This window comes from Shimia sp. (assembly GCF_965227725.1).
GTDB lineage: Bacteria > Pseudomonadota > Alphaproteobacteria > Rhodobacterales > Rhodobacteraceae > Shimia.
This window is the reverse complement of the sequence record NZ_CBDDGH010000001.1, coordinates 775001-832671: the sequence shown is the minus strand read 5'-3', so window position 1 is coordinate 832671 and position 57671 is coordinate 775001. Positions and strand designations below refer to the sequence as shown.

The 57671-nt window shown below is 60.0% G+C and carries 46 protein-coding genes and 1 pseudogene (2 of these 47 running past the window's edge); 33 read left to right on the top strand and 14 right to left on the bottom strand.

Annotated features, from left to right (window positions below; all coding sequences use genetic code 11):
* On the top strand, window positions 1–127 hold the 3' end of the coding sequence (locus tag ACO07T_RS03940; RefSeq protein WP_422048346.1) for an efflux RND transporter periplasmic adaptor subunit. It extends 929 nt beyond the left edge of the window; only the last 127 of its 1056 coding nucleotides appear in the window; the start codon falls outside the window, past its left edge; its stop codon occupies window positions 125–127.
* An 8-nt stretch (window positions 128–135) separates the two neighbouring features.
* The gene (locus ACO07T_RS03935; RefSeq protein ID WP_422048345.1) at window positions 136–3210 is read left to right on the top strand and encodes an efflux RND transporter permease subunit; all 3075 of its coding nucleotides are present in this window, start codon (window positions 136–138) and stop codon (window positions 3208–3210) included.
* Between the two features lie 72 nt (window positions 3211–3282).
* On the opposite strand, the gene ACO07T_RS03930 is transcribed toward ACO07T_RS03935, so the two are convergent.
* On the bottom strand, window positions 3283–4161 hold the full coding sequence (locus ACO07T_RS03930; RefSeq protein ID WP_422048344.1) for a haloalkane dehalogenase: 879 nt from the start codon (window positions 4159–4161) through the stop codon (window positions 3283–3285).
* Between the two features lie 77 nt (window positions 4162–4238).
* Here ACO07T_RS03930 and ACO07T_RS03925 point away from each other — a divergent pair, with 77 nt between their 5' ends.
* The 3 genes from ACO07T_RS03925 to ACO07T_RS03915 all read left to right on the top strand — a co-directional run bounded on the left by ACO07T_RS03925 (window position 4239) and on the right by ACO07T_RS03915 (window position 7448).
* On the top strand, window positions 4239–4850 hold the full coding sequence (locus tag ACO07T_RS03925) for a TetR/AcrR family transcriptional regulator (RefSeq protein WP_422048343.1): 612 nt from the start codon (window positions 4239–4241) through the stop codon (window positions 4848–4850).
* Entirely contained in the window at window positions 4847–5446 is a 600-nt protein-coding gene (locus tag ACO07T_RS03920; protein WP_422048342.1) for an exonuclease domain-containing protein, read from the top strand. The genes ACO07T_RS03925 and ACO07T_RS03920 overlap by 4 nt, the downstream gene beginning before the upstream one ends.
* Before the next feature lie 211 nt (window positions 5447–5657).
* Complete coding sequence (locus ACO07T_RS03915; protein WP_422048341.1) at window positions 5658–7448, top strand: methyl-accepting chemotaxis protein; 1791 nt, start codon at window positions 5658–5660, stop codon at window positions 7446–7448.
* Between the two features lie 79 nt (window positions 7449–7527).
* Here the strand turns inward: ACO07T_RS03915 and gyrB are convergent, their stop codons facing one another.
* From gyrB to dnaA, 5 genes are all read right to left on the bottom strand, one after another.
* Window positions 7528–9945 (bottom strand): DNA topoisomerase (ATP-hydrolyzing) subunit B, encoded by a 2418-nt coding sequence (gyrB, locus tag ACO07T_RS03910; RefSeq protein ID WP_422048340.1) that lies wholly within the window; start codon window positions 9943–9945, stop codon window positions 7528–7530.
* Window positions 9946–10039: 94 nt separating this feature from the next.
* Window positions 10040–11143 carry a DNA replication/repair protein RecF gene (gene recF / locus ACO07T_RS03905; RefSeq protein ID WP_422048339.1) on the bottom strand — a complete coding sequence of 368 codons (1104 nt, stop codon included), beginning with the start codon at window positions 11141–11143 and terminating at the stop codon, window positions 10040–10042.
* A gap of 194 nt (window positions 11144–11337) precedes the next feature.
* On the bottom strand, window positions 11338–11742 hold the full coding sequence (locus tag ACO07T_RS03900) for a type II toxin-antitoxin system PemK/MazF family toxin (protein WP_422048338.1): 405 nt from the start codon (window positions 11740–11742) through the stop codon (window positions 11338–11340).
* A gap of 6 nt (window positions 11743–11748) precedes the next feature.
* On the bottom strand, window positions 11749–12867 hold the full coding sequence (dnaN, locus tag ACO07T_RS03895; protein WP_209057553.1) for a DNA polymerase III subunit beta: 1119 nt from the start codon (window positions 12865–12867) through the stop codon (window positions 11749–11751).
* Between the two features lie 183 nt (window positions 12868–13050).
* Complete coding sequence (dnaA, locus tag ACO07T_RS03890; RefSeq protein WP_422048337.1) at window positions 13051–14445, bottom strand: chromosomal replication initiator protein DnaA; 1395 nt, start codon at window positions 14443–14445, stop codon at window positions 13051–13053.
* Between the two features lie 785 nt (window positions 14446–15230).
* On the opposite strand from dnaA, the gene nth reads away from it, so the two are divergent.
* Window positions 15231–15875, top strand: coding sequence for an endonuclease III (gene nth / locus ACO07T_RS03885; protein WP_209057548.1), 645 nt, complete (start codon window positions 15231–15233; stop codon window positions 15873–15875).
* Window positions 15872–16858, top strand: a complete 987-nt coding sequence (locus ACO07T_RS03880; RefSeq protein ID WP_422048336.1) for an adenosine kinase — start codon at window positions 15872–15874, stop codon at window positions 16856–16858. Before nth ends, ACO07T_RS03880 begins: the two co-directional genes overlap by 4 nt.
* Window positions 16859–17160: 302 nt before the next feature.
* On the opposite strand, the gene ACO07T_RS03875 is transcribed toward ACO07T_RS03880, so the two are convergent.
* Window positions 17161–17778, bottom strand: a complete 618-nt coding sequence (locus ACO07T_RS03875) for a TetR/AcrR family transcriptional regulator (protein ID WP_422048335.1) — start codon at window positions 17776–17778, stop codon at window positions 17161–17163.
* Window positions 17779–17926: 148 nt separating this feature from the next.
* On the opposite strand from ACO07T_RS03875, the gene ACO07T_RS03870 reads away from it, so the two are divergent.
* The 8 genes and pseudogenes from ACO07T_RS03870 to ACO07T_RS03835 all read left to right on the top strand — a co-directional run bounded on the left by ACO07T_RS03870 (window position 17927) and on the right by ACO07T_RS03835 (window position 27106).
* Window positions 17927–19108: an acyl-CoA dehydrogenase family protein gene (locus tag ACO07T_RS03870; protein ID WP_422048334.1), complete on the top strand. Its 1182-nt coding sequence runs from the start codon at window positions 17927–17929 to the stop codon at window positions 19106–19108.
* 10 nt (window positions 19109–19118) lie between these two features.
* Window positions 19119–20234, top strand: a complete 1116-nt coding sequence (locus ACO07T_RS03865) for an acyl-CoA dehydrogenase family protein (RefSeq protein WP_422048333.1) — start codon at window positions 19119–19121, stop codon at window positions 20232–20234.
* A gap of 162 nt (window positions 20235–20396) precedes the next feature.
* Entirely contained in the window at window positions 20397–21272 is an 876-nt protein-coding gene (locus ACO07T_RS03860; protein ID WP_209060159.1) for a branched-chain amino acid ABC transporter permease, read from the top strand.
* Window positions 21273–21276: 4 nt separating this feature from the next.
* Window positions 21277–22362 carry a branched-chain amino acid ABC transporter permease gene (locus ACO07T_RS03855; RefSeq protein ID WP_209075901.1) on the top strand — a complete coding sequence of 362 codons (1086 nt, stop codon included), beginning with the start codon at window positions 21277–21279 and terminating at the stop codon, window positions 22360–22362.
* Window positions 22359–23130: pseudogene (locus ACO07T_RS03850) on the top strand (ABC transporter ATP-binding protein). Before ACO07T_RS03855 ends, ACO07T_RS03850 begins: the two are co-directional and overlap by 4 nt.
* Window positions 23130–23903, top strand: coding sequence for an ABC transporter ATP-binding protein (locus ACO07T_RS03845; protein WP_209086040.1), 774 nt, complete (start codon window positions 23130–23132; stop codon window positions 23901–23903). The pseudogene ACO07T_RS03850 and the gene ACO07T_RS03845 overlap by 1 nt, the downstream one beginning before the upstream one ends.
* Window positions 23904–23916: 13 nt before the next feature.
* Complete coding sequence (locus ACO07T_RS03840; protein WP_422048332.1) at window positions 23917–25809, top strand: AMP-dependent synthetase/ligase; 1893 nt, start codon at window positions 23917–23919, stop codon at window positions 25807–25809.
* Between the two features lie 142 nt (window positions 25810–25951).
* Window positions 25952–27106, top strand: a complete 1155-nt coding sequence (locus tag ACO07T_RS03835; protein ID WP_422048331.1) for an ABC transporter substrate-binding protein — start codon at window positions 25952–25954, stop codon at window positions 27104–27106.
* Window positions 27107–27466: 360 nt separating this feature from the next.
* Here ACO07T_RS03835 and ACO07T_RS03830 read toward each other — a convergent pair whose 3' ends face one another.
* A complete protein-coding gene (locus ACO07T_RS03830) occupies window positions 27467–28174 on the bottom strand; it encodes a response regulator transcription factor (RefSeq protein ID WP_209075890.1) in 708 nt (235 codons plus the stop codon).
* Window positions 28175–28184: 10 nt separating this feature from the next.
* Window positions 28185–30098 carry a PAS-domain containing protein gene (locus tag ACO07T_RS03825; protein WP_422048330.1) on the bottom strand — a complete coding sequence of 638 codons (1914 nt, stop codon included), beginning with the start codon at window positions 30096–30098 and terminating at the stop codon, window positions 28185–28187.
* Window positions 30099–30306: 208 nt separating this feature from the next.
* Between ACO07T_RS03825 and ACO07T_RS03820 the strand changes: the two genes are divergently transcribed.
* From ACO07T_RS03820 to ACO07T_RS03785, 8 genes are all read left to right on the top strand, one after another.
* Entirely contained in the window at window positions 30307–32277 is a 1971-nt protein-coding gene (locus ACO07T_RS03820; protein WP_422048328.1) for an AMP-binding protein, read from the top strand.
* Entirely contained in the window at window positions 32274–33095 is an 822-nt protein-coding gene (locus ACO07T_RS03815) for an ABC transporter ATP-binding protein (RefSeq protein ID WP_422048327.1), read from the top strand. Before ACO07T_RS03820 ends, ACO07T_RS03815 begins: the two co-directional genes overlap by 4 nt.
* 41 nt (window positions 33096–33136) lie before the next feature.
* A complete protein-coding gene (locus ACO07T_RS03810; protein ID WP_209057484.1) occupies window positions 33137–34138 on the top strand; it encodes a branched-chain amino acid ABC transporter permease in 1002 nt (333 codons plus the stop codon).
* 20 nt (window positions 34139–34158) lie between these two features.
* The gene (locus tag ACO07T_RS03805) at window positions 34159–34416 is read left to right on the top strand and encodes a hypothetical protein (RefSeq protein WP_209057482.1); all 258 of its coding nucleotides are present in this window, start codon (window positions 34159–34161) and stop codon (window positions 34414–34416) included.
* Window positions 34416–35492 carry a branched-chain amino acid ABC transporter permease gene (locus tag ACO07T_RS03800; RefSeq protein WP_209057480.1) on the top strand — a complete coding sequence of 359 codons (1077 nt, stop codon included), beginning with the start codon at window positions 34416–34418 and terminating at the stop codon, window positions 35490–35492. The genes ACO07T_RS03805 and ACO07T_RS03800 overlap by 1 nt, the downstream gene beginning before the upstream one ends.
* 78 nt (window positions 35493–35570) lie before the next feature.
* On the top strand, window positions 35571–36854 hold the full coding sequence (locus ACO07T_RS03795) for an ABC transporter substrate-binding protein (protein ID WP_422048326.1): 1284 nt from the start codon (window positions 35571–35573) through the stop codon (window positions 36852–36854).
* Between the two features lie 77 nt (window positions 36855–36931).
* Window positions 36932–37750: an ABC transporter ATP-binding protein gene (locus ACO07T_RS03790; protein WP_422048325.1), complete on the top strand. Its 819-nt coding sequence runs from the start codon at window positions 36932–36934 to the stop codon at window positions 37748–37750.
* A gap of 127 nt (window positions 37751–37877) precedes the next feature.
* Window positions 37878–39098 (top strand): phenylacetate--CoA ligase family protein, encoded by a 1221-nt coding sequence (locus ACO07T_RS03785; protein WP_422048324.1) that lies wholly within the window; start codon window positions 37878–37880, stop codon window positions 39096–39098.
* Between the two features lie 171 nt (window positions 39099–39269).
* Here the strand turns inward: ACO07T_RS03785 and ACO07T_RS03780 are convergent, their stop codons facing one another.
* From ACO07T_RS03780 to ACO07T_RS03770, 3 genes are all read right to left on the bottom strand, one after another.
* Entirely contained in the window at window positions 39270–40523 is a 1254-nt protein-coding gene (locus ACO07T_RS03780) for a DNA polymerase IV (protein ID WP_422048323.1), read from the bottom strand.
* Between the two features lie 82 nt (window positions 40524–40605).
* Complete coding sequence (gene pyrF, locus ACO07T_RS03775) at window positions 40606–41325, bottom strand: orotidine-5'-phosphate decarboxylase (protein WP_422048322.1); 720 nt, start codon at window positions 41323–41325, stop codon at window positions 40606–40608.
* Window positions 41326–41478: 153 nt separating this feature from the next.
* On the bottom strand, window positions 41479–41745 hold the full coding sequence (locus ACO07T_RS03770; protein ID WP_422048321.1) for a hypothetical protein: 267 nt from the start codon (window positions 41743–41745) through the stop codon (window positions 41479–41481).
* Between the two features lie 258 nt (window positions 41746–42003).
* On the opposite strand from ACO07T_RS03770, the gene clpB reads away from it, so the two are divergent.
* The 3 genes from clpB (at window position 42004) to ACO07T_RS03755 (ending at window position 46724) form a co-directional block, all read left to right on the top strand.
* Window positions 42004–44619 (top strand): ATP-dependent chaperone ClpB, encoded by a 2616-nt coding sequence (gene clpB / locus ACO07T_RS03765; RefSeq protein WP_422048320.1) that lies wholly within the window; start codon window positions 42004–42006, stop codon window positions 44617–44619.
* A gap of 88 nt (window positions 44620–44707) precedes the next feature.
* The gene (gene dgt, locus ACO07T_RS03760) at window positions 44708–46063 is read left to right on the top strand and encodes a dGTP triphosphohydrolase (RefSeq protein ID WP_422048319.1); all 1356 of its coding nucleotides are present in this window, start codon (window positions 44708–44710) and stop codon (window positions 46061–46063) included.
* Window positions 46064–46070: 7 nt separating this feature from the next.
* Window positions 46071–46724, top strand: a complete 654-nt coding sequence (locus ACO07T_RS03755) for an HAD family hydrolase (protein ID WP_422048318.1) — start codon at window positions 46071–46073, stop codon at window positions 46722–46724.
* Here ACO07T_RS03755 and ACO07T_RS03750 read toward each other — a convergent pair.
* Window positions 46711–47682, bottom strand: a complete 972-nt coding sequence (locus ACO07T_RS03750; protein ID WP_422048317.1) for an alpha/beta hydrolase — start codon at window positions 47680–47682, stop codon at window positions 46711–46713. The two genes, ACO07T_RS03755 and ACO07T_RS03750, sit on opposite strands and share 14 nt — an antisense overlap.
* Before the next feature lie 316 nt (window positions 47683–47998).
* Between ACO07T_RS03750 and ACO07T_RS03745 the strand changes: the two genes are divergently transcribed.
* The 6 genes from ACO07T_RS03745 (at window position 47999) to ACO07T_RS03720 (ending at window position 56017) form a co-directional block, all read left to right on the top strand.
* Complete coding sequence (locus tag ACO07T_RS03745; protein WP_209077454.1) at window positions 47999–49483, top strand: FMN-binding glutamate synthase family protein; 1485 nt, start codon at window positions 47999–48001, stop codon at window positions 49481–49483.
* A gap of 160 nt (window positions 49484–49643) precedes the next feature.
* Window positions 49644–50549, top strand: coding sequence for a protein-methionine-sulfoxide reductase catalytic subunit MsrP (msrP, locus tag ACO07T_RS03740; RefSeq protein WP_209057444.1), 906 nt, complete (start codon window positions 49644–49646; stop codon window positions 50547–50549).
* 71 nt (window positions 50550–50620) lie between these two features.
* Window positions 50621–50779 (top strand): GDCCVxC domain-containing (seleno)protein, encoded by a 159-nt coding sequence (locus tag ACO07T_RS03735; RefSeq protein WP_422048316.1) that lies wholly within the window; start codon window positions 50621–50623, stop codon window positions 50777–50779.
* Window positions 50772–51398 (top strand): protein-methionine-sulfoxide reductase heme-binding subunit MsrQ, encoded by a 627-nt coding sequence (msrQ, locus tag ACO07T_RS03730; RefSeq protein WP_422048315.1) that lies wholly within the window; start codon window positions 50772–50774, stop codon window positions 51396–51398. Before ACO07T_RS03735 ends, msrQ begins: the two co-directional genes overlap by 8 nt.
* A gap of 318 nt (window positions 51399–51716) precedes the next feature.
* Entirely contained in the window at window positions 51717–53660 is a 1944-nt protein-coding gene (locus ACO07T_RS03725; RefSeq protein ID WP_422048314.1) for a methyl-accepting chemotaxis protein, read from the top strand.
* A gap of 365 nt (window positions 53661–54025) precedes the next feature.
* A complete protein-coding gene (locus ACO07T_RS03720) occupies window positions 54026–56017 on the top strand; it encodes a methyl-accepting chemotaxis protein (protein WP_422048313.1) in 1992 nt (663 codons plus the stop codon).
* A 198-nt stretch (window positions 56018–56215) separates the two neighbouring features.
* Here the strand turns inward: ACO07T_RS03720 and ACO07T_RS03715 are convergent, their stop codons facing one another.
* Window positions 56216–57100 (bottom strand): AraC family transcriptional regulator, encoded by an 885-nt coding sequence (locus ACO07T_RS03715; protein WP_422048312.1) that lies wholly within the window; start codon window positions 57098–57100, stop codon window positions 56216–56218.
* 198 nt (window positions 57101–57298) lie between these two features.
* Between ACO07T_RS03715 and ACO07T_RS03710 the strand changes: the two genes are divergently transcribed.
* A protein-coding gene (locus ACO07T_RS03710; RefSeq protein WP_209057408.1) for an SDR family oxidoreductase crosses the window boundary here: on the top strand, window positions 57299–57671 show its 5' portion. It continues 359 nt past the right edge of the window; only the first 373 of its 732 coding nucleotides appear in the window; the start codon lies at window positions 57299–57301; the stop codon falls past the right edge of the window.

Sequence of the window (57671 nt, the reverse complement as noted above, 5' to 3'; positions counted from 1 at the left end):
TCCGGCGGAAAACGGCATGTTGCGCGTCACCTCTGGCCTCAAAGACGGCGATGAAGTTGTGCTGACCGGCGGCTCTGGCCTTGAAGATGGCCAAGCCGTGCGCCGCTTTGTCGGCTTTGGGAACTGAGGTCCGCCATGATGCCCAATATTGCACGCGGCTCCATTGACCGCCCGATTTACACATGGATGATCATCCTGATTTTCCTCTTTGGGGGGGCTGTGGCCTTCCTCAATCTCGGACGTCTGGAAGATCCGGCCTTCACCATCAAACAGGCGGTGGTGATCACCTCCTATCCGGGGGCCACGGCCGAACAGGTGGCCGAAGAAGTCTCTGAACCGCTCGAATCCGCCATCCAGAAGATGGAGGAGATCGACTATATCACCTCCACCAACCAGCCGGGGTCCTCACGGATTGATGTACACATCAAATCGACCTACGGCGGCGAGGATCTGAAACATATCTGGACGCGGCTGAGGGCGCGCATTCGCGATGCCTCGCGCGGTTTGCCCTCCGGTGTCAGCGAGCCTCTGGTGAACGACACCTTTGGCGATGTGTTTGGCATCTTCTTTGCGGTCACAGCCGAAGGCTACACCGACGCTGAGAAACACGACCTTTCCACCTTCCTGCGGCGCGAACTGCTGACAGTTGACGGCGTGGCCGATGTGGAAATTCTTGGTCTGCCCGAAGAGGCCATCTTTGTGGAGCCGGATCTGGCGCTCTCTGTGAACCAGAACATTTCGCTGGCCGCCATCTCCACCGCCATCGCAAACTCCAATGCGGTTACGGCTGCCGGTTCGGTGAACACAGACACCTCCAAAACCCGGATCATCCGTCCCGACGGCTCTGAAACGGTGAATTCGATCGCGGGTCTATCGCTGGGCCAAAGCGGCCACGTGGTGAACCTCGTGGACATGGCGCGCGTGTCGCGCGACCGCGTGACTGACCCCAGTGTCGTGATCCGCTTTGACGGCGAAGAGGCCTTCACACTGGGTGTGGCCGGGATCGCGACCGAAAACATCGTCGAAGTGGGCAACCGCGTGGATGCGAAACTGGCCGAGATGGCCGGAGACATCCCCGCCGGTGTACAGTTGCACCCGATCTATCAACAGCATCTGGTGGTGGACAAAGCCTCCAACGACTTCCTCATCAGCCTGGCCATGTCCGTGGCCATCGTGGTCCTGGTGCTTGCGGTCTTCATGGGCTGGCGCGCCGCGGTTGTGGTCGGGGTCACCCTGTTTTTGACGGTTGTCGGCACCTTCCTCTTCATGGGCATGTTCTCCATCGAGATGGAACGGATTTCGCTCGGCGCACTGATCATTGCCATGGGCATGCTCGTGGACAACGCCATTGTGGTGGCCGAAGGCATGCAGATTGCGATGCTGCGGGGCAAAAACTCCCGCGACGCCGCAGACGAAGCCTCCGGCAAAACCCAGATCCCCCTGCTTGGCGCCACGATCATTGGCATCATGGCCTTTGCGGGCATTGGTCTCAGCCCGGACGCCACCGGCGAATTCCTGTTTTCGCTCTTTGCGGTGATCGGCATTTCGCTGCTGCTGAGCTGGCTGCTGGCGCTGACCGTCACACCGATGCTGGGGCACTATCTGTTCAAACAAGGTCATGAGGGCGCAGATGACGCTTACGGCGGCTTCATCTTCCGCATCTACGGCTGGTCTCTGCGCCTGGCGCTGAAGCTGCGCTGGCTCGTGATCCCCGGCCTGCTGGCGGTGACGGTGGCCTGTTATGCGGGCTTTGGCCTTGTCAAACAACAGTTCTTCCCGGACAGCAACACGCCACTCTTCTTTGTGCACTACAAGCTGCCGCAAGGCTCGCCGATCAGCACCACCTCTGACCATCTGAAAGAGGTAGAGGCGTGGCTGTCTGAGCGCGACGATGTGGAGAGCTTTACCACTGTGGTCGGGCAGGGTGCGACACGCTTCCTGCTGACCTATGAGTCTGAGCCTTCAAACCCAAGCTATGGGCATTTGATTGTGCGCACGGCTGACCTTGAGGCCATCCCGCCGCTGCAGGCCGATCTGGAGGCCTTTGCCGCCGCGCATCTGCCGGAGGGTGAATTCCGCACCAAACGCCTGATCTTTGGTCCGGGCGGTGGCGACCCCATTCAGGTGCGCTTCTCCGGCAGTGACCCCAAAGTGTTGCGCGCGCTGGCCACTCAGGCTGAGCAGGTTCTGAAAGACGCCTCTGACAACATCCTCAGTGTCCGCACCAACTGGCGCGAGCAGGAGGTGGTGATCAAGCCGCTTTACGCAACAGAGCGAGCCCAGACGGCCGGTGTGAACCGCGAAGATCTGGCAGGCATGCTGCAGTTCTCCACCGATGGGATCTCCACCGGCGTCTTCCGCGAGAACGAGCGCCTGATTCCGATCATCCTGCGCCGTCCGGCGGAGGGCGATTATGGTCTGATGGATCAGCTGGTCTACTCGCCAACCACCAATGCCTTCCTGCCGGTTGAGCAGATGGTGGACGGCTTTGTCCATGAGACGCAGAACACCCTGCTGCACCGTCGTGACCGGCTGCCAACCATCACCGTTGGGGCGGATATTCCGCCGGATCTCACGGCGGCACAGGTGCAGGCAGAAGTCACCGCCGCGATTGAGGCCATGCCGATTCCGGTGGGCTACACAATGGAGTGGGGTGGCGAGCTTGAGAACTCCTCTGAGGCGCAGGAAAGCCTTGCGGCGCAGCTGCCGCTCAGCCTGCTGATCATGGTGCTGATCTCTGTGCTCCTGTTCAACGCGATCCGTCAGCCGATCATCATCTGGCTGCTGGTGCCCATGTCCGTCAACGGTGTGGCGCTGGGTCTGTTGGGCACCAACATGCCCTTCACCTTCACAGCGCTTCTGGGGCTGTTGAGCCTTTCCGGCATGCTCATCAAAAACGGCATCGTACTGGTGGAGGAGATCGACTTTGTGCGCGAAGAGGGCCTGCCCCTGCGCGAAGCCATCGTGAAGGCGAGCGTGTCGCGTCTGCGGCCGGTGATGCTCGCGGCGGTCACCACCATCCTTGGTATGGCACCGCTCCTGTCTGATGCCTTCTTTGTGTCGATGGCGATCACCATCATGGGCGGTCTGGCCTTTGCCACCATCCTAACGCTGATCGCGGCACCGGTGTTCTATCTGGTGTTCTTCCGCGGCGATGAACGGCGCGAGATGGCCGCGGCCAAAGCCTCTGGCGCAGCCGTGCCCGCCTAATCTCGCCAGTGATACCAAAAGAAAAGCCGCCCCGGTCTTTGGGGCGGCTTTTTTGTGTGCGCGTGGCAGCGATCAGAGCGTGGCGTGCCAGTCTTTGATGGCGGTGCCGATCTCATCCGGGCTGTCTTCCTGAATGAAATGGCTGCCCTCCACGGTAACTTCGCTCAGATTGGGGAAGGCCCGCACATAATCCCGCACCGGCCCAGCGATCAGCGCACCGGGCTCTGCGTTCACAAAAAGCTTGGGCAGATCACTTTCCTTGAGCCATGCGGAATAGGCCGCCACAATCTCGGTCACATCCGCCGGTGTGCCCTCAATCGGGATCTGGCGCGGCCATGTCAGCGTCGGGCGACGGTCTTCTCCGGCATTGGCAAAGGGACGGCGGTACTCGACCATCTCTTCCTCGCTCAGATCCCGCAGGATAGAGCCGGGCAGGATCGCCTCCACAAAAGTGTTGTTCTCAAGGATCATCTCTTCCCCCGCCGGAGAGCGCATCGCCTCAAAGATCGGGCGCGCCGCCGCAGGGAAGCTGTCCCAGCTTGGCACAGGCGCCACGATGCCCTCCATAAAGGCGATGCCTTTGACCTTCTCCGGGTTGCTGTGCGCCCAGTGGAACCCAAGGGCGGAGCCCCAGTCATGGATCACCAGCGTGACATTCTCCGTCACCCCCAGCGTTTCCAGCAGCGCGTAAAGATAGCGACGATGCTCCACAAAGGTGTAGCGCTCCGGCCCGCTGTCATCGAGCTTATCGGAATCGCCCATGCCAATCAGATCCGGCGCGATCAGCCGCCCTTTGCCAGCCAGATGCGGCATCACATTGCGCCAGAGATAAGACGAGGTCGGATTGCCATGCAGAAAGACAATCGGATCCCCTTCGCCTTCCTCGATATAGGCCATCTGTTTGCCAAGCACCGTGGCAAATTTCTTTTTCTCGCGGAACGCTGTAGACATGGGCCTCTCCCCTGTTGATCCTTGTTTGAGAAACAGGATTAGCGTAATGGAATGATCGTTCCAAAACAAGAGTTCAAATGCCAAGACCACAGTCCCAGACCCGCCAAGACCTGCTGACCAACGCGATGATGGCCTTTTGGAAAGGCGGCTATCGGGCGGTGTCCGTGGGGGACCTGGTGCGTGAAACCGGGGTCAGCCGCGGCTCTCTGTATAGTGACTATTCCGGCAAAGAAGCCTTGTTTTCCGCTGTGCTGGATCACTACCAAACCCATGTGGTGACCCCGCTTTTTGGCGCTGTGGAGGCACCGGATGCGGGGTTGGAGGCGATTGCCAGCTATCTCTCTGCCGCCATCGCGCAGGAAGGGCGCGCAAATGACGGCGTGACCGGCTGTCTGGTCTGCAGCACCTGGGGGCAGATCAGCACAGAGGAAGCCGACATAAAGGCAAAGCTTTTGGCCCATGCCGACCGGCTCACCGCTGGGTTCACCGCCGCTCTGACGCGCGAAAATACCAAGGCGGGCAATCCGCTGAGCACAGAAGAGCTCGAAGCTCTTGGCCACTACACAATGACAGCGGTGCAGGGGCTTTGGTCCTATGCCCGCCTTGCACCCCGCCGCGATCAGCTTCAAAAGGCAGCGGACCAGCTCATCGCGCATCTGCGCCGATGCCTCTACGGAGCCGCCTCATGACCGCCTTTCTCCCTGACCAGCCGATGCTTGAGGGCCTCTTTCGCTTCATTGCGCTGGATGTGGAAACCGCCAATGCCCACCGCCACAGCATCAGCCAGATCGGCCTCGCCGGGGTGCGTATGGACGGCACGATCGAGACCTTCGCCACCTACATCGACCCCGAAGAACCCTTTGCGCCCTTCAACACCGACCTCACCGGCATCAGTGCCGCCACCGTGCGCGGCGCGCCCACCTTTGCGCAGGCCTGGCCGCTGATGGCCCCTGTGCTGTCACGCCATCTGCTGGTGCAACACAGCGGCTTTGACGAGAAGGCGATCACCGCTGCCTGCCTTACCTCAGACCTTGGCAAACCCAAACTGCATTGGGCGGACAGCGTGAAAATCGCCCGCAAAGCCTGGCCGGAATTTCGCGGCAATGGCGGGCATGGGCTTGGCCACCTCAAGGAAGCTTTGGGTCTGGAGTTCCATCACCACGACGCCGGCGAAGACGCGCGCGCCGCCGCAGAAGTGGTGTTGAAAGCCGAGCAGCGCCTTGGCAAAACCATCGAACAAATCACCGGCAAAACCGCCCATCTGCAGCTCTCCTTTGCGTTTTGATCTGCGGATCATCGCGGCGATTCTGCGGGATATGCTCAATTAATTGGCGAACTTTCTTGCGATGCTAATCGTAGCTTGAGGTGCGTTGCACCCTTGGGTTGAACGACTGTTTTCGCCGAACGGATTCTTAAGGTTTTTCACCAACACCCCCTCCAGAAATTCGCGAATGTAAGGCCGCCACAGCGGATGCGGCCTGCCAAAGAGGACGTTGATGAAACAAAATGCCAATCACCGACACGGGCCTTTCCGGACCGTGTTGCTCAGTGTGTTTGCCGCCCTTCCGATCCTAGTGCTGTGCACCGGCATGTCGATTTACAGCGCTTATCAAGAATCAAACACCGAAAAGGCCGCGCTGGTTGAGGTCATTCAGGCCTTCTTCAAAAGCTATGTGACCAACCGCGGCGACGGCGCAGCCGCACCTGCGAGTTTTCGTCAGGAAGGTCTGACGAACTTCAACGCCGCTGGCGGGCATGGCAGCGAAGCCTTTGAAATCACCATGCCGGGCCTGCCCGATCATGAGGTGGTCACAATCGAAAACGATCCCTACGTGCGTGGCGTGATCACCGGCTTTCAGGAAACGCAAAATCACGAGATTGTGGAGCGCCTGATCTGGGATCAGGACGGCCTGTCCTCCCTGTCGATCTACCCAAGCGTTGCGCAGTCTCAGGCCTGTGTGGATTGCCACAACCGGATCGTGCCCTCCCGCAATTGGCAGCTGGGCGACATCATGGGCGCCTATGTGGTGCGCGCGGATCTGAACAATGATCTGATCGCAGGCATGACCATCGGCTTTGTTTTGGCGGGTGTCGTTGTGGCGGGGCTTGTTTGGCTTCAGATGCGCGAAGCGGTGGCGCGCAAGGTCGAACAGGAGGCCATCGCACAGGAAACAGCGCGGGTCGCACGCTCCGACATTGCGCTCGGGGAGGCCAAATCGGTCGTGGGTGCCTTTGCGCAAGGCCAAGTGGACAAACGCATCGAGATTTCCGACGCACAGGTCGCCTCAGAGAATGCACCGCTGATCGAAACCGTGAATGATCTCTGCACAGTGGTGAGCGATTTTGTGACCGATGCGCAAAGCGTGACACAAAGCCTTGCGAAAGGCGATTTGTCCGGTCGCATCGAGCGGGATTACTCTGGCAGCTTTGGTGAGGTGGCCGCAGGGCTGAACGCCAGCCTCGCGCGCATGAGCGCGACGGTGCAGGTCATCAACCAATCCGCCGAACATGTGGCCCAAACCGCCAAGACGCTCGATCAGGAAACCCGCCACCTCTCTGACCGCACCAAACACCAATCCCAGATCGTGGAGCAAAGCACCGATATGATGCGCGGGATCGGCAATGCCGTCGGGGCCAACGTCACCGCCGCGCAGGATGCCATGGCGACCGGACGCCGCGCCAACAAACGCGCCGAGGAAACCGTGGGCGTGGTGTCCCATGCCAGCGCGGCCATGGCGGGAGTTGAGGCAGGCACCAATGAGATCAAAAGCATCATCACGCTGATTGACGAAATCGCCTTTCAAACCAACATGTTGTCTGTGAACGCCTCGGTCGAAGCCGCGCGCGCAGGCGATGCGGGCAGGGGCTTCGCCATTGTGGCTTCGGAGGTCCGTAACCTCTCCCAGCGGACCAGCGACGCCGCGCTTCAGGTGGCGGAACTGGTGGCCTCAAACGTGGAAAAAGTGGCCGAGGGTGTCTCTGAGGTTGAGGAAGCAAAGACCTCAATCGTCGACGTGCAATCCGCCAACAACGCGGTGGATCAGACTCTGGTGGAGATCGTTGAGATGAACGAGACGCAATCCGAACGCCTGCGCCAACTCAGCACCTATGCCCAGGATCTGGACACAATGACCCGCGAGAATGCGGATCTGGTTGATGGCACCGCTTGGGCCTCAGATCAGCTGTCTGAAAGCGCGGCGCGCCTGATGGAGGCGGTGGCGTTCTTCTCACAAAACGGCGCTGTGGCGGTACATGCTGCGGTGCGTGAGGAAGAACGCGCAGCCTAAGACACGCAGCCGCCATTACAACCTGCCAAACAAAAACGCGGAGCCAAGGCCCCGCGTTTTTTTGTGACTGTTATCCGGATCAGAAATCCAGATTTTCCACGCTCAGCGCGTTTTTCTGGATGAACTCGCGGCGTGGCTCCACCACATCGCCCATCAGCTTGGTGAAGAGGTCATCAGCTTCCGCCATATCTTCCACCTTCACCTGCAACAATGTGCGGGCATCCGGGTCCAGCGTGGTCTCCCAAAGCTGATCGGGGTTCATCTCGCCCAGACCTTTGTAGCGCTGCAGGGTCAGGCCCTTTTCGCCTTCCGCCAGAATGGCTTTCAGCAGGTCCAGCGGGCCGTGGATGATCTGGCTGCGGTCCTTGCGCACCAGCGTCGCCGGGCTGCCGTAAACTTCCTGCAGGCTTTCGGTGAAGCTGCCGGATTTGCGGGCCTCACCAGAGCGCAGCATCGGGCCATCCAGCGTGCGCACCTCTTCCACACCGCGCAGAATACGCGCCAGACGGATGCCGTGATCCTGCGTGATACGGCCCGTCCAACCGCGCTCATATTCCAGCGCGATCAGGTCCAGACGTTTGGCCACTTTATCGGCCACACCTTGCAGATCGCTGTCCACCGCGCCCGGCACAAAAGCGCCTGCAATGGCGGCCTGCTCCAGAATGTGGCGCGGATAATGGGTTGGGAAGGCGTCCAGAACCTGCTTCAGTTGCCGCGCCTCGGTCACAACGCGCGCCAGATCCTGACCGGTCATCTCCATACCGTTGCCCAGCTTCAGCACCGCGCCTTCAATGCCCTGGTTCACCAGATAATCATCCAGCGCACCCTGATCTTTCAGGTACACCTCGGACTTGCCACGCGCCACTTTGTAAAGCGGCGGCTGCGCAATGTAGAGGTGCCCTTTCTCGATCAGTTCCGGCATCTGACGATAGAAGAAGGTCAGCAGCAGCGTCCGGATGTGCGCGCCATCAACGTCCGCATCGGTCATGATCACCACCTTGTGGTAGCGCAGCTTGTCGACGTTGAATTCATCGCGTCCAATGCCGGTGCCAAGCGCCATCACAAGGTTGCCGATCTCCTGCGAGCTCAGCATCCGATCAAAGCGCGCGCGCTCCACGTTCAGGATCTTCCCGCGCAGCGGCAGGATCGCCTGTGTCATCCGGTCCCGACCGGTCTGTGCAGATCCACCCGCGGAATCCCCCTCCACGAGGAAGACTTCGGTCTTTGATGGGTCTTTTTCGGCACAGTCTTTGAGCTTACCGGCGAGGAAGTTCACATCCATCGCCGTCTTGCGCCGCGTCAGCTCGCGCGCCTTACGGGCCGCTTCACGGGCATGGGCCGCCTCAAGGATCTTGGAAACGATCATCTTCGCGGTCTGCGGGTTTTCCTCAAACCACTCGGTCAGCTTCTCGTTCATCAGCCCTTCAACAGCCGGACGCACCTCAGAGCTCACCAGCTTGTCTTTGGTCTGCGAGCTGAACTTCGGGTCCGGCACTTTCACGGACAGCACGCAGGTCAGCCCCTCCCGCGCATCATCGCCGGTGAAGGTGATCTTCTCTTTCTTCGCAACACCGCTTTCCTGCGCATATTTCTGCAAGGTGCGGGTCAGCGCGCCACGGAAGCCCGCGATATGCGTGCCGCCATCGCGCTGCGGGATGTTGTTGGTAAAGGGCAGCACGTTTTCATGGTAGCTGTCGTTCCACCACATCGCCACCTCAACGCCGATGTCGTCTTTCTCGCCTTTCACATAGATCGGCGCTTCCATCAGCGAGGTCTTGTGACGGTCGATATATTTGACAAACTCATTCACACCGCCGTCGTAGTAAAGCTCCGTGCGCAGCGGCTCTGCTGGGCGTTCGTCTTCCAGAATGATGCGCACACCGGAGTTCAGGAAGGCCAGCTCGCGCAGGCGCTTTTCCAGCGTGTCAAAGGAGTACTCGATGTTGGAAAAAGTCTCGGTGGAGGCCATGAAACGCACCTCAGTGCCGGTCTCATCACCACATTCCGCCACTTCGCGCAGATGCTCGGTACAATCGCCGTGCTCAAACTTGGCGTAATGCTCTTTGCCGTTGCGCCAGATGCGCAGCTCAAGCCACACCGACAGCGCGTTCACAACCGAAACCCCAACCCCGTGCAGACCGCCGGAAACCTTATAGGAGTTGCTGTCAAACTTACCGCCAGCGTGCAGCTGGGTCATGATCACCTCGGCCGCAGAGACGCCCTCTTCGGGGTGAATATCCACCGGAATGCCGCGGCCGTTGTCATAGACAGAGACCGAACTGTCGGCATGAATTTTCACCCGAACATGGTCTGCGTGGTTGGCCAGCGCCTCATCAATGCCGTTGTCGACAACCTCGTAAACCATATGGTGCAGACCCGAGCCATCATCGGTGTCACCGATATACATGCCCGGCCGTTTGCGGACCGCTTCCAAACCTTTGAGAACTTTGATGGAATCCGCGCCATATTGCTCGGGATTTTGCGCGTTGTCAGACATTCATGTCGCCCTTTTTGATTTCCCGAATTTATATCGGGTTTGGGCGGGGTTGTCACGCAAATGGCCAAATTTTCCGCAACGAAAGCGGTGCGGGCTAGGCGTGTTCGGAAAGCTGGGAAATCCCATCCGTGTCAGTGACTTCAAAGTACTGCGCACGCGCGCCCAAAGCGTCAAACAGGCTGCGCTCCGTGCCGGTCATCCAGGCCTGCGCACCAAGGGTGCAAATCTCGTCATAAAGTGCCGCACGGCGGTTGGGATCAAGATGGGCTGCCACCTCATCCAGAAGCAGCAGGGGCGGCGCGCCAAGGTCTTCGGCCAGCGCCCGCGCATTGGCCAGAATAAGCGACACCAGAAGCGCCTTTTGCTCGCCTGTGGAGCAGTCTTTTGCCGGCACCCCTTTGCTGAGGTAGGTGCCCAGCATATCGGTGCGGTGTGGCCCCACCAGCGAGCGTCCGGCGGCAATGTCACGAAACCGGCTTTCCGCCAGCGCCTCGGCCAGATCCTCGCGGCTCTCGGGCATGCTGCCCTCTGACTGGATCAGTTCCAGTTCGGCCGTGGGAAAGGCGGTTTCCGCCTGCCCCTGCGCAAGGCTCAACCTCTCAACCGTTTGCTGACGGGCGGCGTGAATGCGCGCCCCGCTCTCGGCCATCTGCTTTTCAAGGGCCATATACCAATGGGCATCGTTGAGCTGCTCTTTCAGCAACCGGTTGCGCTGCCGCATGGCCTTTTCATAGGCCAGCGAATGCTCCGCATGGTCTGGGAAAAAGCTCAGCGTCATGCGGTCCAGAAACCGCCGCCGCCCCTCCGCGCCTTCAATCCACAGCCGGTCCATCGACGGGATCAGCCACAGCACCCGCGCGAGCCGTCCCAGCTGCACCTGTGGCGCGGCTTTGCCGTCCACCTGCACCTGCCGCGCGGCCCCATTCTCAGAGCGGATGTCGATTTCATAGGCGGTCTGGCCTGATTGCAGTAGGCCGGAGATCTTCCAGCCAATCGCCTCCGGACGCCGAGTCATCTCTTCGGCGCTGGCCCGGCGAATGCCCCGACCCGGCGAAAACAGGGACACCGCTTCCAGAATATTGGTCTTGCCCGCCCCATTGGGCCCAAACAGCGCCACAGGGCGCCCATCACACTGAAGAGCGCCTTTCTTGTGTGACCTGAAGTGAGACAGGCTGATTTGGGCTAAGTGCAAATCCATGCTGCAGAATTAGACGGATTACTGCGCTTACGCCATAAAGAAAAAAGGCCCCGCCGGAGCGGAGCCTTGCATTGCAACAGGTCGCAGCTTGGTATCGCTGGAGGGCCTGTTGGCCTCAATAGAGGTCTTGAAGCGGATGTTTCCAGAGCCGCGTCGATCACCTAATTGGGTGAAAAAGGCCTATTTGTCAAGATTCACAGGCCCAAACCGGCCTTTACGCATTGGCTGATTTTCTCAAAAGTATCGTCGGAAACTGTGTCGGTTTGGTAAATCCTTCGACCGTCCGGACCTTTGCCGATCCTGAATAAATCCATGCGTTCAAAGCTGAGCGAATAGATCATATCCGCCTTCACCCAGCAGGTTGGAGAAGACCATCTTTTGGGAAGCTCGAGATCAATCGAAATTTCGCAGTGATAGGGCATAACCTGTTGAGGCGCAGTCGTACTGAGCGGTACGACTGTCGCGAGGTTCGGCCGACTTTTCATGCGTTTGGATATGACAACGCAGGGGCGGCTTTTGACCATCTCTGGCGGTTTGAAGGCGTGATCAAAGCGTACCAGTACCAGTGAGCCCTGTTTGGGATGGTACCTTAACGCCAAGACCGATCAAACCCGCATCGGCATAACCACATAGACCGCGGAGGTGTCATTGCCTTCGCGCATCAGGGTTGGGTCGCCTGCGGAGTTGAACATGAAGACCGCATTTTCACGGTCCACCTGGCTGGCGATTTCCAGCAGGTATTTCGCGTTAAAGCCGATCTCCAGACGCTCGTCATTATAGGCCACGGCCAGCTCTTCTTCCGCCGCACCGCTGTCTGGCGAGTTCACCGACAGCACCAGACGGTCTTCATCCAGCTGCAGCTTCACCGCACGGGAGCGCTCTGAGGAAACAGTCGCCACACGGTCAACCGCCTTGGCAAATTCGGCGGCATCCACTTCCAGCTTGCGGGTGTTGCCCTGCGGGATCACGCGGCTGTAGTCGGGGAAAGTACCGTCGATCACCTTGGAAGTCAGGGTGATATCCGGTGTGGCAAAACGCACTTTGGTCTCGCTGACGGAGACCGCGATCTCCATCTCATCGTCATCCAGCAGCTTGCGCAGCTCGCCCACGGTTTTGCGCGGCACGATCACGCCGGGCATATCCGCCGCGCCTGCAGGCACATCGGTGTCGATCCGCGCCAGACGGTGACCGTCCGTTGCCACAGCCCGCAGCGCCTTGCCGCCGTCTGCATCCGCAACGTGCATATAGACACCGTTCAGATAATAGCGGGTCTCCTCGGTGGAGATCGCAAACTTGGATTTGTCAAACAGCCGCCGCAGCGCCGGAGCCGGGGCAGAGAAGTTTGCGCTGTATTCTGAGGAGGCCATCACCGGGAAATCCTCACGCGGCAGCGTCGCCAGCGAGAAGTTCGAGCGGCCCGCATCCACGGTCAGGCGGCCTGCGGCGCTGTCATCGGTCAGTGTGACCAGCGCGCCATCGGGCAGCTTGCGCACAATTTCATGCAGGGTGGTTGCGGCCACTGTGGTTGCGCCAGCGCGCTCCACCATGGCGTTGGCTTTGTCCACGACCTCAATGTCCAGATCGGTTGCACGGAACTGAACCGTGTCCCCTTCGGCCTCGATCAGAACGTTTGCCAGGATCGGGATCGTGTTGCGACGCTCTACCACAGACTGTGCTTGCGATACTGCTTTCAGCAGTACGGCGCGTTCGATACTGATCTTCATCCCATCGTCCTCCGATTGCCGGGAAGGGCAAATTAGCGACATCCCTTGCCGACACAAGTGTTTTGTTGGTTTTGTCGGCCACTTCTAAAGGGCCGTCAAGCGTATTGGGGGAATGAAAACGCCGCAGCCCATGCGGACGCGGCGTTTTGGTAACGTATTTGGCGTTTGATGCGGGTTTGCCGCTTAGGCTTCCAGCGCCCGGCGCAGCATTTCCAGATCTTCCGCGATTTGCCCGTCAGAGCTGCGCAGCTCTTCGATCCGCTTCACACCATGCATGACCGTGGTGTGGTCACGCCCGCCAAAGCGACGGCCGATTTCCGGCAGGGAGCGCGAGGTCAGCTGTTTGCACAGATACATCGCCACCTGACGTGGACGCGCAAAGGTGCGCACACGCTTGGGGCCGATCATGTCAGACAGGCGGATGTTGTAGTGCTCTGCCACCTTACGCTGGATCTCTTCCACAGAGATCTTGCGCTCAGAGGCGCGCAGCACGTCAGACAGACAGTCCTGCGTCAGCTCCATGGTGATCTCACGACCAACCAGAGATGCAAACGCAAAGAGACGGGTCATCGCGCCTTCCAGCACGCGCACGTTGGTGGAGATGCGATGCGCCAGGAATTCCAGCACGCCCTCCGCGAGCTGCAGCTCAGGATATTGCTGACGGTAGCTGTCCACCTTGTTCTGCAGGATGCCCAGACGCAGCTCATAGTCGGTCGGGTGCAGGTCCACCACGAGGCCACATTGCAGGCGGCTCTTGATGCGGTCTTCCAGATCCTTGATCTCACCTGGCGCACGGTCGGCCGAGATGATGATCTGTTTGTTTTGATCCACCAGCGCGTTGAAAGTGTGGAAGAACTCTTCCTGCGTGCTGTCTTTGCCGGCGATGAACTGAACGTCATCCACCATCAAAACATCCACAGAGCGGAACAGCTCTTTGAAGTCCATCATCTTGCGGTCACGCAGCGCCTGCACAAAACGGTACATGAACTGCTCAGCAGAGAGGTAAAGCACGTTGAGGTCGGGGCGGTGCGCCTGCAACTCCCAGGCGATTGCGTGCATCAAGTGTGTCTTACCCAGACCCACGCCACCATAGAGGAACAGCGGGTTGAATGTCACCGGGCCACCCTCGGCCACACGGCGCGCAGCGGCATTGGCCAATTCGTTTGGTTTGCCGACCACAAAGCTGTCAAAGGTGAAGCGTGCGTCCAACGGAGCACCGGTCATCTCGGTGTCTGAGCCCGCAGCGGCCTTCGCTGCCGCACTCAAGCTGGTTGCGCCGCTTGCAGGCGTCGCAGCAGGTGCCGCGGCGGCCGCCGCAGTCGCGCGACGAGGTTGCTGATCTGCAACTTTAAATTGCATGCGTTGAACGCCTGCACCCGCCTGGTTCAGCTGGTGCATGATCAGATCGCCATAGTTTTGCGATACGTAGTTGCCGATAAAATTGGTCGGCACGTGGAAGGTGGCGACACCCTCGTTCAGGTCGGCAAGATCGACGGGCTCGATCCAGGTTTTAAAATTGTTTTGGCCAACCGTCTTGAGAAGGTCTTGTTGAATATCGCCCCATTTATCTTCGGTCATCTGTCCCCGTGTTCCTTCAAAAGTTCCGTCGCGCCGGGCTGAGCCCAGTCATAGTTTTGTCCCGAAATCACGTCGTCCGGAGGCCAAAACGGCAACAAATTAGACAAACCTCAACCGTTCCGGGGGTCCCTATTCCCCGGTTGAGATTCTCTAAATGCGCAAGCGCAGATTTGTTGGAACAGCAGGCACCCTGCCAACTGATAAAGTTACATCTACGATGTAACCGGATCAGCAGGCTGGCATGGCAAAGCCATAATGTGTCAGCGTCTGTCCCCCCCAAGGCGATGTGAATCGCTGTGAGAAACTAGCAAGCTGGTGCTCTCGCGGGCAACTGAACTTCGATCTTGACTCAGATGATTCAGAAAAAGAATCTATCCACAGGTGGGTAAGTGCCTGTCTGGTAATGAAAATTCCAAATTGGCTCAAATGCCTGCGGATTCACCCTCTCTTAATACGTGTATTTTATACAAACTTTCGTTGTCGGCAGTGCGGCATCACAAATGCTGTGTTTTTCCCTTGTTTCGGGGCGTGTTGACCCCGGATTGCTGTGGCCTGCCAGCCACAGGGGTTCTGCACTGCGGCGGCTCCAAAAGGGAATCGCCAAGAATTCGATCATATGCACGGGGCACAATACTGCCCCGTCAGATTTGCCGTGCCCTCGCCCTGTGTTCGGTCTGAAGGAGGGGCAATGCAACCTGAAACAGGTGAGGCGATTCTCCTTCGCGTGCTCTGCCCGCCCTCTGCGGGGTTGTTTCACCGCGCAGGCCCGTGCAAAACAGGCCGCGATGGCAAAGCAACTTGATTACCACACGATCCGCGAGATCTTCACCCGGTTTGAGGCAGCTGAGGCCCACCCCAAAGGCGAACTTGACCATGTCAACGTCTATACATTGGTGGTGGCTGTCGCGCTGTCTGCGCAAGCGACCGACGCCGGTGTGAACCGCGCCACCAAAGAGCTCTTCAAGGTGGCCGACACCCCACAGAAAATGCTGGATTTGGGCGAAGACGCTCTGATCGAGCACATCAAGACCATTGGTCTTTACCGCAACAAAGCCAAGAATGTGATCAAACTCTCCCGCATTCTGGTGGACCAATACGGTGGCGTGGTACCCAATTCCCGCGCCGCGTTGGAAAGCCTGCCCGGTGTGGGCCGCAAAACCGCCAATGTGGTTTTGAACATGTGGTGGCAATATCCGGCCCAGGCTGTGGACACCCACATCTACCGTTTTGGCAACCGCTCCGGCGTCTGCCCGGGCAAAGATGTGGTGGTGGTTGAGCGGGCCATCGAAGACCATATCCCCGTGGATTTTCAACTCCACGCCCATCATTGGATGATCCTGCACGGGCGCTATGTGTGCAAAGCACGCAAGCCGCTCTGTGGCACCTGTCTCATCCGCGATCTCTGCCTATTTGAGGACAAAAACCTATGAAAAACTATCAGGTTGTCGGCATCGGCAACGCCATTGTTGATGTGATCAGCCAGTCTGATGACAGCTTTCTGGATCTTATGGGGATCGAGAAAGGCATCATGCAGCTTGTGGAAAAAGAGCGCGGCGAGATGCTCTATGCGGCGATGACCAACCGCACACAGGCGCCGGGTGGCTCGGTGGCGAACACGCTCGCGGGCCTCGGTGCGCTGGGCCTTTCGACCGCCTTCATCGGCCGTGTGCATGACGACGCGCTGGGCCAGTTCTATGCGCAATCCATGGAGACCGGCGGCACCGACTTTGTGAACCCGCCTGTGCCGGGCGGAGAGCTGCCAACCTCGCGCTCCATGATCTTTGTCTCCCCGGATGGCGAGCGCTCGATGAACACCTATCTGGGCATCTCCTCTGAGGTGGGCCCGGATGATGTTTCTGACGATGTGGCCGGTCAGGCGCAGCTTCTGTTCCTTGAGGGCTACCTCTATGACAAACCCAAAGGCAAAGAAGCCTTTGAGCGCGCCGCCAAACTCTGCCGCGATGGCGGCGGCAAGGCGGGCATCGCCCTGTCTGATCCTTTCTGCGTGGAGCGCCACCGCGACGATTTCCGCCGTCTGGTGAAAGAGCTGGATTTCGTGATCGGCAATGAGCACGAATGGGCCTCGCTCTATCAGACCGACCTCAGCACCGCGCTTGAGCAGGCGGCACAGGACGCGGGCATGGTGGTCTGCACCCGCTCGGGCAAAGACGTTGTGCTGCTCAGCGGCGAAGAAGAAGCCACCGTTGCGGTCAACGAAATCGTGCCGGTCGACGCCACCGGCGCCGGGGATCAATTTGCCTGCGGCTTCCTCTACGGTGTGGCCACCGGACAGTCGCTGGAAACCGCCGGCAAAATGGGCTGCATCGCGGCGGCAGAGGTGATCAGCCACTATGGCGCGCGCCCGGAGGCAGACGTGAAAGCCCTGTTCCAGAAAGCCGGTTTGCTCGGCTGACGCGCCATCGCAGACCAATCCGCTGGTGGCATTTTGCGGACTGCCTCCGGCGGGGATATTTTGAGAATGAGAAGCCAAGCGCGCCTCAATGTCACCGCCAGACGCCACGCGCGCGGCTCGCAGGACATTGAGGCGCTTCTCATTCACGGCCATCGGCTTCCCAGCCTGTACCGCCAGAACATCTTGGCAACTTAAGCTTAAGATTGTCTTAAAAAGCTTCTCATTCCCCAAATATCCAAAGCGCGCTCGTGGCGGCTTCATGCGCGGCTGAGGGGGCAGATCGGCCTGGCGGCAGGCGCAGCCTACGTCAAAGAGGCGATCGCCATATCCGCCAGTTGTGCCGCGAGATCGGGAATGAATTCCTCAGGCTCATCGGCACGCGGTTGATACCAGAACACCGGCGCATTCACCAAAAGCAGCAGCGATTGCAGCGCGATGGAGAGGTTCTGCTGTCTGAACCGGCCTGCTTCCATGCCTTCCGCAATGACGGCGCGGAACAAATCCTGATAGGCAGCGCGTTCCGCGCGGATCCCGTCAAAAAGCGCACGTTCCTGCGCGGTCGTCGATTTCTGCATGATGCCGAGATAGGACTGAATGATCACCTTGTGATAGGGCAGCGTGCCCAGCACGGCGGGCACATGCGCAAGGATCATCTGGCGCAATTTGTCCTCTGGCGGGAGCGGCGTGTCGATCACCGGGGCCACCGCCTCATGGGCAAAAGCCGCCGCGCGCAGGCAGACCTCCCCCAGCAGCGCGCCTTTGGAGGGGAAGTGGTGGTAGATCCGGCCTTTGGTGGCGCCAAGGTGGCGCGCCACATCGTCGATGGAGGCCGCATCTGCGCCCAGCGTCATAAAAACATGCGCAGCCGCGTCCAGTATTTCGGATTTTGACCGGCTGATTGGGGGCGAAGTCGGGCTCAAGCGAGGCTCCTGCGCGGCTGGCTTGACGCTACGTCGGCGTCACGGGCTGAATTGACAGCATACTAAGTAGTATGTTTGCATCCTCCCTGCAAGATCACCGCCGGGCACCTGTCATTTCAAGCCTGCGGCTGAGCAGGGAGGATTTGAAATGACGGATCTGGCGCAATTCCGCCAAGAGACACGGGATTGGTTGGCCACCCATTGCCCCGCCGAGATGCGCACGCCGATGGGCGAGAATGACATCTGCTGGGGCGGGCGTCACTTTGTGTTTCAGTCATCCGCGCAAAAGGAATGGCTGGATGTGATGGCGGCGCGCGGCTGGACCGTGCCGGGATGGCCCAAGGCCTATGGCGGCGGCGGTCTGTCCGGGCCTGAGCAGAAGGTGCTGGCCGAGGAAATGGCGCGGATCAATGCGCGCCCACCTTTGCAGAGCTTTGGCATCTGGATGCTGGGGCCGGCTCTGCTGCACTTTGGCACGGAAGAGCAGAAGCGCCACTACCTGCCGCAAATCGCGCGCGGAGAGATCCGCTGGTGTCAGGGCTATTCCGAGCCGGGCGCAGGTTCTGATCTGGCCAGTCTGCAGACCAAAGGTGAGGACAAGGGCGCCTATTTTGAGGTGAGCGGCCAGAAGATCTGGACCTCTTATGCCGATAAGGCGGATTGGATTTTCTGTCTGGTGCGCACCGAGCCTGACGCCAAGAAACACACCGGCATTTCTTTCCTGTTGTTTGACATGGCCAGCGCGGGGGTGACCACCAAACCGATCAAGCTGATCTCCGGCGCATCGCCGTTTTGCGAGACTTTCTTTGATGCGGTGCAGGTGCCCAAGGATCAGATCGTCGGCGCGCCCGGGCAGGGCTGGACCATTGCCAAATATCTGCTGAACCATGAGCGCGAGATGATTGGCGGCTCTGATGCGGCGATCTTTGCCAAAACCGATCTGATCGCCGATGCGTCCCAGGTCATTGGCCTCGATGCCACCGGGCGGCTGGATGACCCGATGATGCGCGCAGAGCTGGGGCGCTTTCTGGTGGATGAAATGGCCTTTGACGCTCATGTGGACATGACCCGCGCCTACATGCGGGCAGGCAACGAGCTGGGCGCGCGCTCTGCGGAGCTGAAATATCTGGGCACCGAGCTCAACAAGCGCCGTCAAAGCTTGCGGGTCGCAGCGGGTGGCGCAGATGATCTCGTGTGGGAAGGCCCTGCCAATGACGCCGGGCAGGCGGCGCAGGATTGGCTGCGCTCCAAAGGCAACAGCATCGAAGGCGGCACCTCCGAGGTGATGCTGGGCATCCTGTCCAAAGCCGTTCTGAATTTGCCAAGCTGAGGGGGCGGAGATGGAAATCCTGAATGACGATCACCAGATGGTGGCCGATGCCGCCGCGGCCTATCTTAGCAAATCCCACCCGATCACGGTGTTTCGGGCCTTGCGCGAGAACGGCGCTGCGCAGGGTGATAACCGCGCGATCCTTACCGAGTTCGCGGAGTTGGGATGGATGGGCATTTTGCTGCCCGAAGAGGTCGACGGCGCGGATTTTGGCGCGCGCGCGGCGGGCGTGATTGCAGAGGAGATCGGGCGCAACCTGACTGTGGCACCGTTTCTTTCCACGGCGGTTCTGTCGGCGTCCCTGCTGCGCCAGACCGGTGGCGCGGCGCTCTCGGAATGGGGCGCAAAGATTGCAAGCGGGGCTGCCATTGTCGCGCTGGCGCTGGAGGAGGGGGCCAAACACCGCCCAAGCCGTATCACAACCACGCTGACCCAAACGGGCGACAGCCTGACCCTGACGGGCCGCAAGAGCTTTGTGGTGGACGGAAGCGGCGCAGACCGTCTGATTGTGGTGGCCCAGTCTGCGGAAGGACTGGCGCTTGTGCTGGTGGATCCGGCAGCACAAGGGGTTTCAATCACACCACAGCTGCTTCTGGATCACCGCAATGCGGCGTTGGCGCACTTGGATGAGGTATCTGTGCCCAAAGAGGCGGTTCTCGCCACGGGCGCAGCGGCGCAAAAAGCCTTGGATCATGTGCTCTGTCTGGGCCGTGCGGTGACCGCCGCAGAGCAACTCGGCGTGGCCAAAGCCGCCGCAGAGCAGACCTTTGAATACCTGCGCACCCGCAAACAATTTGGCCTGTTGATTGGCCAGTTTCAGGCGCTTCAGCACCGCGCGGCGGATCTGTATTGCGAATTGGAACAGACCAGCTCGCTGATCGCCCGCGCGCTCAACGCCATTGATGGTGGCAGCGATGAGGCCGAGGCGCTCAGCCGCGCCGCCAAAGCCAAGATGGCCCATGTGGGGCAGCAGGCCACGGAAGAGGGGGTGCAGATGCATGGCGGCATCGGCATGACCGACGAGATGGACCTCGGGCTTTTCATGAAACGGGACCGCGCATTGACCGAGTTTCTCGGCGACGCAGGTTGCCACACCGAATGGCTTTTGCGGCACCGCGGTATCTAGCAAGGGTTGAAAAGGCGCTAACCTACGGAGGCGTATGCAAAAATAGGGTGATGTAACGGGGTTTTTCAAGAATTCGTCAAACGGGAGGCTTGACGCAACAATATTACCTCCGGACACTGATCCTGGAAAGCTGACTAAAAAATGTCGGCATGGGAGGAAACATTGGAAGTTGTGCAACTGCTCGTCAGCGGGCTTGCGAACGGCTGTGTCTATGGCTTGATCGCGCTTGGCTTCGTGCTGATCTATAAGGCGACCGAACAGGTGAATTTCGCCCAAGGCGATTTCATGATGCTCGGCGCCTTTATTACTTTGGGCCTCACGAATGCGCATTACATGGGGCTGCCCTTCTGGGTGGCGGCCCCTCTGGCCATCGCCATCATGGCGGTGCTGGGCTATCTGCTTGATTTCTTTGTGCTGCGCCATCTCTTCGGGCAAAGTCAGGTCGCCGTGGTGATCCTCACCATCGCGCTGGGCTTTGTGATCCGCTTTGTCGCCGGTGCGATCTGGAGCCACGAGCCGCAGACGCTGGAAAGCCCGCTGGCGATTGGTGATTTCAATGTGGGCGGCGTGGTGCTGGGCATGGCCGACATCGCGGTGATTGTCGTCACTGTACTTCTGACCTTCTTCCTCTATCAGTTCTTTCAACGCACAAAACTGGGGCTCGCCATGCAGGCGGCCAGCCAAAACCAGATGGCGGCCTACTTCATGGGTATTCCGGTGAAACGGGTGCAGGGCATGATCTGGGGCTTGTCCGGTGCAACCGCAGCGGTTGCTGGCATCCTCTTTGCCTCCAAAGGTGCGATTGATCCCAACGCCGGGCTTTTGGGCATCAAGGCCTTTGCCGCCGCGGTCATCGGTGGCTTTGGCAGCTTGCCCGGCGCGCTCATGGGCGGGCTGATTGTGGGCGTGATCGAGCCTTTTGCCGCGCGCTATCTCGCCGCCGGATACAGCCAGATCGCGCCTTATGCGCTCTTGCTCTTCGTGCTCGTCTTCCGACCCCACGGCCTGTTCTCACAGGTCCGCACAAAGAAGGTCTGAGCCGATGCGGATACATTTCAAAACCTCTTATGACCATGACATCCGCCTGTTTCCGGACCTCTGGAGCTTCTGCGTCTATGCCGCGCTGATTGTCATCGCTGTGCTGCTGCCCTGGCTGATTGACGAATTCTACCTTGGCGAAGTCACCAACGTGCTGATCTGGGCCATTGCCGGTCTGGGGCTGATGCTGCTCACCGGACAGACCGGGCAGGCCAGCCTCGGCCACGCGGCCTTCCTTGCGCTGGGCTGCTACTCCTGCGTGATCTTCATGGAGCAGGGCTGGCCCTTCCTGATCGCCTTCCCCGCCGCAGGTATTCTCACCGGCGTTGTTGGCACCATCATCGCCATTCCCGCCATCCGTCTGCACGGCATCTATCTCGCCATTGCCACCATCGCGCTCTCCATTCTGGCCGATGACATCATCGTGCTGATGGAGCCGGTCACCGATGGCGTGTCGGGCAAATTTGCCCCGATGATCACCATCTTCGGCATCGAGATCGAGCGCTGGACCACACCGGATCGCTTCTATTGGCTGGTGCTTGCGGTCACGATCCTCTGCACGCTGGGCTACCGCAACCTACTTCGCGCGCCGCTGGGCCGCGCCTTTGCCGCGGTGCGCGACAGCGAGGTCTCCGCCACCGCCATGGGGGTGCATATCGCCCGCACCAAGGCAGCCGCTTTCGGCATTTCCTGCGCCATCACCGGGCTAGCGGGCGCGTTGATGGGCTTTTACGCCGGGGCCTTTAATAACGAGACCTTCTCCATCGTGATCTCCATCACGCTTCTGATGATGATCGTGATCGGCGGCCTTGGCTCTATCCACGGCGCTTTCTTTGGCGCGGTGGTGGTGGCCTTCCTGCCGCAGTTCCTCTCGATCACCAAAGACCTGATCGGCGGCAGCTCGGTGGCCATTCCGGGGCTGGAAACCGGCGTCTTTGGCATGATCCTGATCCTCTTCATCCTGTTTGAGCCCATGGGCATCTACGGCCGCTGGATGAAAATCCGCATCTGGTTTGAGCTCTTCCCCTTTGCGCGCAAAGACATGTTCAAACGCCAGAAAAGCTACCTGAAGACGGAGCGTTTGAGATGAGCCATCTATTGGAAATCACCAACGCGACCCTCAAATTCGGCGGAGTGGTTGCGGTCAACGATCTGACCTTTTCCGTGGAAGAAGGCGAGGTTTACGCCATTGTCGGCCCCAACGGCGCGGGCAAATCCACGGTCTTCAATCTGATCTCGCGGTTTTACGACCCCTATGCCGGATCGATCACCTTTGACGGCAACGACCTGCTGGCGCGCAACGCGGATTCCGGTCGCCGATCTGGGCATCGCGCGCACCTTCCAGAACATCGAGCTGTTTGATCATGCCACGGTGCTGCAGAACCTTCTGGTGGGGCGGCACCGCCACCGCCAGACCAATATGGTGCAGGAGATGCTCTTCACCCCCAAGGCGCGGCGCGAGGAGAAACGCCATCGCGAGGCGGTGGAGGAGGTGATCGATTTCCTCGATCTCCAACCCTACCGCGACAAGATGATCGCCGGTCTGCCTTACGGCGTGCGCAAGGTGGTCGAGCTGGGCCGCGCACTTGCTTCCGGCCCGCGTCTCTTGCTGCTGGATGAGCCCGCCTCCGGTCTGTCGGTCGAAGAAACCCAGGACATGCGCTGGTGGATTGATGACATCCGCAAGCAGATGGGCATCACCGTTCTTATGGTGGAGCATGACATGGGGCTGGTCTCTGGTGTGTCAGACCGCGTGCTGGCGCTGGCCGATGGGGCCAAACTGGCCGAAGGCACGCCAGCGCAGGTGCAATCTGATCCGGCCGTGATTGAGGCCTATCTGGGCGCGGGGGCGGCGTGATGGGCGAAACAGTGCTTGATATCAAAAACATCGAGAGCTTCTACGGCCCGATCATGGCCATCCGTGGTGTTTCGCTTCAGGTGGAAAAGGGGCAGGTGGTCACCGTGCTTGGCGCCAATGGCGCAGGCAAATCCACGCTTCTGAAAACCATCTCCGGCATCATGGATCCTGAAAAAGGCCAAGTGGTCTTTGAGGGCCGCGAAATTCAGGGCATGGAGCCGCACAAAGTGGTGCAGGAAGGCATCGTGCATGTGCCCGAAGGCCGCGAAGTCTTCCCGCTGCTGACGGTGGATGAAAACCTCTCGCTCGGGGCCTACACCCGGTCTGACAAGGCGGAGATCGAAAAAGACCGGCAGATGGTCTTTGACTATTTCCCCATCCTCGCCGAACGCCGCGGCCAAGAAGCGGGCACGCTATCGGGTGGTCAGCAACAGATGCTCGCCATTGGGCGCGGCCTGATGCTGCGGCCCAAGATCATGCTGTTGGATGAGCCGTCCCTCGGCCTGTCTCCGCTGCTGGTGCAGGAGATTTTTGCAATTCTGCGCCGCCTGAACAAAGATGAAGGCGTGACCATGATGCTGGTGGAGCAAAACGCCAAAGTCGCGCTGGAGCTGGCTGACGTGGGCTACGTCATGGAGGTGGGCCGCATCGTGATGGACGACACCGCCGACCGGCTGATGGAAAGCGAAGACATCAAAGCCTTCTATCTTGGCCATCAGGAAGAAGGCGCGCGCGGTGAACGCCGCTGGAAACGCAAGAAAACGTGGCGCTGAGGGAGGATTGGACATGAACATTCACAACACATCCCGCCCGCCGGAGCAGGTTGAAATCAATGGGGTGATAGTCTCCGCCATTCCCGGTCAGCGCCCCGCGCTGGTGGACGGCTGTGACACCATGGTGCGCCTGTTTCAGAAACGCTGTGAACAGCTGGGTGCCCGCACGGCGCACCGCGAAAAAGACCTCGGCATCTGGCAAAGCTACTCCTGGCGCGACTATTGGGAACACGCCAAATGGATCGGCATGGGCCTGCGCGCGCTGGGCCTTGAGCGCGGCGAGGTAGTCTCGATCCTGTCCGAGGACCGCAAGGAATGGCTCTATGCCGACATGGGCATTCAATGTGTCGGCGGCATCGCCTCAGGGGTTTACACCACCGACAGCGCCAGCCAGCTCGAATACCTTCTGCGCGACAGCGGCAGCCGCTTCCTGTTTGTGGAAAACGACGAGCAGCTTGACAAGTTTCTGGAGATCGAGGATCAGGCCAGCCATGTGGTGAAGGTCATCATTCTGGATCAGGACGGGCTGCACGACCTGCACCACAAAAAATGCGTCTTCATCGAAGATCTCTATGACACCGGCCGCGCCTTTGCGGCTGAAAACCCCGGCATGTTTGAGGCCGAAATCACCAAGGCCAAACCCGATGACACCGGGCTTCTGATCTACACCTCCGGCACCACAGGCATGCCCAAAGGGGCCATGCTGTCTCAGGAAAACATCATCTCCGCCTGTGTCTCCGGCGCGCACGCCTTGCCGACCTCCGACAAAGACGAACAGCTCTGCTTTCTGCCGCTGTGCCACATTCTGGAGCGCAACGTGTCGGCCTATTTCCCGATTGCCGGCAAGGCCACGGTGAATTTTGCCGAAAGCCCGGAGACGGTGTTTGACAACCTGCGCGAGGTCTCGCCCGCGCATTTCACCGCCGTGCCGCGGGTGTGGGAAAAAATCTACTCCCGCGTTCTGGTGCTGGCGCAGGAGGCTACGCCCATTGGCCGTTTTGCCTTTTCCATGGCGGTCAAGGCGGGGCTCAAACGCGCGGACTATCTGCTGGAACGCAAACCCGTTCCGATGGGAACACAGATAAACTATGCGGTCTGGGATTTTTTGGTGCTGCGCAATCTGCGCCGGATGCTTGGCATGGACAAAATGCGCCGTGGCGGCACCGGAGCAGCGCCGATTTCTCCAGAGCTGATCCGCTGGTATTGGGCCATTGGCGTGACCCTGCTTGAGGGCTACGGCATGACCGAAAACGCCGGGCTCTGCTCCATCAACCTGCCCGATGAAAACAAGATCGGCACCGTGGGCAAATCCTGCCCCGGCTTTCAGGTGCGCATTGCCGAGGATGGTGAGATCCAGACTATGGGGCTCAACAACTTTCAGGGCTATTGGCGCAACAATGAAAAAACCGCGGAGACCTTCACCGCTGACGGCTGGCTGCGCACCGGCGATGTGGGCCGCGTCGACGAGGACGGCTTTGTCACCATCACCGGGCGTCTGAAAGACATCATCATCACCGCTGGCGGCAAGAACATCACGCCCGCAGAGATCGAAAGCCGTCTGAAATTCAGCCACTATATTTCCGATGCGGTGGTGATCGGCGACGCGCGCAAATACCTCAGCTGTCTGATCATGATCGATCAGGAAAACGTGGAGAAATACGCTCAGGACCGCAAAGTCCCCTTCTCCGATTTTGCCTCACTCTGCGCGGCGCAGGATGTGGTCGACCTGATCAAGGGAGAGGTGGATGCGGTCAACAAGGAGTTCGCCCGCGTCGAGCAGATCAAGGATTTCCGTCTCATCAACGTGCTGCTCACCGCAGAGGACGAAGAACTGACAGCCACCATGAAGCTCAAGCGCAGCTTTGTGGAGAAGAAACACGCAAGCCTGATTGAGGAGATGTACTGAGGCAGTTCGCGTTTTATCTCAGGCATGCGGATCGCTTTTCGCGTTCGACCACTCGGGAGAGGCAACGAATAAGCGGTTCAAGTTAAACGCAAACTGCCACGCATTCACGTGGCCTCAGACCACAGATTAACGGGAGGAAACTATGAAACATCTGACGACTGCACTGGCGGTTGGCGCGGCGGCGCTGGCGTCTCAGGTCGCTGCGGACACGCAGGGCGTGAGCGACAGCGAAGTGGTGATCGGCTCGGTCAATGACCTCAGCGGCATTTTTGCCGCCGTGGGTGTTCCGGCGGTGAACGGCGCCAACATGCGCTTTGAAGAAGCCAACAGCGCCGGTGGCGTGCACGGGCGTCAGATCCGGTTTGTTGTGGAGGACAACGGCTACCAGATCCCGCGCGCGATGCAGGGCTACAACAAGCTGCTCAACCGCGACAAGGTCTTTGCCATGCTGCTCAGCCTTGGCACGCCGATGAACACCGCAGGTTTCAAACTGCTGGACCCCAAAGGCATTCCCAACATCGGCCCGCTCTCGGCCGCACGCCAAATGCTACAGGATCCGATCGACAATAAATTCATCGCTTTCTCAAGCTATTACGATCAGGTGCAGGTGGGCGTGACCTATCTGGCGGAGGAGTTTGGCGCCAAAGAAGTCTGCTCCATGTATATTCCGTCTGACTTCGGCAAAGAGATCGCGGAATCCACCGCCGATGTGGCCGAAACGCTGGGTCTCACCATGGCGGGGGAAACCACCCACAAGCCGGATGAGCTTGATTTTGTCGGCTCGCTGACCAAGCTGAAAGCGGCAGAATGTGACATCGTCACCATGGCGCTGGGCGTGCGTCAGGGCATCACCGTGGTGGGCACCGCCAAAAAGCTCGGTTGGACCGATGTGAAATTCCTCAACACCTCCGCAGGTTTTCTGGAGCCGGTGGCACAGGTGCCGGGCGGCGTGACCGACGGGCTTTATGCCGCTGCGGGCTGGCGTGATCTGTATGAGCGCGCGGCCGATCCGGTGCCAGCCAAATTCATCGCGGATTACAAAGCCAAGTTTGACCAGCCCGCCTCGGGCTTTGCCATGCTTGGCTACTCCGCCGCAGACACTGTGGTGCGCGCGCTCGAAGCCGCCGGTGCCGATCTCACCCATGAAAGCTTCCTCGCGGCCATGGAGTCTCTGGACTACGCCGATGAGCTGACCGATGTGCAGATCACCTACGGCCCGGACGACCACCGCGGCGCGGATGTGGTTGTGGTGTCCGTTGTGGAAAACGGCGGCTGGAAAACCCTCGCGGTGAAATAAGCCTAAAGCACATAGACTTAGGAAGGCGCGTCATCGGGCGCGCCTTTTCTTTTGGTGAAAGCGAAAGGACGGTCGGCTTGGGAGGCGCATAAAAATTCCCCGCAGCCGATGGTCTGGTCTGCGGGGAAGGCGGGAGTGACCTTTTGTTGTATCTGTCCCCGAGGTGCTGCCGCGCCCAGCGTGCCGCGGCTGTCCCGTTGGTGGCTTCCCAGCCCGCCTGTGCGCGCGCTGTCTGCCCCATTCTGCAGAGCAGCCCGCATTTTGCGGCCTCTGGTTGCCGCCTGATATCAGTCTACGCTATTTTGGGTGTAAAATCTACATATAGTGTAGATCGTGTGCAGAGATCCTACATGAGCAGCATCAGCGCCAGCTCACATCCCCAAGGAAAATATACCCCGCACCGTAGATCGTTTTGATAAGGCGCGGGTTTTTGGGGTCTTCCTGCAATTTGGTGCGCAGGCGCGAAATCCGCACATCCATGGCCCGGTCAAAGCTCTCGCCCGCCGCGCCGCCCAAAGTCTCCTGCATCTGCGCCCGGCTGATCAGCCGCTTGGGGCTGTCCAGAAACAGCCGCAGCACCTCGCCTTCCGCATGGCTGAATGTTGTCTCCGCGCCGGTCTCATCTTCCAGCACATAGCGGTCAAAATAGGCGGTCCAGCCGTTGAACTCGGCGGTATTGGCCACCGCCACCGGCGCAGCCGCACGGTCTTTGCGCAGCCGTGCGCGCACGCGCGCCACCACTTCGGTCGGGTCAAAAGGTTTGATGATGTAATCATCCGCCCCCAGTTCCAGCCCGGTGATCCGGTCCTGCACCTGCGCGCGCCCGGAAATGATGATCACCGCCGCGCCGACCTCCAGCGCCAGCCGATGCACCAGCGTCAGCCCGTCTTTGTCTGGCAAGCCCAGATCCACAAGGCAGACATCCGGCGTGGTGGATTTCAGAGCAGCTTCAAATTCGGTGGCCCGCGAAAACGCCATGGTGCGAAAGCCCGCATCCTCCAGCGCATCCGCAAGGATCATGCGGATATCCGGTTCATCGTCCAGAATGGTGACAAGCGGAGCAGTCATAAACAGGGTCTCACTTCGGGTGCAAAAATTGGTCTAACTGTTTGGCCGTAAAGGGTTTGGGCAGCACCGGCGCCCGCGCCGCCCCTTCGATATAGAGCGTGTGGCTCTGGGGCAAGCTGGTCATAAGGTAAGTTGGCACACGCTCCCGCCCGACCTCGCGGATCAGATCCACACCGGTGGCCTCGCCTTCTAAGGAAATATCAGAAAGCACCAGCTTGATCTCGGGCACCTGATCCAGCAGCACCCGCGCCTCATCCACGCTGGCGGCCTCGATCACCGTGTGTTTCATATCGGTCAGCATGTCGCGTATCAGACCGCGCAGATCGGGGTTGTCCTCCACCAGCAGTGCCAGCCCGGGCGTGGCATCCTGCACCGCCCGGCGCAACGGCAGCCGCAGGATCACCTGCCCGCCGTTCACCGCATTGCCGATCTTGATGTCGCCCCCCACCAGCTTGGTCATGTCATAGACCATCGCCAGCCCAAGGCCCGATCCATCCGCGCCCTTGGTGGTGAAGAACGGATCCAACGCCCGGCTGAGCGCCTCGTCAGAAAAGCCCGGCCCGGTGTCGCGCACCGTGAATTGCACCCAGGTGTTCTGCACCAGCTCCGCAATCAAGAGGATTGTCCCCCCGGCGCCACAGGCATGGGCGGCGTTCAGCAGAAGGTTCACCAGAGAATCCTGCAACATCGCCGGATCGACCATCAGCGCGCCGTCAGGAATGTTGTTTTCGATGATCAGCGCCACCTTCTTGTCGACCGTCGGGCGCGCCAGCGTCTCCAGATCAGACAGGAAGCCCGCCATATCCGTGGCCGCCAGCTTGGGCACACGCGGGCCGGTGACATTGGCCAGATTGTCCAGAAGCGTGCCCCCGCGCCGCGCCGCGCCCAGGGTGGCTTCAATCAGCGATTGCGCCTCTTCCGGCAGGCCCATCTTCTGCAGCTTGCGCTGGGTGCCAAGAATGATGGTCAACAGGTTGGAGAAATCATGCGCCAAGCCACTTGTCATCTGCGCCGCGATTTCACGGCGGCGGGTCTGTTGCAGGGCAACGCGGGTCTGGGTTTCCTCGGTGATGTCCATCGACAGCACATAGACCCCGCGCGCCGCGCCCTCGCTATCATCCGGCGTAAAGGCCACGCGGATCCGCCGCGTGCTCGGATGTTCGTTGAACTCAAACACCGAGGCCTTGCCGCGAAAGGCCGCCTCAAGATGAGGACGGATCGCGCGAAAGGCACTCTCGCCAAGCGCCTCTTCGGCCCGCATGCCCACAATATCTGAGGGGCGTCCGGGGATCACCGCGCTGAGGCGGCGGTTGGAATAGGTATAGATCCAGTCCGGCCCCACATGGGCGATATGGGCTGGCATCATCTCCGCCGTCAGCCGCATCCGCGCCTCGCTCTCGGTCAGCTGGCGTTTGACCTCCTCCAGCGTGTTGACCGTGCTTTCCATCTCCCGGTTGGTGGCAGACAGCTCCTCGGCATATTGCAGCACTTGATCTGACAGCTCCTCAGAGCGTGCGCGCAGCAGCGCCTCCTGCCGTTTGGTGGAGGTGATATCGGTGTAAACCGCGACCCAGCCGCCCTGCGGCAGAGGTGAGCCTTCGACGCTGATCCAGCGCCCGTCCGCGCGCTTGCGTTCAAAGTAATGCGGCTCAAACGCCAGCGCCCGCTCCACACGGTCCTGAATGAACGCCGCCTTCTCAGCCTCCGCAATGGGGCCGTATTCGCCATTCTCTATCAGAAAGGCGATGGTGTCCGCAAAGGTCGCCCCGGGTTGCATCAAGCCTTTGGGAATAGAGAACATCTCGCGAAAGCGCGCATTGGCCACAACCAGTTTCAGCTCGCTGTCATAGATCGACAGAGCCTGTTTGATCAGGTTCAGCCCGGCGACGGTCATCGCCTGCGTTTCCCCTTTCACATGCGCCATGCAGCTCTCCTTTTCTTATCGCTAACACCGGTTTCGGGGTCAGCGAAAGTCCGAAATGCGCGCTGTTACAATTCGTAAGGTTTAGGAAATGTTAAGGAAAAAGTTGACCCGCAGCCTGTTCTGAGCCCCACTGTGAGGGGAGGAATCGTTTCGACGGTTTTGGCTTGCTCAAAACACCAATAGGGCGAGCTTTAGGGAGGAAAGAAATTTGGCACAGTCGTCACAGGCGACCGGCGGACTCGCGTCCATTCCGGCGCTGTTGCAGCGGAACGCCACCCAATTTGCGGATAAAGACGCATACCGGGAGAAAGAGTTTGGGATCTGGCAGACCTGGACTTGGGCAAAGACAGCAGAAGAAATCGAAGCGCTCGCGCTCGGCCTGATCAATCTGGGCGTGTCGGAGGGCGATTTTGTCGCCATCATCGGACGCAACCGCCCCTATTTTTACTGGTCGATGGTTGCCGCCCAATCCGTGGGCGCGGTGCCGGTGCCTGTGTATCAGGACAGCGCGGCAGAGGAGATGGAATATATCCTCGGTCACTGCGGCGCCAAATACGCCATCGTCGAAGACCAGGAACAGGTCGACAAGATCATCGACATTCAGGACAGCCTGCATCAGTTCGAACATATGATCTACGTCGATCCGCGCGGGCTGCGGAAGTATGATCACCACCAGCTGCATGAGTTCAGCCACATTCAGGCACAGGGCCTTGCGGCGCGGGATGAATGGATCACCGATCTTGAGGCACGCCGGGGCAAACTGACCTACGACAGCACCTGCGTGATGCTCTACACCTCAGGCACCACCGGCAAACCCAAAGGCGTGGTGCTTTCCAACCGCAACGTGATCGAGAGCGCGAAGAACTCTTCCGAGTTTGACAAGCTCACAGCGGGCGAAGAGATCCTCGCCTATCTGCCGATGGCATGGGTCGGGGATTTCATCTTCTCCATTGGTCAGGCGTATTGGACAGGCTTCTGCGTGAACTGCCCGGAATCCGCCGACACGATGATGACCGACCTGCGCGAAATCGGGCCAACCTACTACTTCGCCCCGCCGCGCGTGTTTGAGACCCAGCTCACCAACGTCATGATCCGTATGGAAGACGCAGGCTCCCTCAAACGCCGCATGTTCCACAACTTCATGGAACACGCCAAAAAAGTGGGCGGCGATATTCTGGACGGCAACCCCGTCCCCTTCATGGACCGTCTGAAATACAAACTGGGCGATATGCTGATCTACGGCCCGCTGAAAGACACGCTCGGCTTTGGCCGCGTGCGCGTCGGCTACACTGCGGGCGAAGCGATTGGTCCGGAGATTTTTGAGTTCTACCGCTCCCTCGGCATCAACCTGAAACAGCTTTACGGCCAGACCGAAGCCACCGTCTTTATCACCGCCCAACCGGACGGTCAGGTGCGCGCGGACACCGTGGGTGTGCCAAGCCCGGACGTGGAAATCAAAATCGACGACACCGGCGAAATCCACTACCGGAGCCCCGGTGTGTTTGTGGAATACTACAACAACCCAGAAAGCACCGCCTCCACCAAGGACGCGGAAGGCTGGGTGGCAACCGGTGATGCTGGCTTCTTTGAAAAAGACACCGGCCACCTGCGCATCATCGACCGCGCCAAAGACGTGGGCAAAATGGCCGATGGCTCCATGTTCGCGCCCAAATATGTCGAGAACAAACTGAAGTTCTATCCCGACATTCTGGAGGCTGTGCTGTTTGGAAGCGGCAAGGATCGCTGCGTGGCCTTCATCAACATCGACCTGACGGCGGTGGGCAACTGGGCAGAGCGCAACAACGTGCCTTATGCCTCCTATCAGGAGCTCGCGGGGCATCCGAAGGTGCTTGAGTCCATTCAGGGCCATGTGGAAACGGTCAACAAATCCGTGGCCGATGACCCGATGCTGGCCGGCTGTCAGATCCACCGCTTCCTCATCCTGCACAAGGAACTGGATGCGGACGACGGCGAAATGACCCGCACCCGCAAAGTGCGCCGTGCGGTTGTGGCCGACAAATTCAAGGATCTGGTGGATGCGCTCTATGGCGGCGCCAGCTCGGTCTCAACCGAAACCGAAGTGACCTATGAAGACGGCCGCAAAGGCAGCATCCGCGCCACGCTTGAATTGCGCGACGCCGCAGTGGTGCCCGTGGCCAGCAAGGTGGCAGCAGAATGAACGATATGAGCAACGACAGCTTCGTCACCGACGACGGCCGCACCATTGGCGGTGTGGTGATGGAAATGAAAAACATCACTCTGCGCTTTGGCGGGGTGAAGGCGATCACCGACATCAGCTTTGACATCCGCGAAGGCGAGATCCGCGCGATCATCGGTCCCAACGGCGCGGGCAAATCCTCAATGTTGAACGTGATTTCCGGCTTCTATGTGCCGCAGGAAGGCGAGGTCTGGTACAAAGGCGCCAAGCGCCCGCCGATGAAACCTTATCAGGTGGCGCAACAGGGCATCGCCCGCACCTTCCAGAACATCGCGCTGTTTGAGGGCATGTCCGTGCTTGATAACGTGATGACCGGCCGTCTGCGCCAGATGAACGCCAATCTGATCCAGCAGGCGCTCTGGAAAGGCAAAGCCGAACAGGAAGAGGTGGAAAACCGCGCCTTTGTGGAGCGGATCATCGACTTCCTTGAAATCCAGCACATCCGCAAGACACCGGTGGGGCGCCTGCCTTACGGTCTGAAAAAGCGGGTCGAGCTTGCGCGCGCACTGGCGGCGGAACCGTCTATCCTGCTTCTGGACGAGCCCATGGCCGGGATGAACGTCGAGGAGAAAGAGGACATGTCCCGCTTTGTCCTTGATATGAATGATGAATTTGGCACCACCATCGCGCTGATCGAGCACGATATGGGCGTGGTTATGGATCTCTCTGACCGCGTGGTGGTGATGGATTACGGCAAGAAGATCGGGGACGGCACACCAGATGAGGTGCGCAACAACCAGGATGTGATCGACGCCTATCTGGGGGTGGCTCATGACTAAGCAAATCCCTGACTTCAAAGAAAAATTCGGAGGCGTTTGTGATGCCTGAAAGTCTTCTCTACGGCACCGAGGTTGTGCTTAACGGCCTGATGGCAGGGGTGCTTTATGCGCTCGTCGCGCTGGGCTTCGTTCTGATCTACAAAGCCTCCGGCATCTTCAACTACGCTCAGGGTGTGATGGCGCTGTTCTCTGCGGCGACCCTGGTGGGGATCATGAAAGGGCAGGTGCCTTTTGCGCATCTGATCAACGCGGCACTCGGCACGGAAATCCACCACTTTGGCTGGCACGTGCCCGCGATCCTGGCGATCCTTCTGACCATGGGTGTCATGGTGTTCCTCGCCTGGGCGGTGCAGAAATTTGTGTTCCGCCATCTGGTCAATCAGGAACCGATCATCCTGTTCATGGCCACCATTGGTCTCGCCTATTTCCTCGAAGGTTTTGGCGACCTGATGTGGGGCTCTGACATCAAGACGCTGGATGTGGGTCTGCCTCAGGGCGGCAGCTTCTGGATTGAGGAAAACACCCAGTGGCTCGGCATGGGCAACGAGAACTTCTACGGCTTCTTCCTGGATCAGCTCGATCTGGTTGCCACGGTGATCGCCACTATTCTCGTGATCGCACTGGTGCTGTTCTCTCAGTACACCAAACAGGGCCGCGCCATGCGCGCTGTGGCCGACGATCACCAAGCGGCGCTTTCGGTGGGCATCTCGCTCAACTTCATCTGGGTCATGGTCTGGTCCGTGGCAGGCTTTGTCGCGCTGGTGGCGGGCATCATGTGGGGTGCCAAATCCGGTGTGCAGTTCTCGCTCTCGCTGATCGCACTCAAGGCGCTGCCGGTGCTGATGCTGGGCGGCTTCACCTCGATCCCCGGCGCCATTGTCGGTGGCCTGATCATCGGTGTCGGTGAAAAGCTCTTTGAATTCACCATCGGCCCGCTGGTCGGCGGCGCAACCGAAAACTGGTTCGCCTATGTGCTGGCACTCGTCTTCCTCGTCTTCCGGCCGCAGGGCCTGTTTGGGGAAAAAATCATCGAGAGGGTCTGAAACGAAAGGTCTCACAGGATATGCCAAAACTTCTAGCCATCCTGAACGTCATCGCCTGGTCCGGTTTCTGGGCCTTCGGCTACCTCGCCATCACGGCGGACCCGGCTGATGCGGGGCAAATGACCACCGCCGCGGTCCTCGCGGCGACAGGGGGAGCGCTGGGAGTGTGGTGTTACCTCAAGCTTGTGCGGCACTCAGAGGCCACGGGCTATGCGAAAAAGGGGAACCGGGCGGACCGGTCCCATCTTGAAAGAGAATATAACGAGGAGAACAGCTGATGTTCTATCGTGAAGCGGGCGACTTCAAAACGAACTACGCCGACGACAACCAAACCTTCCCGATCCGCTTTGATCGCTATCGGTACTATGCGGTGATGCTCTTTGCCTTCTGCGCGGTGCCGTTCCTGATCAATGACTACTGGGTCAACGCGATCTTCCTGCCGTTCCTGATCTATGCGATCGCGGCGATTGGTCTGAACATCCTCGTGGGGTACTGCGGGCAGGTCAGCCTGGGCACCGGGGGCTTCATGGCGGTGGGGGCCTATGCCTGCTACAAGCTCATGACCTCTTTCCCGGAGATCAACATCTTCATCCACGTGCTTCTGGCGGGTGGCGTGACCGCGCTGGTCGGGGTGCTCTTTGGTCTGCCATCACTGCGCATCAAAGGCTTCTATCTGGCGGTGGCCACACTGGCGGCACAGTTCTTCTTGGTGTGGCTCTTCAACCGGGTGCCGTGGTTTTACAACTACTCCGCCTCCGGCCAGATCTCCGCACCGGAGCGCACCGTGTTTGGCATCGCCGTGACCGGCCCAAACACCACCGCATGGGCGCCTTATCTCTTCTGCCTCGTGATCCTCACGTTGCTGGCGATTGTGGCGCGCAACCTGACACGCGGCATGCAGGGGCGCAAATGGATGGCGATCCGCGACATGGACATCGCCGCTGAAATCATCGGTGTGAACCCGCTGAAGGCCAAGCTCTCTGCTTTTGCTGTCAGCTCCTTCTTCATCGGTGTTGCGGGCGCGCTGTTTTTCTCGGTCTATCTGGGCGCGGTGGAAGTGGGCGAAGCCTTTGGCATCAACCAGTCCTTCCTGGTGCTCTTCATGATCATCATTGGCGGTCTGGGCTCGATCTTTGGCTCCTTTGCCGGCGCAGCCTTCCTGGTTCTGATGCCGGTCCTGCTGAAAAACGTGCTGGTGGGAGGCCTTGGCTGGCCAACCGATATCGCCGCACACCTCGAATTCCTGATCGTGGGGGCGCTGATCATCGTCTTCCTGATCGCAGAACCCCATGGTCTGGCGCAGCTCTGGCGCGTGGCCAAGGAGAAGCTGAGGTTGTGGCCCTTCCCGCATTAAGGCGGGGCCATGACCAGCGCGCGGGGCGGGGAGGCTCTGCGCTCACCATCGGACAAAAACCAAGGGAGGAGAAACCCGATGAAATTGAAATTCGCATCCATGGCGCTCGGCGCGGTGATGGCGGCAGCCCCGGCAATGGCCGATCTGGTGTTCCCATCACTCAGCTACCGCACAGGCCCCTACGCTGCAGGCGGCATTCCTTTCGCGGATGGCTACGCAGATTACTTCACTCTGCTGAACGAGCGTGATGGCGGCATTGGTGGCGTTCCGATCCGCATGATCGAATGTGAAACCGGCTACAACACCGCCAAAGGTGTGGAATGCTACGAATCCACCAAAGGCGAAGGCGCGCTGGTCTATCAGCCGCTCTCCACCGGCATCACCTATCAGCTGATCCCCAAAGCGACCGCGGATGACATTCCGATCCACTCCATGGGCTATGGCCGGACCTCTGCCGCCAACGGCGAAGTCTTCAGCCACGTGTTCAACTACCCTGGCAACTACTGGGATGGGGCCTCCGGTGCGGTGAACTACCTGCTTGAGACCAATGGCGGTGACCTGAAGGGCAAGAAAATTGCGCTGGTCTATCACAACTCCGCTTACGGCAAAGAGCCGATCCGCACGCTCGAAGAGCTGCAGAAAAAGCACGGCTATGAGCTGAGCCTGCTGCCGGTGGATCACCCCGGTCAGGAGCAGAAATCCCAGTGGCTGCAGATCCGCCGCGAACGTCCGGACTTTGTTCTGATGTGGGGCTGGGGCGTGATGAACCAGGTTGCGGTTCAGGAAGCTGCCAACATCCGCTTCCCGATGGAAAACTTCATCGGCATCTGGTGGTCCGGTGCAGAGCATGACGTGCTGCCAGCGGGCGCGAAGGCCAATGGCTTCAAGGCGCTGACCTTCCACAACGTGGGCCGTGACTTCCCGATCTTTGACGACATCCAGAAGTATGTTGTTGATGCGGGCAAAGCGGCAGGCGCAGGCGATCAGGTCGGCAACGTGCTCTATAACCGTGGCATGTATGCCGCCATGCTCGCAGCTGAGGCGGCCAAAACCGCTCAGGGCATCCACGGCACGGCTGACATCACCCCAAGCCAGATGCGTGACGGCATGGAAGCGCTGCAGATTGATGAGGCCAAAATGACCGCGCTCGGCATGCCGAACTTTGGTCCGGCCTTCAACGTCTCCTGTCAGAACCACGGTGGCCCGGGCCTCGTGGGTGTGACCCAGTGGGACGCGGCCAATCAGACCTGGTCGATGATCTCTGACTTTAAAGAGACCGACGGTGAGGTGATCGGCGCGCTGGTGGCGGAAGATTCCGCAGCCTACGCCGCTGAAAACAACATCGAAGCGGCCTGTAAGTAAGCCTCGCGCAAACCCAACCGCCCCGGCCGGAACTGGCTGGCCGGGGCACCCTGATCCTGAGACGAAAGACAACGCTTATGCTTGACGCTGGTCGCACCGAAGAGACCCTTCTGGAGGTCAACAACATCGAGGTGATCTACAATCACGTGATCCTTGTGCTGAAAGGCGTGAGCCTCTCGGTTCCCAAGGGCGGCATCACCGCACTGCTGGGCGGCAATGGCGCAGGCAAAACCACCACGCTGAAGGCCATCTCAAACCTGCTGCACTCCGAGCGCGGCGAGGTCACCAAAGGCACGATCAACTATCGAGGCGAACCTGTGGCAGATCTTGATCCGGCGGCGCTGGTGAAAAAAGGCGTCATTCAGGTGATGGAAGGCCGTCACTGCTTTGAGCACCTCACGGTCGAAGAGAACCTGCTGACCGGGGCCTACACCCGCAGCGGTGGCGAAGTCGCCGCGGATCTCGAGATGGTCTACAATTATTTCCCACGTCTGAAAGAGCGCCGCAAATCGCAGGCGGGCTATACCTCCGGCGGGGAGCAGCAGATGGTCGCCATTGGCCGCGCGCTGATGAGCCGCCCGGAATGTATTCTGCTGGATGAACCTTCCATGGGCCTTGCACCGCAGCTGGTGGAAGAAATCTTCACCATCGTGAAAGACCTCAACGAGAAAGAAGGCGCCACCTTCCTTCTCGCAGAGCAGAACACCAACGTGGCGCTGCGCTTTGCCCATTATGGCTATATTCTGGAATCCGGCCGCGTGGTGATGGATGGCCCTGCCGCCGATCTGCGCGAAAACCCGGATGTGAAGGAATTTTATCTCGGCATGTCTGAAGAAGGCCGCAAATCCTTCCGCGACGTGCGCTCCTACCGTCGCCGCAAACGCTGGCTGAGCTGACCTCAGCCTCCCTTTCTGCCCGGGCTGACCGGGCACCCACTTCCCGTCTCGCGCCGCTCTCTCTCAGCGCGCGCACAAGAAATCTTTGGCCGCACGCATGGCGGCAGAGCACATAAAGGATGGCACCATGAGCCGCTTTTTTGATGAGTTGGAAACCCGCAGCGCCGATCAGCGCGCCGCCGATCTGAGCGCAGCCCTGCCTGCGCAGCTGGCCCGCGCCAAAGCCTTGCCGGGCTTTGCGGCCAGTCTGGCGGATGTGGATCCGGCCAAGATCACCTCGGCTCAGGCGCTGGCAGACCTCCCCGTGCTGCGCAAATCAGAGCTTGGTGCCGCACAGAAAGCCGCAGGCCCGCTCGGCGGCTTTGCCGATCTCAGCAATCCCAACATTGCCCATGTGTTCCAGTCTCCGGGTCCGATCTATGAACCCGGTGGCACCAGCCATGACTGGTTCCGCTTTGGCCGCGTGCTGCATGCAGTGGGCATTGGGGCTGCGGACATCGTGCACAACTGCTTTTCCTACCATCTGACCCCGGCGGGCATGATGTTTGAAAGCGGCGCCCGCGCCGTGGGGGCCAAAGTGCTGCCCGCAGGTGTCGGCCAGACCGAAATGCAGGTCCGCGCCGCTGTGGACATCGGCACCACCGCCTATGCCGGCACGCCCGACTATCTCAAGATCATCTTGGACAAGGCTGAGGAGATGGGCGAGAAACTCCAGATCACCAAAGCCACCGTCGGCGGCGGCGCGCTCTTCCCCTCGCTGCGTCAGGAATATGCCGATCGCGGCATCACCTGTCTTCAGGGCTATGGCACCGCCGATCTGGGCTCGATTGCTTATGAATCTGAGGCCATGGAAGGCATGATCATCGACGAAGGCGTGATCGTCGAAATCGTCACGCCGGGCACCGGCACCCCAGTCGCGCCGGGTGAGGTGGGCGAAGTGGTGGTCACCACGCTCAACCCCGATTATCCGCTGATCCGCTTTGCCACCGGCGATCTTTCCGCAATCCTCCCGGGCGAAAGCCCCTGTGGCCGCACCAACATGCGCATCAAAGGCTGGATGGGTCGCGCCGACCAGACCGCCAAGATCAAAGGCATGTTTGTGCGGCCAGAGCAGGTCGCGGCACTGGTGGCCAAACATGACGAGATCGCAAAGGCGCGCGTCATCGCCACGCGTTCCGGTGAAATGGATGTGATGACAGTGCAGATTGAATCTCCGGGCGGTGATGCGGCCGCCTATGGGGCCTCCGTTGTGGATGCGCTCAAGCTCAAAGGCACCGTGGAAATCGTCGCGCCGGGCAGCCTGCCCAAAGATGGCATCGTCATCGAAGACCAGCGCAAATACGATTGATCCAAAACCAACGCCCGTGTCGCTTGCGGCACGGGCTGCACCTGCCTGCCCCCATGGGCGGGCGCTTTTGACAGGTCAGCCAATCTCTCTGCAGGTGGCGCAGATTTGCAGGCTATGTGGCAATGACCAAGCGTTCGAACGCCCACCCGCGGTCGGGCGCTGCCCTTTCCCTCACCGTATCCCACGCCCCTTCTGGATCGCATCCGCACCAAACCGTGCGCGGATCGCATCGGTGGCCCGCTCCGCCTTGGCCCGCTGCACCGCTTGCGGATCGAGCAGGTCACCTGACAGATCCGCCTGCGCGGCGGGCACCAGATCCGCCAGTCCCACCCCGATCAGCCGGTAAGGCCCCTCATTGCCAACCTGATCAAACAGCCCCCGCGCGGTGCGATAGAGCGTGTCCGCCATCTGCGTCGCGTCCCGCAGGCTGATCCGGCGGCTGATCGTGCTGTGATTGGCGCGCTTCAGCTTCAAGGTCACCACCCGTCCGGCCAGATCCTTGGCCTTGGCCCGATCCGACACCTTTTCCGACAGCCGCCAGATATGCCCGTCCAGCACATCCAGGCTGGCAGTGTCCTCAAAAAACGTGGTCTCATTGCTGATGCTCTTCATCGGCGCATGGGCCGACACCTTGCGCTTGTCCTGCCCCCGCGCCAGATGCCACAGCCGATAGCCCGCGTTGCCAAACCGCGCGATCAGGTCTTCCTGATCCCAGCGCAGCAGGTCGGTGAAGGTACGTATGCCCGCGCGCTCAAGGCTTTCTTGCGCCACCGGACCAATCCCCCAGATCATCCGCACCGGCTTATCACTCAAAAAGTCAGCGGTCTCCGCCTTGCCAATCACCGAAAACCCGCGCGGCTTGTCCAGATCACTGGCCACTTTGGCGAGGAATTTGTTGTGCGACAGCCCAATTGAGCCGGTGATGCCCAGCTCGTCTTTCATGCGTTTTGTCAGCCGCGCCAGCATCACCGCTGGCGGCGCACCATGCAGCTTTGTGGTGCCGGTGAGATCAAGGAACGCCTCATCCAGCGACAACGGCTCAATCACCGGTGTCAGCTCATCCATCATCGCGCGAATGGCGCGGCTGACCTCCACATAAACCGACATGCGCGGCTTGATCACCACCGCCTCGGGGCAGAGCTTGAGCGCCTGAAACATCGGCATGGCGCTGCGCACCCCGCGAATGCGCGCCACATAGCAGGCGGTGGAAACAACACCGCGCCGCCCGCCACCAATGATCACCGGCTTGTCCACCAGCTCCGGATTGTCGCGCTTCTCAACGCTTGCGTAAAACGCATCACAATCCATATGCGCGATAGAGAGATCAAACAGCTCCGGATGGGAAATCATGCGCATGCTGCCACAGTGGCCACAGCGCGCCGCGCTTTGGCTCTCGGTCAGGCAGTCTCGGCAAAATGCGGGCATCCGCGCGTCTCTCACGTGAGTCTCGGAGCCTCAATATAACAGCAGTCGCGCCGCCTGACAGGGGCGGCGCGCAGGCTTTGGCTTAGCGGTTGGGGCGCTTGGCCTGTGCAGAGGCCAGCTCTGTCACAATGGCTTGCGCTGCGGCGCGCGGGTCTTCGGCGGTCCAGACCGGGCGGCCCACCACAATATGGTCAGCGCCATCTGCCACCGCATTGGCTGGCGTGGCCACGCGCTTCTGATCACCAAGTGCTGCGCCTGCGGGGCGCACGCCGGGGGTCACGATCAGACGACCCTCAGATTCCGGCAGGGCCCGGATCAGCGCGGCTTCCTGAGGGGAGGCAATCACGCCATCCGCGCCCGCGTCAAACGCCCGGCCCGCGCGCTCCTGCACCAGATCCTTGATCTCGCCCTCTTTGATCAGACAGTTGTCCAGATCACCGCGATCCAGCGATGTCAGGATGGTCACACCCAGAATTTTCAGATTGCTGCCCGCCGCGCCTTCCTTGGCCGCAGCCACCACATGCGGGTCGCCATGCACGGTCAGGAAATCCAGATCAAACTGCGCCAGCCCGCGCACCGCCGCCTCAACGGTGGCACCGATGTCAAACAGCTTCATGTCCAGAAAGATGCGCTTGCCGTGCTCGTCTTTCAGCTCATTGGCCAGCGCCAGCCCGCCTCCGGTCAGCATGCCAAGCCCGATCTTATAGAAAGACACGGCATCGCCAATCTGCTCTGCTAGCTGCAAACCCTGCAGGGCGTTGGGCACGTCAAGGGCTACGATCAGGCGGTCGTCTGAACTCATGGGAGGTCTCCAGCAATTTAGGGTGGCACAAAGCAAACGTGCGCCTTCTAACGCCTCATCTCCGCTCCGGCAAGCCTGCGTGCTTCAGGGCAGGCCCCAGAAACGCAAAAAGCCTCCCCTTCGGGAGGCTCAATAGATCGCCTTTGGGGCGGATCAGCCCTCGCTTGGCAACACGCCCGGCGCAAAAGAAAGCTCTTCGCGGCCGGTGCGCATCTCTGGCATCCGGCGCAGCTGCCGCAGCGCTTCGCGGATCAAGGCCAGCCGTCCGGCGCCTTTCTGCGGCTCGGTGCTGTCCTCTGCCGGTACTGCGCAATGCACTCGCACATCACGCGATGCACTGCTGAGGCTCACCACAGCGGTCAGCTCGCCCAGTGTCTGGCGATACATCGGGTTGCTGATCTGAATTTCTGTCACATGCATGGCATGCCACCCCCATAAACATTCTGTTCGATGTTCAGTCTGGCGCAAAAATAGGGCGAAAATTGTCTCAATTTAGGGGAATTTTTGTGCCCTTTTCGCCTTGGAAAATCCCGCATCCGTTGAGACAGATTTAAATTCCTGTCTGGCAATCTTGACCTGACACACGCAAGATCCCACATCTTTACCGAGGCCCACAACCTGACGTGCCGCAAAGCGGGCGTTATCGGCAATCGGGCGCTTATGAGAAGGAGAAAACCCATGGACTTGAGCAAGTTCACGGAGCGGTCACGCGGCTTTGTTCAGGCGGCGCAGACCATCGCGATGCGGGAAAATCACCAGCGTCTGGTGCCCGAACACATTCTGAAAGCATTGATGGACGACGATCAGGGGCTTGCGGCCAACCTGATCAGCCGCGCAGGCGGCAACGCTGCAGCTGTGCGCGAAGCGGTGGACGCCGCCGTTGCCAAACAGCCGCAGGTGTCGGGCGATACCGGCCAGCCCTATCTCGAAAACACCTCCGCCAAAGTGCTCTCTGAGGCCGAAAGCCTTGCCAAGAAAGCAGGCGACAGCTTTGTGCCGGTGGAGCGCATCCTGATGGCGCTGGTGATGGTGAAATCCAAAGCCCGCGACGCGCTTGAGGCCGGCAATGTCACCGCCAAAGCCCTCAACGCTGCGATCAACGACATCCGCAAAGGTCGCACCGCTGACAGCGCGTCGGCTGAGGATGGCTATGAGGCGCTCAAGAAATACGCGCAGGATCTGACCGAGCGCGCCAGCGAAGGCAAAATCGACCCGATCATTGGCCGCGATGATGAAATCCGCCGCGCCATGCAGGTCCTGAGCCGCCGCACCAAAAACAATCCGGTGATGATCGGGGAGCCCGGCGTCGGGAAAACCGCGATTGCCGAAGGCATGGCCCTGCGCATCGTCAACGGCGACGTGCCGGAAAGCTTGCGCAACAAGAAGCTTCTCGCGCTCGACATGGGCGCGTTGATTGCGGGTGCAAAATACCGTGGTGAATTTGAAGAGCGTCTGAAATCGGTCCTCACCGAAGTCACCGAAGCGGCTGGCGAAATCATCCTCTTCATTGATGAGATGCACACCCTTGTGGGCGCCGGCAAATCAGAGGGCGCCATGGATGCGGCCAACCTGATCAAACCGGCTCTGGCACGCGGCGAGCTGCACTGCATCGGCGCCACCACGCTGGATGAATACCGCAAATATGTGGAAAAAGACGCAGCCCTCGCGCGGCGCTTCCAGCCGGTGATGGTCGAAGAGCCCACCGTGGAAGACACAATTTCCATCCTGCGCGGCATCAAGGAAAAATATGAGCTGCATCACGGCGTGCGCATCTCTGACTCAGCGCTGGTTGCCGCCTCCACGCTCAGCCACCGCTACATCACGGATCGCTTCCTGCCGGACAAAGCCATCGACCTTGTGGACGAGGCCGCCTCCCGCCTGCGCATGGAAGTGGACAGCAAACCCGAAGAGCTCGACGCGCTTGATCGCCAGATCCTGCAACTGCAGATCGAGGAACAGGCGCTTCAGCTTGAGGATGATGCCGCCTCTGTGGACCGTCTGGAAACCCTGCAGAAAGACCTCGCCGATCTGCAGGAGAAATCCGCCGAGCTCACCGCCAAATGGCAGGCCGGTCGCGATAAGCTCGCCTCCGCGCAGTACATCAAGGAAGCGCTGGATCAGGCGCGCGCCGATCTGGACATCGCCAAACGCGAAGGCAACCTCGCCCGCGCGGGTGAGCTGAGCTACGGCGTGATCCCTGATCTGGAGAAACAGCTCGATGCCGCCGAAAACGGCGAAGGCGAAATGACGGTGGAAGAGGCCGTGCGCCCGGAGCAGATCGCCCAGGTGGTCGAGCGTTGGACAGGCATTCCAACCTCCAAGATGCTCGAAGGCGAGCGTGAAAAGCTCCTGCGCATGGAAGACGACCTGCACGCCCGCGTCATCGGCCAGAACGCCGCCGTGACCGCCGTGTCCAACGCCGTGCGCCGCGCCCGCGCAGGCCTCAACGATGAAAACCGCCCCCTTGGCAGCTTCCTCTTCCTCGGCCCCACCGGCGTAGGGAAAACCGAGCTCACCAAAGCTGTGGCCGACTTCCTCTTTGATGATGACAGCGCCATGGTGCGCATCGACATGTCGGAATTCATGGAGAAACACGCGGTCGCCCGCCTGATCGGCGCGCCTCCCGGCTATGTCGGCTATGACGAAGGCGGGGTGCTGACAGAGGCCGTGCGCCGCCGCCCCTATCAAGTGGTGCTGTTTGATGAGGTCGAGAAAGCCCATCCGGATGTCTTCAACGTGCTCCTTCAGGTGCTCGATGATGGTGTGCTCACCGACGGTCAGGGCCGCACGGTGGATTTCAAACAAACGCTGATCATCCTCACCTCCAACCTTGGCGCGCAGGCGCTCAGCCAATTGCCCGAAGGCGCGGACGCAGCCGACGCGCGTCGCGATGTGATGGATGCGGTGCGCGCCCACTTCCGCCCGGAATTCCTCAACCGTCTGGATGAGACCATCATCTTTGACCGTCTCGCCCGCGCCGATATGGATGGCATCGTCGAGATCCAGCTCGCCCGCCTGAAAAAACGTCTCGCAGGCCGCAAAATCGGCATCGAGCTCGACGAAGGGGCGCAAAAATGGCTCGCCGATGAAGGTTATGATCCGGTCTTTGGCGCCCGCCCGCTCAAACGCGTGATCCAACGCGCCCTGCAAAACCCGCTGGCCGAGGCGCTTCTGGCAGGCGACGTGAAAGACGGCGACACCATCCCGGTCAGCGCCGGGGCAGATGGGCTGATCATCGGCGACCGGCTCGGCACCTCAGGGCAGCCAAAACCGGATGATGCGGTTGTGCATTGATCTGAAATCTTCCAGAAAGCCCGCTGTCCGCAGCGGGCTTTTTCTTTTCATCCACAGACTTCACTGACAGACAAACGGACCTCACATTTTGGACTGGCACACCCTGATCAACACCGACCGCGCCTCTGACATTGGCAAACAGGAAGACCCCCTGCGCCAGAACTTCGTACAGGACGCCGACCGGATCACCTTCTCTGCGCCGTTTCGCAGGCTCGCCAACAAAACACAGGTCCACCCGCTTTATGAGCACGATCACCTGCGCCACCGCATGATCCACTCGGTCGAGGTCGCCAGCGTAGGCCGCACCTTGGGCATGAAAGTTGGCAGCTGGTTGGAAGAGCAGGGGCATCTGACCGCTGGCGAAGCGCCCAAGATCGCGGGCATCGTCCACGCTGCCTGTCTGGCACACGATATTGGCAACCCGCCCTTTGGCCACTCAGGCGAAGAGGCCATGGGCGGCTGGTTTGCCGAGAAATTTGACGCAAACACAGGGCTATTTGCGGATTTAGACCCCGCCAAGCAGGCGGAATTCACCCCGCTGGAAGGCAACGCACAGGGCTTTCGCATCGTCACCCGGCTGGAGATGTATCGCAACGAAGGCGGCATGCGGCTCTCCAATGCGGTGCTTGGGGCCTTCACCAAATACCCGATGACGGCGAGCACCTCTGCTGTGCTGAAAGCGGCCAATGGCGGCAAGGCACCTTATGTGGGGGCGAAGAAGTTTGGCGCGTTCCACAGCGAATATGACACGCTCAAAACCGTGGCACAGGCGCTGGGGCTGCCCGAAGAAACCGCACCTGATGGCAGCCTCTGGTGGCGGCGTCACCCGCTGGTCTATCTGGTCGAGGCGGCAGACGACATTTGCTACAACATTGTGGATCTCGAAGACGGCTATTCCGCCGGTGATCTCAGCCTTGAGCGGGTGGAGGAACTGCTCGCGCCGCTCTGCCGTCTGACCAACCGCGATCAATCCGCCTACACGCCTTATGAACGCATCAGCTACCTGCGTGCCCGCGCCATTGGCGGCGCGATTGACGCCTGTGTGGCCGCCTTCATCGCCCATCACGGTGCCATCTTGTCCGGCCAGTTCTCAGATGAGCTGATTGCCGTGTCGGACAAAAATGAAGCCTTCGCGCGCATCAAGGAAACCGCAAGAGAGCGCCTGTTCACGGCTCCGCGCAAAACCCGGCTGGAAATTCAGGGCCGCAATGCAATCTGGCGGGTGCTTGATGGCGTGTTGCCTGTCTATGAGGCGCTGCGCCAAAACAACTGGAACGCCGACGCGCTGCCAAGTTATGAGGCGCAACTTGTCCGCGCCTTTGGCCTGGATCTGCGCGACGTGAGCAATCCTTATACCGCCGCCCATGGGATCACTGATTTTGTCTCCGGCATGACAGACCGCCACGCCATTGCTTCCGCCCAAATGGTTTCGGGCACCGCCTGACATGCCCATGACCCCAGATCTTGTTCTCTTTGATTGTGACGGCGTGCTGGTGGACAGCGAGCCTGTCACCAACGCGTTGCTGGTTGAAAACCTCGCCGCACGCGGCCTGCAAGTGTCTCACGACCGGGTCATAGACCTCTTTGTCGGCGGCACCATCGCGGGCGTTGCCAAAACAGCGCGCGGTCTTGGGGCCACCCTTGAGGACAATTGGGTTGATCTGATCTACGCGGAAATGTTTGAGCGCCTTGCCACCGAGGTCACCTCGATCCCGGGTGCCATTGAGACGCTCGATGCATTGGATGCGGCAGGTATTCCCTATGCGGTCTGTTCAAACGGCCCGCATGCCAAAATGGAGATCACGCTCACCCGCTGCGGCATCGCCTCACGTCTCGCAGGCCGCATCTATTCCCGCGAAGATGTGCCCAACCCCAAACCCGCACCTGACGTTTATCTCAAGGCCGCGGCGGATGCGGGCATTGCCCCTGCAAACTGCGTGGTGGTGGAAGACAGCCCCAGCGGTGCCCGCGCAGGCAAAGCGGCAGGCATGCGCACCTTGGGCTTCACCGCAGACACAGACCCGACACGCCTCACGCCGATTTGTGACGACGTCTTTGACGATATGCATGCACTGCCAGGGCTGCTGGGGCTCACTTCAAAATGATCGAGCGCTGATCGGGGTCATCGGGGAACACCCGCCCGTTCAGGATGCAGTCAAACATGTGGTTGAACACTTTGCCGGGTTTCTTGCCGCCTCCGTCGTCGAGAAAATACATGTGTCCGGTGGGGGTGTCATAGCTGGTGTTCACATCGTCACAATCCACCTGAAACACATTGCGCGGCGTGCGGCTGATGTTTTCCGGCCCCGTATGCCCCAGCCGCCGCGACGCCACCTTGTTGCGCAGGTTGGCCGCCTTGCTGGCCCGCAAGGCCAGATCGTCTGAAGCGTAATAGACCACCACATTGCGCGAGGCATGGCTGATCAGCGCGCCGGGCTTGCCCTCATGCACGGTCTCATTCACCACATCGGCGGCCACCATAAACGTGTTGCGCAGCAAAAGCGGCACACCGGCGGCCAGATCATATTGATCCCAGGCGACCAGCGTCTGGCGCAACACCCGGTTGCCCATGGAATGCGCGATCAGATTGATCCGCTTCAGGCACGGTGCCACCTCCGGCTCATTGTCCGCGCTGTTGCGCCATTTCATGAACCGCTCCAGCACCCGCGCAAAGGAATAGCCGCTCTGGTCGGCGGATTTCTGGTCATCCCAATAATCCCGCACAACACCCAGCCCGTTGTCACAGGGCCAGATCAGCGGCAGCACCAGAACTTCCTTGGGTTTGGCCGCATCACAAAACGTCTGCAGCTCGGCGGCACGCTCAAACACCACATCCGGCAGATTGTTGAACCCATGCACATAGAGCAGGATCTGACGGCGTTGGCTTTCGCGCACGCGTTTGAGAAGCTCATCGCTGGTGATCTCGGTGTGGTGCCCATCCGAGCCCGTCTCGCAGTAAAACACCGAGTTGGACGGCGCGTTGTTGTCCAGATCAAAGGTAAAGCGGCGGCCCTTACGGCTGCGAATGCTTTGGGTGGGAAAACGATTGGTGATAAATAACATGAGACACATCCACTCAATAAACAAAGCGCTGAATATCGCGCAGCGCACAAATGGCCCAACATCCTGCAAAAATACGCAGACCCACCGCCGCGATCTCAAAAACGATCCTCATAGAGCGGCAGAAAGGCAGGATTTGCGGGCTCAGAAACAGTAAGATCAGCCTAGATCGAAACGCCTGACCTCGCAACGTGGCGCGCTGTTTGTCGCCCAACACACGTATTTGTTGTCTGATCGTGACTTGCCCCTTGGGACACATAGGATCACTTTAAGGCCAAAATAATCATAAGGAGCGCCACCTATGGAAATGGCAGCCTCAATGGAAACCGCCTTTGACATCGTCGAAGTGCTGGGTCTCGTCTTTGTTTTGATCTTTGCCGCTCTGGTGCTTCTGGCCCTTGTCCTCTTCGTTGTCGACCGCAGCCAGACCGAAGACGCCATCCGCCGCAACTATCCGGTGATCGGGCGCTTCCGTCATATCTTCTCAGAGCTTGGCGAATTTTTCCGCCAGTATTTCTTTGCCATGGACCGCGAAGAGCTGCCCTTCAACCGTGCGCAGCGGGAATGGGTTGGCCGCGCCGGCGAAGGCAAATCCAACACCATTGCGTTTGGTTCCACCCGCAACCTCAGCGTGCCGGGCACGCCGATCTTTGTGAATGATCCTTTCCCGCCGCTCGATGACCAATACGCCAAATCAGAGCCTCTGCTGATCGGGCCAACCGCCCGCACCCCTTATCTGGCGCCTTCTTTCTTCAATATCTCGGGCATGAGCTACGGCGCCCTGTCCAAACCTGCCATTCAGGCGCTCAGCCAGGGGGCGGCGCAGGCCGGGATCTGGCTCAATACGGGGGAGGGCGGCGTGTCGCCATTCCACTATGAGGGCGGCTGCGATCTGGTGTTTCAGATCGGCACGGCCAAGTTTGGCGTGCGTGATGAGCACGGCGGTCTGGATGATGCCAAGCTGGCAGAGGTTGCCAGCCACGAAGCCATCCGCATGTTTGAGATTAAAATGGCGCAGGGGGCCAAGCCCGGCAAAGGCGGCATTCTGCCCGGCGAGAAGGTGACCGAGGAAATCGCCGCCATTCGCGGCCTCAAAGTGGGGCAGGATGGCATCTCCCCCAACCGCCACCGCGAAATCGACAGCTTTGATCACCTGATCGACATGCTCACCCATGTGCGCGAGGTCACAGGCAAGCCGGTCGGGATCAAAACCGTGGTGGGCGCGGAAACCACCATGCGGGAGTTCTTTGAAGCCATCACCCGGCGCGGCGCGGATTTTGCGCCCGATTTCATCACCATTGATGGCGGCGAAGGCGGCACCGGCGCCGCCCCCATGCCGCTGATGGATCTGGTGGGGATGCCGGTACGCGAAGCGCTGCCGCTGGTGGCCAATCTGCGCGAAGAGTTTGGCCTGCAGGATCGCGTGCGCCTGATTGCGTCAGGCAAGCTGGTGAATCCCGGCGATGTGGCCTGGGCCTTGGCGGCGGGCGCGGATTTTGTCACCTCTGCGCGCGGCTTCATGTTCTCCTTGGGCTGCATTCAGGCGCTCAAATGCAACAAAAACACCTGCCCAACCGGCATCACCACCCATGATCCGCGATTCCAGAAAGGTCTGGTGGTGGACCGCAAGGCCCCGCGCGTGGCCAATTATGCCAAGGCCATCGTGAAAGAGGTCGAGGTGCTCTCACACTCCGTGGGCGTGTCTGATCCGCGCAAACTGCGCCGCCGCCACGTGCGTCTGGTGCAGGAAAACGGCCGCTCTGTGCCGATGAACGAGGTCTTCCCGCGCCCCGAGAGCGTCTGACCGCGCCGCGCGCCTGTCCTCCTGTTTGGCAGGGCAGGCGAGGACCGCACCAAAACATTACAGCCCGCCCACATCATCGTGACCGCTGGTGTGGCCTGTCTTTGTGGCGATTGGGGGGGCAAATGCGCTATGTCTCTCCTCAAGACAAAGGAGACTCTACATGGCCCACCGCTGGACCAACGACCTCACACATGACGATGTGACCCCAAAGTCCGCCTATCTGAACCGCCGTCAGATCATGGCGGGCATGGCCGGTCTTGGCCTTGCAACCATCGCGCCAAAAGCACAGGCCGCCGCCGAGACGCTGGAGCCAACGCCGTTTGACGTCATCACCCAGTACAACAACTTCTATGAGTTCGGGACCCGCAAGGAAGATCCGGCCCGCTACGCCGCTGCGCTGACCACCAAACCCTGGTCGATCAAGATCGACGGCATGGTGGACAATCCGGGTGACTACGCTCTGGAAGACATCCTGTCCAAGATGACGATTGAGGAGCGCATCTACCGGTTCCGCTGTGTTGAGGCGTGGTCCATGGTGGTGCCTTGGAACGGCTTTGAGCTGAAAGACCTGCTGGATCTCGCCGGTGTGCAGTCGGGCGCAAAATACGTGGCCTTTGAAACGCTCTACCGCCCCGAAGAAATGCCCGGCCAGCGCCAGCCTTTCCTTGAATGGCCCTATGTCGAAGGCCTGCGTCTGGACGAGGCCAACCACCCACTTACCCTGATGGCCACAGGGATTTACGGCAAACCCATGCCCAACCAAAACGGCGCGCCAATCCGTCTGGTCGTGCCTTGGAAATACGGCTTCAAGTCGATCAAATCCATTGTCCGCATCACGCTGACGGACAAAGAGCCGCCCACCAGCTGGAACAAGTCGATCCCAAGCGAATATGGCTTTTACTCCAACGTGAACCCGCAGGTGGATCACCCGCGCTGGTCTCAGGCGTCTGAGCGCCCGATCGGCGGCGGTTTCTTTGCCAAGCGCATCCCGACGCTGATGTTCAACGGCTATGAAAAAGAAGTGGCCGGCCTCTATGAAGGCATGGACCTGCGGAAGAACTACTAAGGCGGATGCAGGGGCTGATCCTCATATCCCAAGTGACCTGCCCGCATTGCGGTCACGAGGAGGCACATCAGATGCCTGAAGACAGCTGCCTTTTCTTTCTGGAATGCCCCTCCTGTGACGGGCTGATCAAACCGCTGCCCGGCGATTGCTGTGTGTTCTGCTCATACGGCACCGCACCATGTCCGCCGATCCAGCGGGGCGAAACATGCGGGGAAGGTGACGATGACTGACGCGCTCAACACCGCCATTCGCAAAACACCAAGCTGGCTGCTCTATCTTGTAGGGGCCGCCTATCCGGTCTGGCTGCTTTATGCGGGCTTCACCGGCGGTTTGGGTGTGGATCCGGCCAAGGCGATGGAGCACGCGCTGGGCAAGGCGGGTCTTCAGGTCTTGGTGGCGGTTCTGCTGGTCTCTCCGCTGCGCCGTTTCACCCCTCTGAACTTCCTCAGCTGGCGCCGCGCGCTTGGGGTGATCAGCTTTTTCTACATCTTGCTGCACTTTCTGGTCTGGATGGTGCTCGATGTGCAGATCCTCAGCCAGGTCTGGGCCGACATCGCCAAGCGCCCCTACATCATCGTGGGCATGGCCTCTCTGCTGATCCTGCTGCCGCTTGCGGTGACCTCCAACAACCGATCCGTGCGCAAGCTCGGCCCCAAATGGCGCAAACTGCACAAGGCGACCTACCTCGCCGTGCTGCTGGGCGGCATCCACTACATCATGCAGATCAAGAGCTTTCAGTATGAGCCCTATGTCTATCTGCTCGTGATCGTCGGCCTGATCGCCCTGCGCCGCCTGCCCAAACGTCAGATGCGCCACCCCAAAAAAGGCCCCCTGCGCAGCGCCGCCTGACAACTCAATTGGGGCGGCTGCCCCATTGAGAGACCGCAGGGCATTTTCCGTGATGAGCAATCCTGCATAAGATGCGGCCTCCTTTGGGAGTTCAGTTGCATTTTCCCTACTTCTCCGCGTGCCCGCTCAAAGCATAACCATTTGACAAAAAAGGCTTTCATTGACCCTGCGTCAGAGGTGCGAGCACCTTGTGCCGGATGATGAGAAAAAGTGGTGAAAATTGCGCGCCACTTTCGCCTCGGTGGTAAGCGAACATTAACCCGGCACCCCCTATCTCCCGCTTCCAAAAATATCGGTTGGTGTAGGAATCCCGAAATCATGCCCTCATTCATTCACAAAATCTCCACGCGCATTGCCGCGCTCTCCGCTTTGGCGCTGGCATTGTCGATTGTGCTGACCATCGTGCTGCAGAACCAAGCCACGCGCACCGCAGAAAGCATGCGTGACCAACAGCTGCATGCGATCACCGAAATTGGTGTGAACCTGCTCAAAGATCTTGAAAGCGATGTTCAAGCGGGTCGCTACACAGAAGAAGAGGCCAAAGATCTGGCGCGCGAGCGCCTCTCGAACATGGCTTTTGGGGAGAATGGCTATGTCTACGCCTTTGACAATGACTACGTCATTCAGGCCCATCCGGTTGCTCCAGAAACCGTTGGTGTGAACCGCAAGGATTTCCAGGATACCAACGGCATCTATGTCTATCAGGAGCTGAAGAACGCCACCCGCGCCACCGGTGCCGGCACGCTGATCTATCACTTCATCAAGCCGGGCAGCGATGTGATGGAAGCCAAAATTGGCTTTATCCGGTATTTTGAACCTTGGGGCTGGGTGATCGGCACCGGCGCTTATGTGTCCGACATCGACGCCGAGATCGCGGTGATCCGCAACAAGGCGCTGATGGTGCTCGGCATCACACTGGTGCTTCTGGTTGTGGCCTCCGTCGTCCTGACCCGCAGCGTCACCCGCCCGATGGGCAAACTCAGCAACCGCATGAATGATCTGGCTGAGGGTGACACCGACGGCGACATCCCGTTCACCGAAACGAAGAACGAGCTGGGCGACATGGCCCGCACCGTGGGTGTGTTCCGCGATGCGCTGGTGCGTCAGAAAGAGTTGGAAGAAGAGCAAAAAGAACGCGACGCCGCGCAAAGCGAAGTTGTGACCACGCTCTCCAGCCACCTGTCCCGTCTCGCACAGGGCGATCTGTCGGCCAAAATCATCGAGCGCTTCCCGTCGCATTACGAGGCGCTCCGTGCGGACTTCAACTCCTCCATCACCACGCTTAGCCAGACCATGACCGAAGTGGTCGAGTCGGCCCGCTCCATCCGCAATGGTGCAGATGAGATCAGCCAGGCCTCTGACGATCTGTCCAAACGGACGGAAAGCCAGGCGGCCACGCTGGAAGAGACCGCCGCTGCGCTGGATGACATGACCGACTCGGTCAAATCCGCCGCCACCGGCGCGCGTGATGTGGAAACCACCATGGCGGACGCCAAAAACGAAGCGGAGCGCAGCGGCGAGATTGTCCAGAGCGCTGTCAAAGCCATGACCGAGATCGAGCAGAGCTCCAGCCAGATTTCCCAGATCATTTCGGTGATTGACGACATCGCCTTCCAGACCAACCTGCTGGCGCTGAACGCCGGGGTGGAGGCCGCCCGCGCAGGCGACGCTGGCCGAGGCTTTGCGGTTGTGGCATCCGAGGTGCGCCAGCTCGCGCACAGCTCCTCTGAGGCGGCAAACGAGATCAAGGCGCTGATTGATGAATCTTCCAAACACGTGGAACGCGGTGTGGATCTGGTTGGCAAAACCGGCGAAGCGCTGGGCAGCATTGTGGAACGGGTCGTCAAGATTTCCCAGATGGTGTCGGGCATCGCCGAAGGCGCGGTGGAGCAATCCACCGGTCTGGGCGAAATCAACGCCGGTGTGTCCCAGCTGGATCATGTGACCCAGAAAAACGCCGCCATGGTCGAAGAGGCCACCGCCGCCGGCCACCTGCTCAAAAGCGATGCCGCGCGTCTGGTGGATCTGGTCAACAACTTCGACCTGGGCGCCGCCAAAGCCAAGCGCCCTGTGGTGAAAGCTGTGACCTCTTCTGAGAAGCCAGCCGCCAAACCTGCTGCCAAACCAAAGGCCGCAGCACCAAAACCGGCAGCGCCCAAACCCGCTGCAGAGCAGCCTGCTAAGGCCGAGCCTGCGCGCCAACCGGCAGCGATCACCTTTGATGATGGCAATGCAGCGGCTGACATCTGGGCTGAATTCTAAACCCTCTGCCCTCCTACACCACGAAGAACGCGGTCCCTCAGGGGCCGCGTTTTTCATTGCATCGCCCCAGCCATCCAAGGGCATTCCGCCACCCCCGCGCCAAATCCGCAAAAACCGTCTGGAATCGGAAGAATTTTCTGTATTCAGGTGAGGGCGAGAGACGCACAACTCAAAGGTGAGTTTATCATCTGAAAACGCACCGCTTTCCGCGTCTCAACTTTGCGCGTTTTTTGTGCACTTCGCCGAGGATCGTCCCATCCGAGCCCCAAATGCCCTGCTCAATGATACCCAGTAAGCCGGCCTTAACCTCTGCGGTCCTACCAAAAAAGTAAGCACACTCTTTTCTAAATCGGGGCCGCCAAATTATGCCTATTTTCTTTTCCAAACTGTCCACCCGCATCGTGGCGCTTGCGGTGCTGGCGCTTGCCCTGTCCGTTGGCCTGACCACCATCCTGCAGAGCCACATGCGCAGCTCCATCGAGACCATGCGCGAGAAGGAACTGCACCACATCACGGAAATCGGCGCGAGCCTGCTCGACGATCTGCACGCCGGCGTGCAATCCGGTGCCTACACGCTGGAAGAGGCACAGGCCATCGGCCGCGAACGTCTCAATACGTTTTCCTATGATGGAACCGGTTATCTCTTTGTCTTTGACAAGAACTACATCATGCAGGTGCACCCCCACCGGCCCAACTGGATCGGCACCAGCCAGCGCGATCTGGAGGATGTGAACGGTCTGCGCCTGTTTGAAGCGCTCTACAGTGCCGCCTTTGAAACCGGCCACGGCAGCGTGCTCTATCACTTCAACAAACCGGACAGCGACGAGCCGGAGGCCAAGCTGGGATATGCGCTGCAGTTTGAGCCCTGGGGCTGGGCGATCGGCACCGGCGCCTATGTCTCTGACATCGAGGCCGATCTGGCTCTGCTGCGCAACGAAGCCATCGCAGCGCTGACTGGCACGCTCCTGATTTTGGGGATTGCGGCTTTCTTCATCACCCGCAGCGTGACCCGTCCGCTCAATCAGCTCAGCACCCGCATGGGCACCATGGCGGATGGCGACACCGACAGCGACATCCCCTTCACGGAAACCAAAAACGAGGTGGGGGATATGGCCCGCTCGGTGGCGGTGTTCCGCGATGCGCTGGTGCGTCAAGGCGAGTTGGAAGAGCAGCAAAAACGCATCGATGCCGCCCAGAGCGAGGTGGTGCAGACGCTTTCCGCCCATCTCTCTAGCCTGTCCAAAGGGGATCTGGCGGCCAATATCACCACCTCCTTCCCGGAGCATTACGAAGCGCTGCGAACAGATTTTAACGCCTCCATCGCCAACCTGAGCCAGACCATGACCGAGGTGATCGAGGCCGCAGGCTCTATCCGCAATGGCGCTGGTGAAATCAGCCAGGCTTCTGACGATCTCTCCAAACGCACCGAAAGCCAGGCGGCCACATTGGAAGAAACCGCCGCCGCGCTGGATGATCTGACCACCTCTGTGAAAGCCGCCGCCGAAGGCGCCCGCAGCGTGGAAAGCGCCATGGATGAGGCCAAATCAGAGGCCGAACGCAGCGGCGCCGTGGTGCAGAACGCGGTTCAGGCCATGACCGAAATCGAACGCAGCTCCAGCCAGATCGCACAGATCATCTCGGTGATTGATGACATCGCCTTTCAGACCAACCTGCTGGCCCTGAACGCCGGGGTTGAGGCCGCACGCGCCGGGGATGCGGGCCGTGGCTTTGCGGTTGTGGCCTCCGAGGTGCGCAACCTGGCCCACAGCTCTTCTGAGGCGGCGATGGAAATCAAAAACCTGATCGAAGACTCCTCCAAACTGGTGGCACAGGGCGTTGAGCTGGTGGGCAAGGGCGGCGAATCCTTCAACAGCATTACCGAACGTGTGGCGAGCATTTCCCAGATGGTGTCTGACATCGCCGAAGGCGCGGTGGAGCAATCCGCAAGTCTGGGTGAAATCAACGCCGGAGTTTCCCAGCTTGATCTGGTCACACAGAAAAACGCAGCCATGGTCGAAGAGGCTACTGCCGCGGGCCACATGCTCAAAGGCGATGCCACGCAGCTTGCGGATCTGGTGGGTCGTTTCAATATTGATGCAGCGGCGCGCAAACGTCCGACGCCCCCAGTTGTTGAGACTGCCGAAGAGGCTCCAGCGGCCGCAGCCAATGATGCGCCCGCCAAGTCCGCCTCTGCACCGAAACCGAAGCCAAAGCCGAAACCCGCGCCCGCCAAGGCCAAGGTCGAAACCTCCAAGCCCAAGCCCGCAGCCCCGGCGGCTGCCACGGCTGCTGCGGCGGCCCCGGCGATCACCTTTGATGATGGCAGCGCAGCGGCAGACATTTGGGCGGAGTTCTAGATCATCGCTCAACAAATCTGCAACGCCAGTAGCGGGTCAGATAGACCAGCCCCCGACCCTGGGTGGGGGTGAAGCCCCCTCCCTTGGGGGAGGGTCGGGGGCTGGTCGGCTTCGCCTCCTGCGCCTCGGTGGAGACCAAGCGTTTCAGATTTTCAGGACGGTGCTTTAAACCGGCCCTCGCAGATCACTGTCGGGCGATCACAGATCAATCGGATGATAGCCCGACGATTGCGCCTCTTTGGGGCTGACCTGAAAATGCTTTTTGAATTCGCGGCTGAAATGGGCCGCGTTTTCATATCCCACCCGATGCGCCGCCTCGGCCACCCCTATGCCGCCTTCCAGCAACAGCCCTTTGGCCCGGCTCAGGCGTGTGGCCTTCAGATACTGCAAGGGGGATGATCCCGTGATGCTCTTGAACGCGCGGTAAAACACCGGCGCGCTCATGCCTGCGGTTTCCGCCAAAGCATCCACGCTGATGTTGTCGGGGTAGTGCTCGCGGATCAACGTGATGCTGCGCGCCACCCGGTCATAATGTGAATCAGACTTGGCCAAGGCCTGCAGCGCCGGACCATGGGGGCCTTTAAGTGCGTGAAACAGAATCTCGCGCACAATGCCATTGCCCAAAGCCTGACTTTCCGCCTCCGAACACAGCGCCTTGAGCAGCCGGTCAACCGATCCTTTCAGTTCGGCATCCGCCGGGGCAGGGGACAGCCCCAAAGGCGCCGCCGTTGGGCTCAATGTGTCGCTGTCCACCAGAGGCGCAAGGCTGCGCAGCTCCGCAGGCTCAATATTGATGAACAGCCCCAGCATCGGATCCTCTGCGGTGGCAAAGGTGGCACAGTCAAACGGCGTGGGCAGGCTGACCACCAGATAATGATCCGGATCATAGGTAAAGACGTGATCGCCCAGATAGCCGATCTTATGGCCCTGCAGGATCAGCACAATGCCCGCATTATAGATCAGCGGCGCGCGCGGCACGGTCTGTGTCGACCAGAAGAACTGCACCTGCGGCAGCTGCGTTGCCACATACCCCGCTCCGGGGCCAAAGCCATGCTGTGCTTTCACCGCTTCCAAATGCTGCATTCTCTGGCTCCTTGTGCCAAACCTCATGTGCCTGAGGTGCAATAGATCATGTTTTGTCCGATCGTCTCGGGGCTTTTGCGCCCAATTGATAGGAATGCGCAAGTCTTCGACAGAATGCATCATTCACCAAATGCGCCAATGGTCCTATCTCCCTGTCAGAACAAACGGCCCAGAGCCGCACATCATATGGAGAGTGAAATGTCCGAACACACCAAAGGTCTTATTGTTATCACTGGTGCCAGCTCCGGTATCGGGGCCGCCATGGCAAAGCGTTTCTCCGAAGCGGGCCACCCTTTGCTGCTGGTTGCGCGTCGCGTTGAGAAAATCGAAGCGCTGGGTCTGCCCAATGCGCTCTGCCGCAAGGTGGATGTGACCGATGCCGCCGCTTTCCGCGCCGCGATCACCGAGGCAGAGGCCGCCTACGGTCCGGTGGATTGTCTGGTCAACAACGCAGGCGTGATGCTGCTGGGGCAGATCGATACGCAGGATCCTGTGGAATGGCAGCGCATGTATGACCTCAATGTTGTTGCTCTGCTCAATGGCATGCAGGCCGTGCTTGGTGACATGAAGG

Bases quoted from the DNA above. Each gene is read 5' to 3' on its own strand.
- ACO07T_RS03735 (WP_422048316.1), top strand. From the start codon at position 50,621: ATGCCTGAAGACAGCTGCCTTTTCTTTCTGGAATGCCCCTCCTGTGAC.
- ACO07T_RS03830 (WP_209075890.1), bottom strand. From the start codon at position 28,174: ATGACTGCTCCGCTTGTCACCATTCTGGACGATGAACCGGATATCCGC.
- nth (WP_209057548.1), top strand. From the start codon at position 15,231: ATGGCAAAGCAACTTGATTACCACACGATCCGCGAGATCTTCACCCGG.
- ACO07T_RS03770 (WP_422048321.1), bottom strand. From the start codon at position 41,745: ATGCATGTGACAGAAATTCAGATCAGCAACCCGATGTATCGCCAGACA.
- ACO07T_RS03835 (WP_422048331.1), top strand. From the start codon at position 25,952: ATGAAACATCTGACGACTGCACTGGCGGTTGGCGCGGCGGCGCTGGCG.
- ACO07T_RS03915 (WP_422048341.1), top strand. From the start codon at position 5,658: ATGAAACAAAATGCCAATCACCGACACGGGCCTTTCCGGACCGTGTTG.
- ACO07T_RS03930 (WP_422048344.1), bottom strand. From the start codon at position 4,161: ATGTCTACAGCGTTCCGCGAGAAAAAGAAATTTGCCACGGTGCTTGGC.
- ACO07T_RS03745 (WP_209077454.1), top strand. From the start codon at position 47,999: ATGGAAACCGCCTTTGACATCGTCGAAGTGCTGGGTCTCGTCTTTGTT.
- ACO07T_RS03865 (WP_422048333.1), top strand. From the start codon at position 19,119: ATGGAAATCCTGAATGACGATCACCAGATGGTGGCCGATGCCGCCGCG.
- msrQ (WP_422048315.1), top strand. From the start codon at position 50,772: ATGACTGACGCGCTCAACACCGCCATTCGCAAAACACCAAGCTGGCTG.
- ACO07T_RS03750 (WP_422048317.1), bottom strand. From the start codon at position 47,682: ATGTTATTTATCACCAATCGTTTTCCCACCCAAAGCATTCGCAGCCGT.
- recF (WP_422048339.1), bottom strand. From the start codon at position 11,143: ATGGATTTGCACTTAGCCCAAATCAGCCTGTCTCACTTCAGGTCACAC.
- ACO07T_RS03870 (WP_422048334.1), top strand. From the start codon at position 17,927: ATGACGGATCTGGCGCAATTCCGCCAAGAGACACGGGATTGGTTGGCC.
- ACO07T_RS03800 (WP_209057480.1), top strand. From the start codon at position 34,416: ATGTTCTATCGTGAAGCGGGCGACTTCAAAACGAACTACGCCGACGAC.
- dnaN (WP_209057553.1), bottom strand. From the start codon at position 12,867: ATGAAGATCAGTATCGAACGCGCCGTACTGCTGAAAGCAGTATCGCAA.
- ACO07T_RS03725 (WP_422048314.1), top strand. From the start codon at position 51,717: ATGCCCTCATTCATTCACAAAATCTCCACGCGCATTGCCGCGCTCTCC.
- ACO07T_RS03780 (WP_422048323.1), bottom strand. From the start codon at position 40,523: ATGCCCGCATTTTGCCGAGACTGCCTGACCGAGAGCCAAAGCGCGGCG.
- ACO07T_RS03840 (WP_422048332.1), top strand. From the start codon at position 23,917: ATGAACATTCACAACACATCCCGCCCGCCGGAGCAGGTTGAAATCAAT.
- ACO07T_RS03825 (WP_422048330.1), bottom strand. From the start codon at position 30,098: ATGGCGCATGTGAAAGGGGAAACGCAGGCGATGACCGTCGCCGGGCTG.
- ACO07T_RS03880 (WP_422048336.1), top strand. From the start codon at position 15,872: ATGAAAAACTATCAGGTTGTCGGCATCGGCAACGCCATTGTTGATGTG.
- ACO07T_RS03810 (WP_209057484.1), top strand. From the start codon at position 33,137: ATGCCTGAAAGTCTTCTCTACGGCACCGAGGTTGTGCTTAACGGCCTG.
- ACO07T_RS03755 (WP_422048318.1), top strand. From the start codon at position 46,071: ATGACCCCAGATCTTGTTCTCTTTGATTGTGACGGCGTGCTGGTGGAC.
- clpB (WP_422048320.1), top strand. From the start codon at position 42,004: ATGGACTTGAGCAAGTTCACGGAGCGGTCACGCGGCTTTGTTCAGGCG.
- ACO07T_RS03790 (WP_422048325.1), top strand. From the start codon at position 36,932: ATGCTTGACGCTGGTCGCACCGAAGAGACCCTTCTGGAGGTCAACAAC.
- gyrB (WP_422048340.1), bottom strand. From the start codon at position 9,945: ATGTCTGACAACGCGCAAAATCCCGAGCAATATGGCGCGGATTCCATC.
- ACO07T_RS03935 (WP_422048345.1), top strand. From the start codon at position 136: ATGATGCCCAATATTGCACGCGGCTCCATTGACCGCCCGATTTACACA.
- ACO07T_RS03815 (WP_422048327.1), top strand. From the start codon at position 32,274: ATGAACGATATGAGCAACGACAGCTTCGTCACCGACGACGGCCGCACC.
- dnaA (WP_422048337.1), bottom strand. From the start codon at position 14,445: ATGACCGAAGATAAATGGGGCGATATTCAACAAGACCTTCTCAAGACG.
- ACO07T_RS03805 (WP_209057482.1), top strand. From the start codon at position 34,159: ATGCCAAAACTTCTAGCCATCCTGAACGTCATCGCCTGGTCCGGTTTC.
- ACO07T_RS03920 (WP_422048342.1), top strand. From the start codon at position 4,847: ATGACCGCCTTTCTCCCTGACCAGCCGATGCTTGAGGGCCTCTTTCGC.
- ACO07T_RS03925 (WP_422048343.1), top strand. From the start codon at position 4,239: ATGCCAAGACCACAGTCCCAGACCCGCCAAGACCTGCTGACCAACGCG.
- ACO07T_RS03855 (WP_209075901.1), top strand. From the start codon at position 21,277: ATGCGGATACATTTCAAAACCTCTTATGACCATGACATCCGCCTGTTT.
- ACO07T_RS03785 (WP_422048324.1), top strand. From the start codon at position 37,878: ATGAGCCGCTTTTTTGATGAGTTGGAAACCCGCAGCGCCGATCAGCGC.
- ACO07T_RS03845 (WP_209086040.1), top strand. From the start codon at position 23,130: ATGGGCGAAACAGTGCTTGATATCAAAAACATCGAGAGCTTCTACGGC.
- ACO07T_RS03720 (WP_422048313.1), top strand. From the start codon at position 54,026: ATGCCTATTTTCTTTTCCAAACTGTCCACCCGCATCGTGGCGCTTGCG.
- msrP (WP_209057444.1), top strand. From the start codon at position 49,644: ATGGCCCACCGCTGGACCAACGACCTCACACATGACGATGTGACCCCA.
- ACO07T_RS03795 (WP_422048326.1), top strand. From the start codon at position 35,571: ATGAAATTGAAATTCGCATCCATGGCGCTCGGCGCGGTGATGGCGGCA.
- ACO07T_RS03715 (WP_422048312.1), bottom strand. From the start codon at position 57,100: ATGCAGCATTTGGAAGCGGTGAAAGCACAGCATGGCTTTGGCCCCGGA.
- pyrF (WP_422048322.1), bottom strand. From the start codon at position 41,325: ATGAGTTCAGACGACCGCCTGATCGTAGCCCTTGACGTGCCCAACGCC.